A 56,774-nucleotide genomic window follows, 5' to 3' on the forward strand; every position below is an offset into this window, starting at 1 on the left:
GCTGTTGGAAGCCGCCGCGCGCCCTCTGCTCTGAGGACCTGCTAGCAGTTGCCCCGCGCCGCCTTCCCCGCGAAACGGTCCGCCAGCCAGTTGGCCGCGAGCGGGGACTGGGTGATGACCCCGGAGACGTGCTCGCCGAGCGGGACCGTGTGCCACTCGACGTTCGCGCCCTTGGCGCACCAGTCCTTGCGGACCTGCTTGCCGACGCCGTACGGGATCAACTCGTCGGTGATCACGTGGTACTGGTACACCGGCGCGTCCGGAGCTTGCGTGCCGACCGTCGACTCGCGCAGGCGCTGCTGCCAGTCCGGCTGGTCGAGGGGGTTCTTCACCGTCATGTCGGTGATCTTCTTGAAGGAGCCGAGGACCGCGCCGTCCGCCACGCAGCTGTTGCGCAGGGCGCCGATCAACTTCTTGCCCGCCGGGTTGAGATAGGACTCCAGGTTCAGTTCGGGGAAGGCCGCGTTCTGGCCGATGGCCGCCATGAAGACCAGGCCGGAGCCGTACGAACCGTCGTTGAAGTCGGCCACCTTCCGCAGGTCGCCCGGGACGCCGCCGGTCGCCGTGCCCTTGACCTTGAGGTCGGGGGCGTACGACCCGTGCAGCTCGGCGGCCCAGCCGGCGGCCTGCCCGCCCTGCGAGTAGCCCATGATGCCGACCGGGCTGTCCTGGCCGAGCCCGGCCTCCGGGAGGCGGATCGCGGCGCGGGCGGCGTCGAGCATGGCCTGGCCTTCGGCCTTGCCGACCGTGTAGGTGTGGTCGCCGGGGGTGCCGAGGCCTTCGTAGTCCGTCACCGCGACCGCCCAGCCGCGCAGGGTGAGCTGCTGGATGAGGTTGGCTTCGAGGGTGGTGCCCCTGGGGAAACCGGCGCTGGGGGCACAGTGATCACCCATGCCGATCGTCCCGACGGCGTACGTGATGAGGGGGCGGGGGCCCTTCCTGCCGTCCTGCGGCACGATGACGGTGCCGGAGACGGTGTTCGGTTCGCCCTTCGCCGTGGTGGAGCGGTAGTTGACCTTCCAGGCCTTGGTGTTGGTGGGCTGGCCCGGGAGGGGGTGGAAGCTGCTGGGGGCGGAGCTGACGATGTCGCCGGGGGCGGCGGCTTCCGTGGGGGCGGCCTGTGCCGTCGCGACCGGGGTGACGACGGCCGACAGGCTGAGCGCGGCGGCCACGGCCAGGGCTCTTGCGCCGGCCCTTACGTCGGCTCTTGCGCTGGAACGAACGTGCATGCGGCTCTCCCAACTGGTGTCAGGGGCTGGGGTGTTCAGGCGTCGACCGTAGTGACCGGCGAGTAAGTTCGGCGCTGGCGGGAGCGCTCACCTTTGTTGACCCCAGGTCTCGTAGCGGTACGCGCCCGGGGTCGTTCCCGTCCACCGCCGGAAGGCCCGATGGAAGGCCGTGTCCTCGGAGAACCCGAGCCGGGCGGCGAGCTCGGCGATGGGTTCCGCCCCTTCGCTGAGCCCCGCTATCGCCGCGTCGCGCCGCACGGCGTCCTTCAACTGCTGGTAGGAGGTGGACTCCTGGGCGAGGCGCCGGCGCAGGGTCGCGGGGCTCACCGCGAGGCGGGCGGCGATCTCGCCGAGGGAGGGCAGGCGGGGGGAGGTGCGCAGGGCGTGGGCGAGGGCGCGCCGCACCTGTTCGGCGACCGTCGTCCCGTACTCGCGTCGCGAGAGAAGATCGAAGGGTGCCCGGTTCAGCATGGTCTCCAGGGCGGTCTCGTCCCGGATCAGTGGCGCGGCCAGCCAGCGCTCGTCGAACCCGGCGCCGGTGCGGGCCGCGCCGAAGCGGACGGGGCAGCCGAAGAGGAGCCCGTACTCGTCCTTGTGCGGGGGCGGCGGATGCCCGAACTCGGCCCAGTGGAGGGGGATCCGGCGCCCGATGAGCCAGCTGCAGAGCCGGTGCCAGATGATGACGAGACACTCGGCGAGGAAGTAGTCGTGTTCGAGGTCGTTGCGTACGGCGAAGACGGCGCTGCCGGTGTCGCGGTGCTCCAGGGTGAGGTCCGGGCCGCCCGCGAAGAGGCCGTAGAAGGTGGCGCCCCGCTCCATGGCCGCGCCGAGATCGCGGCAGCCGAGGGACGCGTGGCACATCATCGCGAAGGTCCCCGGCCTGCTGACGGCCCCGCCGAGGCCGAGGAACTCGTCGCCGGTGGCGCGGTACAGCTCCCGGAAGAGCCGGGCGAACTGGACCTCGGTGATGCGGGCCCGGTCGTCGCCGAGGAGGAGCGGGGGGATCTGGGCGGTGCGGAGCAGCGGGACGGTGTCGATTCCGTGGCGGTCGGCGCCGTGCAGCATGGCGCGGACGTGGTGGACGGTGATGGTCCTGCTGGGCATGGGGTTTCCTTCCCCAGTCGCGGGGCTACCCGAAACGGGTGGGGCGGCCCGGTGTCGCGCACGTGCCCCGGGCCGTCCTGCCCCGCTGCCGCCCGCTCACCGTCTCTGGCCTGAGCTTCCCGGCCAACTCCGCTGACGCTTCCCGTCATCCCGCGCGGGCCCGCCCTGTCCCTAGCGTCTAGGCATGCAGCCGACGGAGCGCCCCGAGACCCTGGCCGTACTCACCGAATGGGCGGCGGACCGCCACGGCAAGCTGCCCGCTCTCCGCTTCAGGTCCGAGGGCGGGACGTGGTCGGACATCTCGTACGAGCAGCTGCGCGCACGGGTCCGGCAGCTCGGCGAAACCCTCCTGACCCTGGGCGTCCGCCCCGACGACCGCGTGGCGATCCTCGCCGAGACCCGTCCCGAGTGGACGTACGCGCACTTCGCCGTGTTCGCGGCGGGAGCGGTGGTGGTGCCGGTCTACCCGACGGCGGGGGACGAGGAGGTCGAGTGGGTGATCGGCGACTCGGCCACATCGGTGGTGATCTGCGAGGACGCCGAGCAGGCAGCGAAGATCGAACGGCTGCGCGGGCGGTTGCCTGGGGTGCGGCAGGTGGTGCTGATGGTGGGGGATGGCGGGGTGCGGCCGTCTGATGGGTGGCAGCGCCTTGAGGGGGAGCGGCCTGCTGGTGGTGGGGAGCGGCTTTCTGGTGGTGGGCAGCGGCCTGACGGGGAGCGTCCGTCTGGTGGCGGGGAGCGGCCTGACGGGGAGCGTCCGTCTGATGGCGAGCAACGCGCCGACGGGAAGCGTCCCTCTGGCCATGATCAGTCGCCCGAGCGGGAGCTGCCTTCCGACCGTGATCCGCGCGCCGACCCTGAGCGGCGCCGCGACCGCGACCGCGAGCAGGCCGCTGGCCCTGAGCAGGCCGCCGGTCCCGAGCAGGCCGCCGGCCCGGGTTCGCCGGAGGCCCTGCTGGAGCGGGCGCGGACCCGTGCCCCCGATGACTTGGCCACCATCATCTACACCTCAGGGACCACCGGCCTGCCCAAGGGGTGCCTTCTCACCCACGCCAACCTGGGGGCCGTCCAGTCCGCGACGCTGCCCCTGATCGAGGGCGGCCCCGGCGACTCCACGTACCTCTACCTCCCGCTGGCCCATCTCCTCGCCCAGCTCATCGAGTTCACCACCCTCATCGAAGGCGGCGAGCTCTGCTTCTTCGGCGGGAGGATCGAGAACGTCGTCGCCGAGCTGGCGGAGGCGCGGCCCACGCATCTGCCGTCCGTGCCGCGCCTGTTCGAGAAGGTGTACTCCGTGGTCCTCTCCCTGGCGGAGTCCCAGGAAGGCGGCCGTGAACGCTTCGAGGAGGCGGTACGCATCGGGGTCCTCGCGGCGGACGGAGCCCTGCCGCCCGATCTCCAGGAGGCGTACGAGGCTGCCGACAAGGCCCTGTACGGGCTGGTCCGGCAGGCGCTGGGAGGGCGGGTGCGGTGGGCGCTGACCGGTGGCGCCCCGATCGCGCCGCACGTCGTGGACTTCCTGCGGGCGTGCGGGATCGCGGTCTACGAGGGGTACGGGATGACGGAGTCGGCCGGGGTCATCAGCCTCAACCACCCGGGCGCGGTCCGGTACGGCACGGTCGGCCGCCCCATCGAGGGCTGCGAGGTCCGCATCGCGGAGGACGGAGAGGTGCTGGCCCGGGGTGCGATGGTCTTCCCCGGCTACCACGCGGACCCGTCCGCGACCCGTGCCGCCCTGGACGACGAAGGCTGGCTGCACACGGGCGACTTGGGCGCGGTCGACGCGGACGGCTATCTCAGCATCACCGGCCGCAAGAAGGACCTGATCATCACCTCCGGAGGCAAGAACCTCACCCCGTCCCTCAGCGAACTGGCCATCCAGCGCTCCCGTTTCGTGTCCCGAGCGGTGATGGTGGGCGACAGCCGTCCCTACCCGGTGGCGCTGATCACGCTGGACGCGGAGGAGATCGGAGCGTGGGCGGAAAGGGAGGGCCTGGAACGAACCCCCCAGTCGGAGCCCCTCTCCCGAAACCCGCGCGTGCGCGCCCTGATCCAGGAGGCGGTGGACGCGGCGAACGCGGAGGTCTCCCGCCCGGCGGCCATCCGGGACTTCGCGGTGCTGGAGGAGGACTTCACGGTGGAGGAGGGACTTCTGACGCCGAGCTTGAAGGTGCGGAGGCGGGCGGTGACGGAGAGGTATGCGGGGGTGGTGGACGGGTTGTACGGGGAGGGGGGTGCGGGGGCCATGCCACTCCCGTCGGCCGGGAGGGCTCGGGGGTAGCCGCCGGTCCGACCGGGGCCCCGGTGGAGGGCAGCTTCCGCCGGGGCGAGTGCTGCGTAGGGCCGGGAGGCGTGCAGGGGGCGGGCGGGGCGGGGCTGCGTCCCGCCCGCCCGCCGCGCCGGCATGGTGGTCGTTCGCCATGCCGATGCGAGTCCCGGGTGCGTATGGGGGGAGGGAGGGATCGAGCCGCGCGGTATGCGCGCGGGCGGCGGTCGAGGGGCTGGACGCGGAGGCCGATCCGGTGGGCGTGCCCCGAGGGCTACGCCACTCCCGCCAGCCGCAGCAGTGCCGTAGTCGCTGCCGCGCCCACCACTACCACCGCGAACGGTGCCTTTCGCCAGGCCAGTACCCCGCCTGCCAGGACGCCTAGGGGGCGGGCCCAGCCGGCGAAATCGTGGCCCTCGGTCAGGGCGCCGGTGGCCAGCAGGGCGACCAGGAGGACCGTTGCTCCGACCGTCAGCAACTCTTGCATGCGGGGCGGCAGTTCGATGCGGCCGTGCAGCAGGGGGCCCGCGAGGCGGAAGACGTATGTTCCCGCGGCCAGGGCCAGTACGCAGGCGAGGTAGGCGTTCACGACGTGCTCCTCCGGGCGGCGGTGGGGGCAGTGGGGCGGCTGGGTCCGCGGCGGGCGGCGAGCAGGCCGAGCAGCGCGAGCAGCACCGGCACTCCGGCGGGCAGCCAGGGCGCGGCGACGACCGCGATCACGGCACCGGCAGCCGAGGCCCGCCGCGTCACGCTGTCGCCGCGCAGCGCGGGTAGCACCAGGGCCAACAGCACCGCGGGGAACGCGGCGTCCAGCCCGAAGCGGGCGGTGTCGCCGATCGCGGATCCGGCGAGCGCACCCCCGAGAACGCTGACGTTCCACACGACGAACAGACCGAGCCCCGATATCCAGAACGCGGCCTTGCGCTGCTTCTGGTCGGGCTGGGCGAGGACGAAGGCCGCCGTCTCGTCGGTGATCAGATGCGCGCCCAGCAGCCGCGCGGCCCAGGACCGCCCCAGGCTGTCCGCCACGGCCAGGCTGAAGGCCGCCGTGCGGGAGTTCAGCAGCAGCCCGGTGGCCGCCGCCGCCACCGGGCCACCACCGGCGACCAGGATCCCGATCGCGCTGAACTGGGCGGAGCCCGCGTACACGAGCAACGACATCAGCACCGGCACCCAGATGGGCAGGCCGCCCGCGACGGCGATCGCACCGAAGGAGAGACCGACGACGGCATCGGCGAGCCAGACGAGGGCGATGTCCCGCAGGACGCCGCGGGGGAGATGGGAGAGCCGTACGAAGCCGTCGTTCGTTCGCTCTGGCGGGCTGTCTGTTCGGTGTGACGAACGCATAGGTCGTAGGATGGGTGGAGTGACGTACGTTCGTCAAGCCGAACGTTATGTGCGGTACGGCGAACGGTTGGGTGAGAGAAGGCGAGGAGTCGGGATGGGCATGGCGCGGGGCAGGGCGGGCGAGCAGGACGAGAGCGCGGGTCCGACGACAGGCTCCGGAGCGGGCCCGGCCCGCCGTGTTCCGGCCGCTTCCGGAGTGGGGGCCCCAGCGCCCGGAGCCAAGGCCGCCGCCCCCGCCCCCTCCCGTCTCCCCCGGGAATGGATCGCCGCCGCCCTGCGCCGGGAGCGCGCCAAGGCCGGGATCTCGCTCTCCGAGCTGGCCAAGCGGGCCGGGATCGCCAAGTCGACGCTCTCCCAGTTGGAGGCGGCCACCGGCAATCCGGGGATCGAGACGGTGTGGGCCCTCGCCGTGGCGCTCGGGGTGCCGTTCAGCGTGCTCGTGGAGTCGCCTGCTCCCGCCGTGACCGTGATCCGGGCGGGGCAGGGACCCACCATGCAGGCCGAACAAGCCTCGTACGCAGGGACTTTGCTCTCCGCGGGCCCCCCTGGCGTACGCCGCGACATCTATCACTCCGCCGTGGAGCCCGGCTCCGTACGCGAGTCGGAACCCCACATCCCGGGGTCCGTGGAACACCTCGTCGTCTCCACCGGCCGCCTCCTCGCCGGGCCGAGCGACGAGACGGTGGAGCTGGCCGCCGGTGACTACATGTCGTACCGGGGAGACGTCCCGCATCTGTACGAGGCGCTGGAGCCGGGCACCACCTTCGTGCTGGTGATGCAGCACGTCTGATGGCTGAACGACGGAGGAGCGTTACTGCAGGAAGCCCGCGATGAGCTCCCCGTCGTACGCCGCCGCCCCCGCCGTGGTGATGCCGCCGGCCGAGCCGGGCAGCCGCAGGGAATCGAGGGCGCTCACATGCAGGTCGGCCTTACCGTCACCGTTCGTGTCGCGCAGCCGGACCAGGCCACCGAACTGGTCGTCGGACGTCAGCGGCCCCGGCACGCCAGGGGTGTTGCGGGCGAACCACTGTGAACCGGTGCCGGACAGACCGGCTGCTCGCCCCTTGAAGACGTGCACGCCGCCCGCGTACTCCTTGCCGTCGATCTCCTCGCCCCGCGCGCCGACCGCGAGGTCCGCGTAGCCGTCGCCGTTGGCGTCACCCGCCGAAAGGGACGAGCCGAACTCGTCGTAGTTCTCCGGCGATCCGGCGACGCCGCTCGTCGACTGGCTGAGGCGGGCGCTGCGGGACGGGCCGCCGGAGGCGCCGTACCAAACGCTGACGCGGCCCTTGTGCTTCGAGTAGAGGGAGGTGCCGACGGCGATGTCGCCGTAGCCGTCCTTGTCGAAGTCGGCGATGACACCGTCGCCGCCGCGCTCGGAGCTGCCGCCGTTGCCGGACTGGGACTCCAGGCGCAGGCTCTTGCCCGGGGTGAGTGAGCTCGCGCCGCCCTTGATGAACCAGGCGTCGGACGCGATGGACGAGGAGCTGACCACGTCGCCGATGATCGCGAGGTCGGTCTTCTTGTCGCCGTTGACCTTGCCGGAGATCAGGGCCGTGGCGTAGAAGGACGTCGTCTTGTCGAGCTTGGTCACGGTGCCGGTGGTGCCGGAGCGCTTGAGCGGGCCGCGGTAGACGTAGGCCATGGACTCGTTGATGACGGCCAGGTCCTGCTTGCCGTCCCCGTTGAAGTCACCGGTCGCCAGGTCCATGCCCATGTAGTTGTTGCGGCCCGGGTTCTTGTTGGGGAGATCCGTGCCCTTGGACAGGCCGGAGGCGGAGCCCCACAGGATCGTCACGGCGCCCTGGTCGGCGCCGCGGGAGCCGTTCTCGCCGGTCGCCGCGACCGCGAGGTCGCCGTACCCGTCGCCGTCGAAGTCCGCGGCGGCGCGTACCTCACCGAACATGTCGTCGGCCTCGTCGGCGCCGGGCACGCCGGCGCTCGCCTGGGTGATGCGCTGCTGTCTGGAGCCGGGGCCGCCGGCGGCCCCGAACACCACGGTGACGCCGCCGCCCCCTCTGGCGCTGAAGCTCGAGTACGCGTAGTCGCGGTAGCCGTCGCCGTTGAAGTCGTCGCCGTACTTCGCGGGCGCGGCGCTCGCTGCCGTGGCGGGCAGGGCGAGGGGGATGAGTCCCGCCGCCAGGAGGGCGGCGAGCGGGGCCGTTGTGCGGATGCGCATGGGTGTCGGGGTTCCTTATGAGTCGCGGAGGCGGTGAGCCCGGTCGGCGATCCGAACGCCGGAGCCGGGTGCGGGGCGCCGCGCCGTTCACCGGGAGTTGTCCCAGGTGACGCGCGGGGTCCGCGAACAGGAGACCGGTGGTGGGGGCGAAGGGTTGTACTTGGTCGCAGCGGAACGTCGTACGTGCGGTCGCGGCCCGTCTTTGGAACCCCACCGTCAGCGTGCGTGACGGGGGATGGCAACGCGGAACGGCAACGCGCGGCGCGGGACGGCACCGCGCGGCGCGCGCAAAGCGGCGGGTGAGGCGCAAGCCTCTGTCGGCACCGGTCAGGCGGGCGCCTCGCCGCCCGCACCGCCCCCAGAGCATCGCGGGGGCAGGGAACTGCACCAGGTCGCCAGGTAGCAGGGCGACACGCCCAGTGAGTCAGCGTCCCAGAAGCCCCCCGGGCTACCCCTTCCGCGGCCTCGGCGACAGCAACTGCTCCCTCAGTGCCGTCAGTTGATGCGACGTCTCCACCGCGAGCCCCTCCTCCAGCGTCGCCAGACCCAGCAGCAGCGCGTCCGCCACCAGCAGCGCGGTCAACGCCTCCGTCGTGATGCCGGTAGGCGTATGCGGCGCCGTCAGGACCGCGTCCACCCGTGGCCCGTACAGCTCCGCCAGTTCATCCGTGACCAGGACGACCCGCGCCCCCACCGCCCGCGCCCGCTCTATCAGCACCGTCAGCTCGGTCAGCGCCCGGCCCGGCTGGAAGATCACCACCGCGTCTCCCTGCCGCACGGCGAGCAGATGGTCGGCGAGGGCGAAACCGGTGTCCCCGAAGTACCGTGCCCGGCGGCCGATCCTGCCCAGGGCCAACGCCAGGTGCCGCGCGGCCAGTTCGGACGCCGCGATGCCGTAGCAGTGGATCTCCGCGGCCTGGGCGAGGAACCCCACCGCGTCCCGCAGCGCCTCGCCCGGCGTCAGGCGCCGCGCGTGCTCGATGCGCTCCTGGGCCTCGTCGAACACCTCGCCCCAGATGCCGTCCAGGTCACGCCCCACATGCGCGATGCGCTGCTTCAGGCGCACCTCGGGCGGCACCGCCGACGTGAAGTCCGACGCCAGCTCCCGCTTGAGCGCGGGCAGCCCCGCGTACCCGAGGCGCTGCATGGCGCGGACGACCGTCGCGTTGCTGGTGCCGCTCGCCGCGCCCAGCTCCTGCGCGCTGGCGAAGAGCAGCGACTCGGCGGGCGCGCTGACCACGTACTGGGCGACGGCCCGCTCGGACGTCGAGAGCGTCTCCCACTGGTCGCGCACCGCGGCCCGCAGCCGTGCGAGCCCCGCGCCGCCGCCGGAGGACCCGGCCCCCGACCCGGCCCCCGCCTCAGCCCCCGTACCATCCTCTGAAATTTCCATTACAGCTATTGACTCTCGTGTGATGGCCGTTACTCTCCTGGCAACACATTCCAGAAGGAGAGATTTCCGTAACCGACGTTACAGGACGGTCCACGGAACCTCTCCGTCGCGAGGAGAACAATGGCACCCCGCCCCGCCCCCGCCGCCCCTGAACGCTCCGAACGCTCCGGACGCTCCCTCCCGGTCATCGAGATATCCGGCACCCCCGTCGAGCGCGGCCACCAGTACGGCGAAGCCGTCCGACCCCAACTGCACGCCGCCCTCGCCTATTACGAGGAGGCGTTCGGCCAGTCGTCCGGCCTGACCTGGAGCCAGGTCACCGACCGCGCCGCCCGCTGGACGGAGCCGGTCCGCGCCTACGCACCCCACCTCCTGGACGAGATGCGCGGCATCGCCGAGGGCGCCGGAGTCGGCCTCAACGACATCCTCGCCCTCAACGCCCGAGGCGAGGTCATCTACGACCGCTCCTTCGCGGACATCAAAGCTGAGAAGGCGGCTGAGGATGTGGCAGAGGAGGTGGCCGGGGAAGAGCCCGCCGAAGGCTGCACCTCCTTCGCCGCCTACGGAGAGGCCAGCGGAGACGGCCACGTATGGGCGGGGCAGAACTGGGACTGGCGGGCCAAAGTCGCCGACACCGTCGTCATGCTCCGCATCGTCCAGCCCCCGCACCCGACCCTGATCATGCAGGTCGAGGCGGGCCAGATCGGCCGCCAGGGCGCCAACTCGGCGGGCATCGCCCTCAACGCGAACGGCCTCGGAGGCCGCTTCAGCGACGCGATCGGCCTCCCCCAGACCGTCGTACGCCGCAGTGTCCTGGACCAGCACTCCATCACCGACGCCCTCGAAGTGCTCTGCCGCACCCGCGCGCACATCGCCTCCAACGCCCTGCTGACCTGCCGCGAAGGCTTCGCCGTCGACCTGGAGACGACCCCCGCCGGGCACGGCTGGATGTACCCCACGGACGGCCTCCTCGTGCACGGCAACCACTACCAGGCAGGCGTCCCGGCGGCGATCGCCGCGAACTACCGGCCCATGTCGTCGGACTCGCTCGTACGCGTCCCCCGCGCCGAACAGGGCCTGGCCGCCCTGCGCTCGTCCACCGGCGCCGACGAGTCCCGCAAGCTGATCAAGCAGGCCATGTCCGACCACCTCGGCCACCCCGAGTCGCTCTGCACCCACCCCGACCCGCGCAAGCCCGACGTCAAGCACTGGATGACGCTCGTCTCCTCCTGCGTGGACCTGACCAGCGGCGACTACCACGTCACCGCCGGCACCCCCTGCGACCGCGACTACCAGCACATGCCCTGGAACCTCTACGACGGCCCGTACGGAGACAACAGATGACGACGACCACCAGGACGGTGAAGCGGCCGGTGGTCGCCAAGCTCGCCGGGCTCACCGCACTCACGCTCCTCACCGTCTCCGCATGCAGCGGCGCCGACACCGCCGCGACCGGCGGCAAGCCCGCCGACGCGGCGAAGCTGAAGCTGAGCGCGACGACCGCGGCCGCCAAGGGGACGCTGGACAAGGCGGACTGGCTCCTGGAGGACGAGCCGGACTCGCTCGACCTCGACACCCAGGGCTCCAGCGCGGGCCGCGTCGTCCTGACGAACGTCTGCGAGCGGCTCTACCAGCTCCAGCCCGACATGACGACGAAGCCCTTCCTCGCCGAGAAGGCCCGTACGCCCGACGACACGACCCTCGTCCTCACTCTCCGGACCGGCGTCACCTTCCACGACGGCTCGAAGCTGACCGCGGACGACGTCCTGTGGTCGCTGAAGCGGCACGCCGATCCGGACATGGAGCAGGCCGACGAGTTCGGCAACGTCAAGTCCATGAAGAAGACCGGCGACCGCGAGATCACCATCCGCTTCAAGTCACCCGACGCCCTCTTCACGAAGGCCCTCGCGGGTGACGCGGGGATCGTCTGGAACAAGGAGCAAGTAGCCGCGGCGGAAGAGGACTTCGGCACGCCGGGGCAGGGGGACGCGTGCAGCGGACCGTACGAACTGAAGGGCTGGAAGTCCGGTGACTCGATCACCATCGGGGCGTACGACGGCTACTGGGGCAAGAAGCCGCTGACCCGGCAGGTCGTCTTCCGCTGGGCGTCCGACAGCGCGCTGGTCAACGCCCTGAAGACGGGCGCGGCCGACGGTACGTACGCCGAATCCCCGAACACCGCGTCCGCCCTGCGCACCAGCAAGGGCCTCGACCAGCACTACGGCCCCTCCACGGCGTCCCTCGTGCTCATCCCGACGGCCCGCGGCGGCCTGAAGGACCCGCAGATCCGCCGGGCCCTGTCCCTCGCGATCGACCGCACGGGCATCGCGAAGTCGGGATACGGCGGCCTCGTCCAGCCGTGGGCCACGCCCGTCGGCTCGGGCGCCTGGGGCTACGAGAAGCCCGCGTTCGAGGCGGCCCAGGAGGAGTTGGCGGACGCCGCTCCCGCTTCCCCGGACGCCGACGATCTGGCGAAGGCCAAGGAGCTGGTGAAGGAGGCGGGGGCGCCGGCCGACCCCATCGTGATCGGCACGGACAGCAGCCAGGGCAGGACGGTCGTCGCGAACGCGGTCCGCTCCGCGCTCCAGCGGATCGGCCTCAAGGGGCAGATCAAGACCGTCCCCACGGCCCAGTTCGAGGAGTTCTACAGCGATCCGGCCGCGCGGGCCGACATCGATGTGCTGGTCGGCGACTGGTACATCTCCAAGGCCGACCCCATGGGCTTCTACGACAACGGCCTCTCCGACTCCTCCAACAACTGGGTCGGCTTCAAGGACGCCACGTACGACAAGAAGGTGCGGCAGGCGCTGAGCACGCTCGACGACACGAAGCGGGCCGAACTCGCCATCGACGTACAGAAGCGGTTCGTGGACGCGGGCGTCTGGATCCCGGTCGCGCAGGTCCCCTCCGCCCTGGTCATCAACGACAAGCTGACGGGGCCGCCCGCCTCGCAGGCCTACCTCTACTACCCGTGGGCCGCTCAACTCGGCCCGAAGAAGGGCTAGGTGAGTGCCGTGCTCGCTCGGATCTCGCGACGCCTCGCCGGGCTCGTCGCCACCCTCTTCGCCGCCTCGTTCGTCATCTTCGCCGCCGTGTACGCGGCGCCCGGGGACCCGGCGGTGTTCCTCGCGGGCGGCCGGGACAAACTGACGCCGGAGCGCCTGGCCCAGGTCCGCTCCCAGTACCACCTGGACGAACCGCTCGTGGTCCAGTACGGCCGGTGGCTGTGGGACTGCGTCCACTTCGACCTGGGGCGCTCCTTCAAGTACAGCGACCAGGTGGCCGACCTGGTGACGGCCCGCTTCCCCACCACCCTCCAACTGGTCGTGTACGCCACCGTGTTGTTCGTCGTCCTGGGGGTGGGCGCGGGAATCCTGGCCGCGGTCAAGCGGTCCACGTGGGTGGACTCGGCGGTGGTCGGGGGCACGACGCTCGCGGCCTCGGTGCCGTCGTTCGTGGCGGCCATCGCGCTCGTCTCCCTCTTCGGGGTGCAGCTCGGGTGGTTCCCGGTCTCGGGCTCGGGGGAGGGCTTCGGCGGCACGCTGCACCATCTGACGCTGCCCGCCCTGTCGTTGGCGCTCGGGGCGCTCGCCATCATCAGCCGGGTCACGCGCCAGGCGATGGCGGACGCCGCCGCGTCCGACCACGTCGAGGCGGCCCGCGCGTCGGGCGTCCCGGAACGGGACATCATCCGGCGGCACGTCCTGCGCAACGCGCTCGGGCCGATCATCACGATGTGCGGACTCGTCATGGCGGGAATGCTGGCGGGCACGGTCGTCGTGGAGACGGCGTTCGGCATCAGCGGCATCGGCTCGCTCCTCGTGGGCGCGATCAATACGCACGACTTCCCGGTGGCGCAGGCCGTCCTGCTGCTCATGGTCACCGGCTACATCGTGGTGACGACGCTGGTGGACGTGGTCCACCCGCTGCTCGACCCGCGGGTGAAGGAGGCACGATCCTGATGGCTTCCCTTTCTACTTCTGCTTCTGCTTCTGCTTCGGGGGCCCCGCCTGCTGTGGCGCTCGCGCCCTTGGCCGTACGTCGCCGTCGGCGGCCCGTGGGGGTGATGGTGGCCGCCGGGCTGCTCGGCCTGGTCGTCCTGGCCGCGGTGTTCGCGCCGCTGCTCGCGCCCTACGCCCCCGACGCGATCGACCTCTCGGCATCCCTGGTCGGCACGTCGGGCGACCATCTCCTCGGTACGGACTCGTCGGGCCAGGACCTGCTCTCCCGCGCGCTGTACGGAACCCGCACGAGCCTCATCGCGCCGATCCTGCTGCTCGCCGTCGCCGCCGTACTCGGCGTGACGCTCGGGGTGCTCGCGGCCTGGCGCGGGGGATGGGTGGACGCGCTGGTCTCCCGGATCACGGACGTGATGTACGCGTTCCCGGGCCTGCTGTTCACCGTCCTGATCATCGCGGTCTTCGGTGCCGGAATGACGACGTCGGTCCTGGCGCTTGGTCTCGCCTTCACGCCCACGATCGCCAAGTACGTGCGCTCACTGGCCCTTTCGGAGGCCCGCAAGCCGTACGTGGACGCCTACCGGGTGCAGGGGATGGGCGGCGCGCGGATCTGCGTGGCGCACCTCGTGCCGAACCTGGGCCGCGCGATCCTGGGCTACCTGGTGGTGCTGTTCGGCGAGGCGCTGATGTCCCTCGCGACGCTCTCGTACCTGGGCTTCGGCGCCCAACCGCCGTCATCCGACTGGGGCTTGATGGTCCAGGAGGGGCAGGCGGCCGTGGTCCAGGGCGCACTGCTTCCGGCGCTCGTCCCCGGCACGGCCATCGCACTGGTCGTCGTGTCCTTCAACGTGGTCGGGGTCTGGGCCGCCGACCGGCTAGGGAGGCAGTGACCATGCTGCTGGAGATCGAAGACCTGACCCTGCGGATACCGGGCGCGGCCCGGCCGCTCCTCGAATCGGTGTCCCTCACGGTGCGCCCCGGCGAAGTCGTGGGCCTGGTGGGCGAGTCGGGCTCGGGCAAGTCGACCACGGCGAAGGCGGCGCTCGGCCTGCGTCCGGCGGGGGCGGCGACCTCGGGCTCGGTCCGCGTGAACGGCACCGAGGTCCTGACCCTCACGGGCGAGGCCCTGCGGAGCCACCGCGCGCGGACCGTGGCCATGGTCCACCAGGACCCCCGCGCCGCCCTCAACCCGGTGCGCCGCATCGGGGACTTCCTGGTCGAGCGGGGAGCGACCCGGGAACGGGCCGTCGAACTCCTCGACGCGGTGGGCCTTTCCGACCCCGAACACCGCGTACGCCAGCGCCCGCACGAGCTCTCCGGCGGCATGCTGCAACGCGTGGTCATCGCGGGCGCGCTGGCGGCCGAGCCGAGTCTGCTCCTGGCGGACGAGGCGACCAGCGCCCTTGACGTCACGACACAGGCGGAGATCCTGGCCCTCCTGCGCCAACTCCGCTCCACCAGGGACCTGGGCCTCCTCTTCATCACCCACGACCTGCATCTGGCGGCGGCGTACTGCGATCGCGTGTACGTCATGTACGCGGGCCGAGTGGTCGAAGAGCGCACGGCGAAGGCCCTGTTCGCCTCGCCCGCCCACCCCTACACGCGCGGCCTGCTCTCCTGCTCCCCGACCCTGGGCGACACCACCCACCCCCTCCGCCCGATCCCGGGCCGCCCGCCGTCCCTGTCGGACACGTTCAAGGGCTGCCCTTTCGTTTCGCGGTGCGGGGAGGCCGAGGAGTCGTGCGAGACGTGGGACCCGGAACACGTGGAGCTGGACGACAACGGAACGGTCGCCTGCGCCGTTGTAGGCAGGCGTTCCGGAGGGCGGAACGGGTGGGCACAACCCAAGACGCCGCGTACTGACGCAACCGAGGTGAGCCACTGATGCCCCAGGACCTGTTGACGGTGACCGGCCTCAGCAAGAGCTATCCCCTGCCGGGCGGCGGCAGCCACCGGGCGGCCGAGGACGTGACGTTCACGCTCCAGCCGGGCGGATCCATGGGCATCGTGGGCGAATCCGGCTCGGGCAAGACGACGGTAGCCCGCATGCTGGTGGGCCTGGCCCGCCAGGACGCGGGCACGGTGACGGTGAAGGACCGCCCCCGCGAGCCCCGCACCCCCCGTAAGCGCACCGCACGCCTGGCCAGGGCCAGGGAGATCCAGATGGTCTTCCAGGACCCCTACCTCTCCCTGGACCCCCGCCTCACCGCCACCCGGTGCCTGACCACGGCCCTGCGCCTGCACGGCAGGGACGAGAAGCTGGCGGCGGGGCTCCTGGACCAGGTGGGCCTCGGCGCCCGCGAGGCCGGCGCACGCCCCCGCGAACTCTCCGGCGGCCAGCGTCAGCGCCTCGCCATCGCGCGGGCCCTGGCGGTGGACCCCCAAGTCCTCGTCCTGGACGAGGCGGTCGCGGCACTGGACGTATCGATCCAGGCCCAGATCCTCCAGCTGCTCGGCGAGATCCGCCGGGACACCGGGGTGGCCCTGGTCTTCGTCAGCCACGACCTCGCCGTCGTCCAGCACATCACCGACGAGGTCCTGGTGATGCGCGGGGGCAAGGTGGTGGAACAGGGCCCGACGGAACAGGTACTGACGTCACCGAAGGACCCGTATACGACTCTGCTTCTGGCATCGGTCCCAGGAGAGGGCTGGAATCCGGACAAAGCAACAAAGGCAAGGGCGAATCTGGCTTAGCTACACAGGTCGCACCCCGAAGGGGTGCGGGGAACTGCGCGCCCAGCCCCCACGCACCCGCAGCATAAGAAGAAAGCCCCCAGCTAAAGGCCCCCAGGCCAGAAAAAGGCAGGAGCCCCGCCTTCCGCTTTCGCGGGAGGAAGGGCTCCTTGGGTACTGCTATCCATGTCCGGATCAAGTCACCGGAACTATCACACACCCCATCCGCATGGGGCGCCCCACTACTGGGGGGTGACGTTCTCCGCCTGCGGACCCTTCGGGCCCTGCGTGACGTCGAAGCTCACGGCCTGGTTCTCCTCAAGGGAGCGGAAGCCGTTCGCGTTGATCGCGGAGTAGTGGACGAAGACGTCGGGGCCTCCGCCTTCCTGGGCGATGAATCCAAAGCCCTTTTCGGCGTTGAACCACTTCACGGTTCCGGTAGCCATAAGCCCTCCTTGGGCCAAAGGGTTGCCCTGCTCCAGAACCTGCGATTGTTGAAACAACTGCATAAGTCTGAAAACGACGAGAGCCCGCGGGTCACATGCTCCGCAGGCTCTGTACTGCAAGGGAAACCAAACTGCAACTTGCGGCGAGCTTAGCACGCAGGCAGCCGAAAGCAATAGGGGGCAAGATCACGTCACCCGGATGTTTGACGGACCCCCCAGAGGGGTTGACGGACCAGGTCCGAAGGTCTTGACAAGGGCGGGATCGGGGCCCCGCTTTCTGCACCGTACCGCAAGGGGGCTAGCCTCCCCGATGTGGACAATTCTCCCGTTGACGCCATCGCCGGGGCGGGCTCCGATCAGCTCCCCGGCCCCCGCCGCACCCCCCGGCCGCGCGTCGGTCACATTCAGTTCCTGAACTGCATGCCTCTGTACTGGGGACTCGCGCGCACCGGAACGCTGCTCGACTTCGAGCTCACGAAGGACACCCCTGAGAAGCTCAGTGAGCAGCTGGTGCGGGGCGATCTCGATATCGCACCCGTCACTCTCGTCGAGTTCCTGAGGAACGCCGACGATCTCGTCGCTTTCCCGAATCTCGCGGTCGGCTGCGACGGCCCCGTGATGTCCTGCGTGATCGTCTCGCAGGTACCCCTGGACCAGCTGGACGGCGCCAGGGTCGCGCTCGGCTCGACCTCGCGCACCTCCGTGCGCCTGGCGCAGCTGTTGCTCGCCGAGCGCTACGGCGTACGGCCCGACTACTACACGTGCCCGCCCGACCTCGGCCTGATGATGCAGGAGGCGGACGCCGCCGTGCTCATCGGGGACGCGGCGCTGCGGGCGAACCTGATCGACGGGCCGAAGCTCGGTCTGGACGTGTACGACCTGGGCCAGATGTGGAAGGACTGGACGGGCCTGCCGTTCGTCTTCGCCGTCTGGGCGGCACGGCGGGACTACGTGGAGCGCGAGCCCGACGTCGTGGACGCGGTGCACAAGGCGTTCCTGGCCTCGCGCGACCTCTCCCTGGAGGAGGTCGGCAAGGTCTCCGAGCAGGCCGCGCGCTGGGAGGCCTTCGACGCGCAGGTCCTGGAGCAGTACTTCACGACGCTCGACTTCCGCTTCGGGAGCGCGCAGTTGGAGGGCGTCGCGGAGTTCGCGCGCCGGGTGGGCGAGACGACGGGCTTCCCCGCGGACGTGCGGGTGGAGCTGCTGGGTTCGCAGCAGTAATACGGGACCGCAGCAGGGCAGCCGTAGGGCACGCCCGCACCACCGGGCGTGCCTGCGGACTACCCTGAGCTGCAGACAATGCCGCGGCCCAAGTGGCCGCGGCTGTGGGGCGCGTCCGGGGGAGGCCTTCTTCATGCACCCGCTCGATCCCGGCGAACCGACCGCCGTCGGGCCCTACCGGCTGCTTGGCCGGCTGGGCTCGGGCGGCATGGGCCGGGTGTACCTGGGACGCAGTTCGGGCGGCCGTACGGTCGCGGTCAAGGTCGTCCATCCGCACTTCGCGCTCGACGAGGAGTTCCGCGCCCGCTTCCGGCGCGAGGTGGACGCGGCACGGCGGGTGGGCGGCGACTGGACGGCGCCGGTCCTCGACGCGGACCCGGAGGCCGCGGTGCCGTGGGTGGCCACGGGGTACGCGGCCGGGCCCTCGCTGACGGACGCGGTGCGCGACCTCTCCCCGCTGCCCGCGCATTCCGTACGCGTACTGGTCGCGGGCCTGGCGGAGGCGCTGACGCACGTACACGGTCTCGGTCTCGTGCACCGCGACGTCAAGCCGTCGAACGTCATGCTCACGATGGACGGCCCGCGCCTCATCGACTTCGGCATCGCGCGGGCGACGGACGGCACGGCCTCGCTCACCTCGACCGGCGTCTCCGTCGGCTCGCCCGGCTACATGTCGCCGGAGCAGATCCTCGGCAAGGGGGTCGCCGGGGCCGCGGACGTGTTCTCGCTGGGGGCCGTCCTGGTGTTCGCGGCCACGGGGACCTCGCCGTTCCCGGGCGACTCGTCGGCCTCGCTGCTCTACAAGGTCGTCCACGAGGAGCCGGAACTCGGCGCACTGGACGGCGACTTGCGCGACCTCGCACGCGAGTGCCTGTCCAAGGACCCCGGCGCACGCCCCACCCCGCAGGAGATCGCCCGACGCCTGGCCCCCGGCGGCGCGAACGACCTGGTGGCGGCGGGCTGGCTGCCGGGGCCGCTGGTGGAGCGGGTCAGCAGGAGCGCGGTGCGGATCCTGGACCTGGAGACGGACGGGGCGGGCGGCGCGGAACAGCCGTCGGGCCCGGTGCCGTTCGGCACCTCCATGGTGGGCGGGCCACCACCGAGCGGCCACGCCACTCCCGCCCCGGTGCGCGAAGCGCCGCAGGGCAGCGGCTCGTTCGGCCCGCCGGACCCTTCGTACGACCCGGTTCCCGCCGCGTCGTACGTCCCCACACAGACGTCGGGCTCTTCCGGCCCGCCCGGCCGGGTCTCCGTCTCGGTCGCGGCGACCTCGACGCCCAATGGGCCCGACGGACGTGGCCGCAAGGTCAGTTGCACGCTGGTCCTGGGCGTCGCGGGCGCGCTGGCGGCGGTGACGGTCGGCACCGTCTTCGTCCTGGGACTGCTCCCCGACGACGACGGCGGTTCGAGCGACGCGGCGAAGAAGCCCCCGAACGCGACGGCGAGCGAACAGCCGGGTGACGGCGCGGACCAGGACGGCGGCAAGGTGCCCGCCTCCTACCGCGGCACCTGGGAGGGCCAGGCCATCGCGGCCAACGGCGCGGTCCCGATGGGCACGTTCAGGCTGAAGGTCGAACAGGGCAAGGTCGGCGAACGCTTCGCGGTCATGACGCAGACGGACCAACTGGGCGGAGTCTGCACGGTGGACCTCACCCTGAAGTCGGTGTCGAAGAAGGAGATCGTGGCCCAGGGCAAGGGCCAGGCGGACAGCGCGGCCCAGTGCACGAAGAACAGCCATACGGTGCGGTTGCGGCCGAAGGGGGACGCGCTGCTCTATCTCTCCGAGAACGAGGAGTCCGGAAACCCCCACGCCCAGAGGACTGGGTTAATGTGAGTGGGGGGGGCGACATGAGCTCATGTCGCCCCCCCCTCATGCCCGTGATCACATCGGCGTCGTGACCGTCGCGATCTCTCCGCTGCCCAGGTGCAGCATCCCCTTGCCGGGGGCGATCGGCCCGCCGACCATGCTGCGTGAGATCCGCAGACCGATGAGGTCACCGCTCGAACTGTCCTGCGGCGAGAGGAGAATGCCGCGGCGTCCCTTCTTCACGTCGACCTGCCAGCCGGAGAACCCGCTGCACACGTCCTCCTCGTCACCGGCGAGGACCAGCGCGAGGCCCTGCTCGGTGCCGCGCTGGACGATGCGCTTGAAGTGGCTCGCGGCCTCGCAGTCCTCCAGCATCTCGCCGTCGTCGATGAGGACGACGATCGGCTCCTCGATCGAAGCCGATTCGATGGTCTCCTCGAAGTCGTCCTCGTCGATGTCGTCGCCGGTGAAGAGCTTCAGGACGCCCTCGGCGCCGTCGAGTTGGCGCAGCGGCGACTGGCGCGGGGCCGCGATGACCAGGCGTACGCCCTGGGCGAGATAGGCGCGTGCCATGTTCATCAGGACCGTGGAGCGGCCCGACTTGGCCGGGCCCGCGATGACGAAGGCCGGTACGCCCTGGGCGAGGTCGGGGCCGTGGCCCATGACCTCGTCGCCGCCGATGCCCACCAGGGCCCACAGCTTGGAACGCGACGCGTCCGGGTCGCGCAGCTCCCAGGCCTCGTCGAAGGAGATGCGGCTGGGCAGCGTGTCGACGCGGAACGGGCGGCGGTGGCGCGGCACGTCCTCGTCGCGGACCGCGGCGGCCTCGCCGATCGAGGTGATCGCGGCGGCCTGACCCTGTCCGGTGACGTCGTCCGAGAGCAGCGCGAACTGCGTCTCGATGCCGCTCTCGTTCCTGAACGCGCGGCCCGGCGGGATCTCCTCGGGCACCTTCTTGGCGGGGATGCCGAGCATGGAGAAGTCCGAGCGGTCCGCGAGCCGCAGGCCGTACTTGTCCTCGGTGAGGGAGGAGACACGGCCGACGAGGAGCTGGCGGTCACCCGTGAGCACCATGTGCAGGCCGACGCTCGCGCCCTCACGCATGATCGCGGTGAGCTCGTCCGTCAGGCTGCCGTGGTCGATCTCGCCGAGCGTGGGCAGCCAGCCCTCCCAGCGGTCGAGCAGGACGACGATGTGCGGGAGGCGCTCGTCCTCGCTCGCGTCGGCCCGCTGCTCGCCGATGTCGGCGTACCCCTTGTCCGCCAACAGGTCCTGGCGGCGCGTCAGTTCACCCTTGAGGCGGTTGACCAGGCGCACGACGCGCTCGGTCTGGTTGCGGCTGACGACGGCGCCGCAGTGCGGAAGCCGGGTCAGGGCGTTGAGCGCGCCGTTGCCGCAGTCGATGCCGTAGAGGTGGACGTCGGCGGACGAGTGCGTGCGCGCCAGGGAACCCGCGATGGTCCGCAGGACCTGCGAGCGGCCGCTGCGCGGCGCACCGCCGATCATCAGATGCCCGAAGGACGCGAAGTCCACGACGACCGGGCGTCGCGCCTGGTCGCCGGGCAGGTCCTCGATGCCGTACGCGGCGGGCGTCAGCTTGCCCGGTCCCGTCCTGGGCGCCGGTGCCGGGATCTCGTCCAGGAGCAGCGTCTCGGAGAGCGCGGGCAGCCAGGGGCTGTGCTGGGCCGGGATGCCGAGGGCGGCGTTGGCCTCGATGACGGTGTCGACCAGGACCTTCAGGTCGGTGATCTCCTCCTCCTCGCGGGCCTCGGCCTTCGGCTTGACCAGCGCGCCACGGCCCAGGGTCGTCCAGTCCAGCGCGTCGACCCACGGCGCGAGCAGCTGCGGGTCCGCGGCGCCGGGGCGCCGGCCGCCGACCCGGCCCGACTGGAAGGGAACGAGCGAGGCGTGGCCGAGACGTACGTACGCGCGTCCCGGTGTGTTCTTGGAGATGTGCCCGGCCTCGGGGGAGTCGATGACGTCGGAGGACTCGCCGCCGTCCGTCACGCGCAGGGCGATACGGAGGTTGGTGTTGGCGCGGATCTCGGGGGAGACGACACCGCTGGGCCGCTGGGTGGCCAGGAGCAGGTGGATGCCGAGCGAACGGCCTCGCTGGGCGATGTTCACCAGGCCCGTCACGAAGTCGGGCAGGTCACGCACCATGGAGGCGAACTCGTCGATGACGATGAGGAGTCGGGGCACGGGCGGGTGCGAGGGGTCGCGGCGCACCAGGTCCTGGTAGTCCTCGATGTCCTTGGCGTCCGCGTCGGCGAGGATGTGCTCGCGCCGCTTCAGCTCGGCGCCCAGGGACTCCAGGGCGCGCTCGACGAGGTGGGCGTCGAGGTCGGTGACCATGCCGACGGTGTGCGGCAGCTTCACACAGTCCTTGAAGGCCGAGCCGCCCTTGTAGTCGATGAGGACGAAGGTCATGTTCTCGGGGGTGTTGGCCACCGCGAGCGCGGCCACGATGGTCTGGAGCAGCTCCGACTTACCGGAGCCGGTCGTCCCCGCGATCAGGCCGTGCGGCCCGTCCTTGCGCATGTCGATGCCGAACGGGCCGTCGTACGACTCACCGATCACGGCCATGGTCGACTGCCCGCCCGCCTGCCAGCGGGCGGTGATGGCGCCCGACGTCGGCGGTTCCAGCTGCAGTACGTCGAGCAGGCGGCTGGATCCCGGCAGCGCGGAGTCCTCGGTCTCGCCGCTGATGTCGCGCAGGGGGGAGACCGAGCGCGCGAGGCGCAGGCACCAGGCGGGGGAGACGAAGTCGGGGCGTACGTCGCGCAACCGCTCGGCGCCCGTCATCTCGACGCGCAGCCGCAGCTCCTGCGAGGCGTCGGCCTGGGGGGTGTCGGGGGTGGTGGTCGTGTGCCAGGCCTGGAAGGAGGGGAAACCGCCGGGGGTCTGCTGCGGTGCGGCGGCCGGCTGCTGGAAGGGGGCGCCGCCGGGCTGCCCGTGCTCCTTCGGCTTGGGCTCGGCGACCACGAAGGCCAGGCACTCGCCGGGCAGGAACCGCTCCTCGGTGTCGAGGCAGAGCGCGTACACGCCCACGGCGGGACCCTCGCGCAGCAGCCGTACGACACCGGGCAGGGACCGCAGGCGACGCGATCCGTCCCAGACGACGACGATGTCGGGCTCGCTGAAGCTGGCGCCCTGGCTCTTGTTCGCCTCCAGGACCTTCAGACGGGCGTCGAGGATCTGGGTCAGCTCACCGATACGGGCGCCGACCGTCTCGGCGTCCGTGCCGATGAGGACGTTGATGTCCTGGCCGGAGGCGGGCCTGACGTGCGGCAGCCAGCGCACCCAGTCCCAGCTGCTCTGCGCGCCGTTCTCCGTGAGGACGTAGAACTGCACGTCCATCGGGCTGTGCAGGGTCGCGGTCTGCGCCACCGCCCAGCGGCCGAGCGCGGTCGCCGAGTCGCCGGGGCCCGCGATGCCGATGACACCGAGGCCCTTCAGGGGCAGCGCGACGGGCGCGTCCTCGATCTTCCAGGTGACCTGACGCCGGTGCTCGTCCATCTCCGGGTCGTCCAGGACGACTTCGGAGGGCAACTGGCCGGTGCCGAAGCGAAGGAGCAGGTGATCGGCGTCGGTGCGGCGGCGCTCCCACAGGCGGGTGCGGGGGCCGGTGCTCAGGGCGAGGACGGTGGCGGGGTCGGGTATGGCGTTACGCCGGTCCAGACGCTCGGCGACCAGGGCGTCCTGTGCGTCCTTCTCGATCCGCCGCTTGGTCTCCTTGTACTCCTTGACCTGCTTCGCATGGGACTTGCGCCCGTGCTTCTTGTCCATGAAGTAATTGCCGAAGAGCATGATGGGGCTGAGGCCCGCCATGATCAGGTAGTACCAGCGATTGAAGATCATCGCGGCTACGACCGCGCCGACCAGCGGGAACAGCGCCATCAGCCAGGGCAGTGGCCGCGCCTCGAAGTCCCGTACGGGGGCCGGGAGCCGGAAGGTGGTCTGCCGCTCGGGCGGGCGCAGCCGCGGGGGCCGGTTGTAGTCGAGTCCCGCGCCGTCCTCGGACCACTTGAGAGCGGCGTTGGGGGGCGCGTACCTGACGAGTTCGAGCAGGGTGTTCCCGACGGCGATCTGCGCCCCCAGGGGCCATTCACCGCTGTCGCGCCGGGCACCGCCGCGCTTGTCGCTCTCGCGCCGCTGGTCCTTCTTCTCCTGCTTTTCCCGCTTCTTTTCCTGGCGCTTCTCTTTGCGGGAACGCTCACCGCCGGAATCGAGACCGCCGCCCTCGCCCGTGTCGTTCTTGTCGTTTTTCTCGTTTTTCTCGATACCGAAAGGCTCACCGTCGAGGGTTACGGCGTCCTTGTCCTTCTTCTCCCCGTGCAGTGCGACTTGGCAGGTTCCATCGGTTGCAACTGACAACGTGAGGGCGCGCGCGGGCATCTCCGGATCGTCGATGCGGATGTACGAGGCGTTCCCGCTGCCGATGTCGTAGCGCCCGATGCCCAGCCGGTGCAGGGCCCCCGCGGAGGGCCCGCTCACGACGCGCAGCTCGACGAGGCCGGTGGGCTCGCCGGGCAGGCATCCCGCGGGATCGTTCAGGCTGACGATGGCGCCCTCGCGCAGCGGCGAGGTGCCGACGGTGGCGGAGGGATCGACGGCATACCCGTCCACATAGATCATCGGGGCGCCCGCGGCGGGGGACTGGTGCCCGCCGCCGATCGGAATGATCTGCGCCCCGCTGTGGCCGACCTGCCGGGCCAGCTCCACCGCGATGTCCTGCACGGTGGACTCGGGATCGGCATCGAGGACCACGTCGGCGGTACCACCGCCGAACGGATCGACGACGGTCAGAGTCAGGCGCACGATCGTCCTCCCCGTAATGAACAATGGCGTCGACGATAGCCGCTCCACCCTTCACGCAGGCAACGGCCCGTACACCGGCTCATAGCAGAGCTGTGACTCAACCGGGGTGTGAACACACCAGCCCCACCCGTAAGCTGCTGCCGCAAAGAGCGGACGATCACACCATCCGCGCACACGGGAGCCACGGGGGCCTTCCCTGGGGCAAGTTGATTAGGGAGTGGGCTACATGGCCAAGGACCTTGATGTCACATATCAGGACATGCGTGACGCGGCCAAGCATGTGGTCAAGGAAAAGGACAAGCTCAAGGAGAAGCTGGACGGCCTGCGGAAGTACATCGCGAACCTGGTCGAGTCCGGCTTCGTCACCAAGAGCGCGTCGAAGGCGTTCGACGAGAACTTCGACGAGTTCGTCAAGGGCGCGAAGGACACGCTCGACGGCCTCGACGGCATGGGCGACTACCTGACCAACGCCGCGGACAAGTTCGAGCAGATCGATGATGAGCTGGGTCGCGCGGCCAAGAAGTAAGGCGCGCGCGGGGTGCGCGTCCGGTGCGGCGGCGAACGCTGCTGAACGCACCGGGCGGCGCCCGGCCGGCCGCGTCGTCCGTCAGCTGTCCGCGAGCGGCTCGCGGATCAGATGCATGTGGAGTTCGCTGCGGGGCGTCTCCGACTCGACGCGCAGCCAGGACCCGTCGCGGAACCGCAGCAGCAGGATCTTCGTCTCGAACTCACCGTGGAACGGATCAACGACGGTTGCTTCGGCAGCGGAAAGGCGCGCGACGACCTCCATCAGCTTCTCCCTGCTTCCGGACACGCGCCGGGGCGGGGCCGCCAGGACGATGTCGCCCTGGGTCACGAGGACGAGTCGCTCGTCGTGAGGGGAGTGGCTGTACCAGCGGAGCAGGAACTGCCCCGCCTCAGCCTGCCAGTTCCCGTCGAAGACGCGGTCGAGTCCTTGCTCGGCGGCGAGGGCGTCACGCCGCTTCTCGTCCTGGTGCTTGGTCCGCAGCCGCTGCTTCTCGGACGTCGGGGCAAGGAGACGCTCGACCGCCTTTCCTCCGCGTGCCAGGTAGACGAACGCCATGACGAACGGCGCGAACGGCAGGGCGAGCACGTTGCCGAGCACGTCCAGTGCGGGCGCCCTCCCGGGGCGAAGACGTGGGGTACCGGCCGCCCGGAGCACCTCCGCGGGGGGCTGCGGGATCTGGTCGATCGTGCACCAGGCCGAGGCATCGGCCTGGAGGCCGAGACGGTCGGATATCGCGCGTTGGCTGCCCCTGGAGGTCACGTCAAGGCTCTCCTTGCCATCAGGTGCTCAGTCGGAATCAACGAGAAGAGGGGTCGTCCTCGTGGGGGACCATATCAAGGCGGATCTCGCCGCCATCAAGAAGTGTTCACGTGATCTTGGCCGGATTCACAACGAGTTCGAGCGCAACGGTAATCCGGCCGATGAATACGGAAGCGCGGTCGGGCACGGTGGCCTGAAGGACGCCTTCTCGGAATTCGGGGACACCTGGAAGAAAACCAGGAAGAAGCTGATGAAGGAACTCGAGCAGCTTGCCGAGTTCACGTCGACCGCCGCCAAGGCGTACGACAAGATCGACCACGAGCTGGCGAAGGCCATCCGGGACGCCAAGGCGAAGAGCAAGGGGAAGTAAGTGAGCAGGACGGACAGCGACTGGCCGCCACTGTGGCATGACGACCCCACGCCGGGCGACCCCGAGGAAGTGGCCGAACTGGGCCGCAAGTTGCGCAAGATGGCCGACATGATCGACGAACAGTCACGGGTCATCAAGGCGCTTGCCTCGGTGGAGGGTTGGGACAGTGAGGCCGGAAAAGGCTTCCACGAGATGGCCGGTGGCACGGCGGACAAGCTGAAGAAGTCCTTCGAGCGCTACGACGAGGCGGCCAAGGCCGTCGGCGAGCAGGTGCGGGAAGGCAGCTCGGACGAGTTCGCCGGCGAAATGCGCAGGGCGCAGCGCAAGGCGGACAAGGCGCTGAGCGATTACCGCGAGGCGGAGAAGGACCACGACATCGCCGACCGCGAGGTCAAGAAGTACGAAGAGAAGTACCCCACCCGCAATATCCCCGCCAAGGACAAAGAGGACTACGACCGCTGGGTCGAAAAGCGTGCCGAAGCCCTGCGCCGCTACGGCAGCGCGAGAAAGGGCGTGAAGGACGCCAGGGACATTTACGACGACGCGGGGGACAAGGCCGCCAAGCACATCAAGAACGTCGTGCACCACGATGACGTCCGGGACCCGGGCGGCTTCATGAACATGCTCGCGGACTGGGCGGACGCGCTCTCGAACATATCCGCCGTCCTGTCCGTGCTCGCGGTGATCTGCGCGTTCGTCCCACCCCTTCAGGTCCTGGTCCCCATTTTCGCCACCCTTGCCGTGCTGACCAGCGCCGCCGCGCTCGCGGGCCATGCGTACGACATGACGGCGCGTGGCGGAAAGCTCGACTGGATGAAGCTGGGTACGGACGCGTTGGGCGTGCTGCCGGGCCTCGGCGCCCTGAAGGGATTCAAGGCGTTCAAGGGCATGAAGAACATGACGAAGCTCGGGCGCCTGGGGGCCAGGGGAGCCAACGCTCTCGACGGCGTCGGGCACAACTTCTTGAACGGTCTTGCGGTCAAGGGCGTCAACAAGATCCTGGGCAAGACGGCGCGCAGGGACCTCATCGACGGCAAGAAGATCACTGCGGTGATCAAGGGGTCCGGCCTCGCGAGCGCCATCCACCGGATGGCAAGCGGTGAGAACGGCGAGAAGACGGGCTACCAGGAGCCGAAGAAGCCCCACCCTTCCGGCACACCGGCCCCGACCCCCACCCCGTCTCCTTCCCCCCGGCCTTCACCCACACCGCAAGCCTCGCCGAAGCCGTTCAATGCGGCCTTGGCGGCGTAGGTCGTGTCCGGAGGCGTTCGTGACGGAGAGCAGGATCCACAGGTGACCACCACCGACACCATCGAAGTAGACCGGCGCAGCCCTGAGGGAAGCGGCGGAACGGAGATCGACGTCCGCTGGATCATGCCCGAAGGGTTTTTGGAGCTTCCCTTCGAGGCGGACGACCTGGACGAACTGGTCGACCAACTCGTGGAGTTGGCCCAGAAGGCGCTGCCGGGAGGCACCGAGGACGTACATCTCGAATGGGCCGCCATGTGTATGGCGAACTATGACGAGTTCATCGAGGCGGGACTCCAGTACGCGGGTTTCGTCACGACGGAGGTCGAGGGCGTCCGCTGCACGGCGACGGTGAACGTCAGCCTCGTGGACCTGGACGAACGGGCCGGACCCAAGCCGGTGGGCTTCCTCGCGTCCACGATGCGACACCTGGAGATCGGCCAGGTGGACGAGGTGAAGCTGCCCTGCGGTCCGGCGGTGACCTGCATAGGAACACGGCAGGCCAGCGTGGACGCCAGCCTCACGGGGTCGGGGAAGGACGAGCCCATCTGGACGTCGTTCATCCAGGTCCAGATCCCGCTGAGCAACCAGACCCTGATGCTGCTGGAGATGGGAACGCCGACGGCCGAAGGCTGGGACACGTTCTCCGCCATGTTCGCCGGCGTCGTGAAGAGCGTCCGCTTCTTCGACGAGCAGGGACTGCCCTTGGTGATGCCGGGGTGAGCGCGGGGAACGAACCACCGGAGACGGACGCAGCACCACTCGCGGCGACGGCGATCCCCACGGACTACCGCCTCCTCGTCCCCCGCGAGTGGTTCCGCGTCGACCTGACGCAGGACAGGTGGCGCCGCCACCTGAAAACCTTCGTGGACGGCCAGGCACAGGGCCGCGCCGTCTCCGCGGACCTCACCCGCACCGTATGGACCACCCTGCGCAACACGGCAGAGGTCGGCCTGGCCCGCGGCGCGATGGAGTTCTACCTCCTGACGACGTCCCAGGACGGCGGCCTGCCCGCGTCACTCCTGGTGTCGTTGATGCCGCTGGGCGGCTCGGCTGCGGACCCGCGGAGGTACGCGACGTACATGGCAGCACGCGAGTCCGAAGACGGAGCCGCGGGCAGACAAGTGTCCGTGGTGGGCCTCCCCGCGGGCACGGCCGTACGCGTACTGGGCGCCACGTCGCTGGACATCCATGTCCATGTGCCGGGCGGCACGGGCTACTTGGTGCTGTCCTTCTCGGCGCCCGTCACGGGGATGTCCGGGGCCATGGAGCGGTTGTGCGAGGCGATGGCGGGGTCTTTGCGGTGGGTGATGTGAGGTGGGAGGTGGGTGATGTAAGGACCCCGCGGTCGCATCAGTATCTGCTCTGATCAGGCAGATCGAGTTCAGCGGCATCAGAATGGAAGTTCGCTGCGAACGGGTACGGCCCGTAGTGCGGATAGAAGGTCGGCACATCGCCGCCGTTCTCCGCCGCGATGTGCGCGATCTTCCGGTACGCGGCTGCCCTGGCCCTGACCTTCTGGCGAGGGCGGTTGCCCCACTGCCGGACCAGCATGAGGACGAAGAACCCGAGGGTGGCGGCGAGGATGAGGCCCGCCCCCGCATAGAAGAGGGACTGGTTCCTGGTGGACTCCCAGTACTGGACGTAGGCGCCCCAGTAGATGAAGAGCCCGACGAGGATCAATGCCGTGGGGATTCCGGCTTTCAGTCCGCCGTTTTGCAGCTGCACGTCATCGATATGGCGAAGGCGCAGCATCTTCAGGACCGCCTCGTCGTCGAGGAAGTCGAACTGCACCCTGCGCCCCTCGGATTCAGCCGCTTCCCGGGCCGCCGGCACCGCGGCGATGACGTCGCCCGGGATCATCTTCCTGATGATTCCTTCGCGGGCTCTGTACTCCCAGGGGCCGGGCTCGCGGTCCTCTTCGTCCTCGTCCGACATACGGAAGGTGCTCCTCTATACGTGGTAAATCGCGGGCAGCTGCCGCGTGACATGCCTCCGCCGGGGTTACCGGTTGATCGACTGGATTTCCTCGACCGTGATGTCCTGGACCGCCTCGATCGTGCCGTTGGGCATACCGACCGCATCCGCCTGGCCCGTCCCCTGCCAGCTGATCTCCCACGTGAGGGAGGCCTTCAGCGGGAACGTGTCGCCGCCGGACGAGCGGCGGTAGAGGATGCCGCAAGGAGGGGTCTCCTTGGACTTGCCCTTGGCGTAAGGCTCACCGATCTTGCCGTCGGCGATGGGGCATTGGCCGTTCGCGGGGATGGTGGTGGCGTCCTTGGTGCCGGGGTCCAGCGTGAGGGACTTGGGGGTGGCGGTCGTCGTCGCCTGGAGGTTGAAGCCGGGGACGTCGATCTCCGCCGTCGCCTTGACGTCGTCGAAGACGGCCTTGTCGAGCCAGGCCCAGGTGGGCAGATTCACCTTGGTGACGGCCTCCGGCGCGAGGGTGACCTTGGTGCCGGGGAGCTCCATGTGCTGGTAGGCGAGTGCCGCGAGCATCTCCGGGGTGATGGCCTCTTCGTACTGGGGAGGCGCGGGTTCGCCGTTGTCGACCCAGAAGGGGATGTCGGAGCACGACATGCGCTTGAGGACGTCCGGCTCGTCGGGGTTCTCGAAGCCCGCCCAGAACATCCCCTTGCCGTCCTTCTCGACGTTGTAGTCCTTGTAGCCGGGGGTGTCGGTCCAGCCGTAGTCGTCCTCGTAATGGCGCTTGAGCTCACCCAGGGCGCTTCCCCCCGAACCCAGCCCGGGGGTGTTCATCTGGTCCTTGATGTTCGCGGACATCTTCTTCTTGAAGTCCTTGGCACCGAGGTACGGGGCGTACCAGCAGGCCGGCGGATCCCAGTTGACGTCGGCAGAGGTGACGTTTCCGCTGCCGCCGTTCTTGGCGACGGCTCCTGAGTACCGGACCGTCGCGGCGGCATAGATGCCGGTCTTGTCGCTGCCGCCCTCTTCCTTGGCTCCGCCCTTGCCGTTGCCGAAGTCTTCGTCGGCGTAGGCGACTGGGCCCGTCAGGAGACCGCCGACGACGAGAGACAGGGAGAGGCAGGCGGTCGCGGCTCGTCTCACGCGCACTGGTCTGCCTTTTCCGTCACGTATACGAGAGATGCGCGCCACAAGTCGTCCTTCCCCGGGAACTTGGTCATAACGATCTTGAAGAAGTCGTACGACGCCGCTCCGGGTGTCCCCTTGCGGACCTTCTTCGACTTCACTTCCTTTGAGTAGAACTTGCTGGAGTCCACGCAGAACGTGACCTCGGCCGCGTTGCCGTTCGGGGACTTGCGCACCTTCTCCTGGAAATGGCGCCGGGTGCCCGTGGAGGTGAGGCCCGCGTCGACGCGTCCCTGGATCTGGGTGCGGGCGTAACTGAGACCCTTGTCCGTCGCGTAGGTGGAGACGGCCGGGTCCTTGACGGTCTGCTCGGCGACTCCCCGGTAGATCGACTGCACGAAGTGCCGGGCGTCATCCACCGCCGCGGCCTCGTCCTTGTCCTGTGGCTTGTCCCATTCGAAGACGAGGTCCATGTCCTTGGGCAGCGTCAGGTCCACGCCGTCCGCCTTGCCGTCCTCCGCCGAGGCCGAAGGCTCCGCCGACTTCTTCGGCTTCCCGGAGTCCTGGTCGGCCCCGGCGATCTTGTCGCTGTCCTTGGAACCGTCGTCTCCGCTGCCACAGGCGGTCAAGAGCAGGGCAGCGGCCGCGGCGAGCGCGGCGGTGACGGGCATGATGCGGCGGTTCACAGTCGGCTCCCGGTGGGGCGAGGGGGTCTCCAAAGCGCCGACGCTATCTGTGGGGTTGTTGGTTCCACCAGAGTTGATAGCGGGGCAAGGCACCCCATTTCGGCGAACTGTCATCGTGTCGTGACGCACGAAGGGCTCCCCTGCAGAGCCCCGGCTGCTCGCAGGAGCCTCAACTCAGCTTCTTCTCCTGCGACTTGACCACTGCCGGGAAGATCTTTCCGTCCCCGGCACGCGACTGCAGGAACGCGTTGCCGTCCACCGAGTAGTAGAGGGCGATGGTGTCGCCGTGGCGGGTGGCCTGGGCGTGCACGGTGTGCGTGTTGTTCTCGTACTGGGTCGTGGCGCGGAACGCCAGGGAGTCGTCGGCGCCGGGCGTGGGCGCGACCCCGGCGGTCTCGGAGGTGACGGACGTGTACGCGCTGGAGGCCTTGTCCCCCTTCGCCGTAAAGCCGCCCTTGCAGGCGCCGACCGCCTTGGTCAGGTCGGCCATGGCGTCCTGCGCCTTCCCGGGCGCGTACGTGGCGAGCGTGACGTAGGTGAAGGTGCCGTCGAATTCCTTCGCCTCCGCGACGCGGACGAAGCTGTCCTGCGTGTCACCGACGGGGTACTGGTTCATCGCGTGCCCCAGCGGCGCACAGACGGGCTTGCTGAGCTTGATGTTGTCCCTCGACTTCGCGAACACGAAGTTGTCGGCGGGCTCCCTGACGGCGTGGGCGGGCACTTCGTTCTTGGTCAGAGCGAGCTGGGAGGCCGATTTGGTGGGCTTCTTCTTGGCGGGAGGCGCGGAAGAGCCTGCTGCCTCGTCGGAGCTGTCGCCCTTGCTCCCCTTGCCGTCGTCCCCGCTGCCGCAGGCCGTCAGGAGCAGGGCTGCGGTCGCGGCGAGCGCGGCGGCGACGTGCGTGGTGCGGCGGTTCACGGTCGGCTCCCGGTGGGGCGAGGGTGGCTTGGGCGGGCCGACGTTATCTGTGGGGTTGATGGTTCCGCCAGGGTCGAAAGCCGGACAGGCCCCTATATCTCGGTGGACCGTCATCGTGTCGTGACGCGCGGGATGTGTATGCGGCCGTGACAAAGACCATGGTGGCGGTCGGGAGCGGAACACTCCGGCCGCTGTGCGGCTTCCGGGAGCCGGGAGCCGGGAGCCGGGGGCCGGGGGCCGGATGCGAAGGATCCGGATCGGCGTCGGCCTTACGCGATTCCGGGGTGGCTTGACGTCTTCGCTACGAGGGGCGATCAGGGAGCCCAGACGCTCAGCGTGCGCGCCAGCCCTTCGAAGTCTTCGGCCGCGCGCATCAGATGGGCCACGTCCTCCGTGGCGGTCCAGATCAGGACGTCCGCCTCGTACTCCTGGACCTGCCAGGCGTAGCGGACGCAGGCCGGCAAGTGGGACGAGTCTTCCTGGGGGATGTAGCGGAAGGTGGTCAGGCCCCTGCCGAGCCTCTCCGACGTGAACGGCTTGACGACGGGGGGCTCGACGGAGTTCGGGTCGTCCGCCTCGGCGCTGCGTTCCAGGGTGCCGGCCACGAAGTCCACACCGTTCGGGCCGGGGTCGAGGTCGTCGACTTCGCGTCGAGTGCGTCCAGGAGGCTGTGCGCGTACTGGGCCGAGCGCGTCGCGGCCGTATGAATGAAGAAAAGAGAAGGAGGGCGACTGCCGCGGCGGGGTGTTGACGAGATGCGGGGCGGTGTCTCCGAGGGGGCTTCTTCTAAGGTGGCGCGCATGTACATATCGCCCAGCGCGCTCGACGGCAGTCGTCGCCATCGGATGGCCGTTGGCGGCATGTTGTTCGTGGGGTTGCTCGGGGCCGGGGTCGGGATGGCGGTCCCGGCCGTCAGTGGTGACATGGGTGGCCTCGCGCGGCTGGGCCTGGGGGCGGCGGGTGTTTCCCTGTTGGCCGTTGCCTGGTGGGCGGCGCGTTACTGGTACGCCGCGTTCCTCTCCGGGCGGCGTGAGGAGGCCGTGCCGGAGCCGAACCCGTGGCCTTGGATGTTGCCCTGGACGGTGCTGACCGCCGTGGCGCTCGTCGGCGGAGTGCGGCTGCTGGCGCAGGGGGACAGCGGGGGGTGGTTCGCGCTCGGCTTCGGGGCGTTCATGGCGGTTCTCTGGGGGCTGGCAGTGGTCTCCGGGGTGTTGATGCTGCTGGAGCGGCGGCGTACGAGGGCTGGGGCACCCGGCGGTAGCGCCGCGTCCGCCGCGCCGCCCAGGCCCCGGCGCGGCTGGGGCTCGATCGGCTGACGTCAGTCATCCAGCCATCCATCCCGGGCTACGGAGTCTCCGTGTGCTCCAGCCAGCGTGACACCGCGTCCCGCGCAGGCTTGGGGAGATGAGGCCAGTGCGCCATGTCGGCGCCGAGATCCCTCAGCGTTCGGATGCGCTGCGGATCCCTCAACGCCACGCAGTCCGTGTATTCCTCGCCCGTCGACCCCCGGACGATGACATCGCCCGCGACAGACAGCATCACGAACTCCGGGTAGCCCCACCCGCTCCCCGTGACCCCGGCCGCGGCACCGGCCCCCGCCAGATCCCACTCCGCCTCCAGCGTCACCCGCGCCCACCACAAGCCGTGCGGCGACTCGGCCACGTTGCCGGGGACGGAGAGCAGGAACTCCGGGGCCGCCGCTGAGAAAAGACCTTGCTCCGTGGAGAGGCCGTACCACTCGGCGTTCACCCTCTCCGGAAGGTCTGGCAGGCCGATCCTCAAGCTGACGGCGACCTCCCGCCCCTCGGCAGCCGTCGAGTTCGCGAAGGACGCGAGGTTCGGCGGTATGAGTGGGGTGGGTGAGGTGGAGGGGGTGGAGGGGGCGACCATGCCCAGGTACTTCAGGCCGCTCCGTGCCAGAGATGTCGCGAATTCCCGTTCCTGCGCATCCCGTTCCCGCACGGAGTCTCCCCTCTGTTCTCCACCCCCTGCCCGGAGCACGACCCGCGACCGAATTTGGCCGAACTCCACCCAACCAGGAACCACCCCCACCCCTCCCGGCGTCATCCGTCCGGCTGACGGATCAGCTGCTCATCGGTTCCGCGTGGTCGCCGGGCGGCCGTCGATCGGCCGGTGTTCCTCATCACCGCGCTCTCCGGCGCCCGTTGCGCAAACGGTGGATATTCGCGTACGCACATCCTCACCACCTCCTCCACATCCCGGAATGCGTGGGAACCATGGAGTGTGGATTGCGCGTGGATAACGATGAGGCGCACGGGCTTCGGCGGTCTTGGCGCGCCTTGAGGGGCTTATGTGCTGCTGATACGGTGCGATGACTTGACACTGTGCCTGGGGCTGAATAGCCCGCCCGAGGCGGGCGAAGAGAGTCGCGAGTGTCTGAAAATGACCGAATCTTCTTGGGCGTGCGGGGAGCAGTTGCGTGAAGATCCAAGAGCGTACGGGGGCGGGCAGCCGTTCCGCCGCGCCGGTTCAGCCAGCGGTCGGTGAGCGCCTTCCCGCGCCGCCTCGCGAGCGCAAACCGGCACTCGCCGCCCTGGCCGTTCTGCTCATCCTCGTCGGCGCCCTCGGCGCCACCGTGCTCGTGCTGCGCGCGGGCGAGCGTGTAGAGGTCGTGAAGGTGACGGCCGAGATCCCCGCGGGGGAGACGGTGAGCGACAGCAACACCACCTCCGTCATGGTCGCCGACGACGCGGGCATCAACTACGTGAAGTGGTCGCAGCTCGGCGAACTGAAGAAGCTCAAGGCCACCAACACCATCCCCAAGGGTGCCGTGGCCGTCGGTGAGATGTTCTCCGGCAAGAGCGGCCTGCCCGCGGGCAAGTCCGCCGTCGGTGTCTCGCTCAAGGAAGGGCAGTACCCCGCGTCCGGACTGAAGTCCGGCGACAGCGTGGACGTCTACCAGGTCGGCGACTCCCCTTCCTCCGGGAGTGGCAGCAAGGAGACCGGCGGCTCCGCCGGAACGGGCGCGAGTGACTCGCCCATCGTCTCGGCCGCCCGCGTCAACAACGTGGCGGAGAAGAGCGACTCCACCGTGAGCACCGGCGCCCTCGGCATCACGCTCCTGGTGGACACCGCCGACGCCGCCGCCGTCACCAGGGCCGCGTCCGCCGGTGCCGTCTCGCTCGTCCAAGTGTCTCCCAACGGCAACTAGAGGCGAGTAGAAGAGACATGGCGCTCATTGCTCTCGCCGCCGACAAGGGGTCTCCCGGAGTCACCACCGCGGCCGTCGCGCTCGCTGCCGTCTGGCCGCGGCGCGTGCTCGTCGCGGAGACCGACCCCGCGGGCGGCGACCTGGTCTACCGCAGTGCCGCCGCGCACGGCGGACCGCTCAACCCCAACACCGGGATGCTCAGCATCGCGGCCACCGCACGCCGGGGCCTCGTACCCGATCAACTCTGGGACCACACACAGCCGTTGGCCGGTGGGCTCGAAGTCCTCGTGGGTCTTGGCGTCGCCGAACAGGCCGCCGGGCTCGCGGGGCTCTGGCCCACCCTCGGCCGTGCCTTCTCGCAGCTCGCCGACTCCCCGCACGCGCCCGCCGACGTCATCGCCGACTGCGGTCGCATCAGCGGGGACACCCCTGCCGTCGAGCTGTTCCCGCAGGCCGCCCTCGTGCTGCTCGTCTCGCGGACCGAGCCCGAGGCCATCGCGCGCGTACGTGACCGTGCCGCCGCCCTCGCCGCCAAGCTGCACGGCGGATCCCGTGGGGCCGCGTCGCTCGCGACCCCGCTCATCGGCGTACTCCTGATCGCCGACCCCTCGACGTCCGCGAAGCTCGTCCACCAGGTCAACGACATGCTGATGGCCGCGCAGACCGGCGCCCGCGTCGTCGGCACGCTCGCCGGGGACCCGGCGGGCGCCGAGCAGTTGGCGGGCCGCAAGCGCGGGCGTCTCGACAAGTCGATGCTGATCCGCTCGGCCCGCAAGGTGACCGTCGACCTCTACCAGCAGTACGGCGCGGCCTGGGCCAACCCGGCCGCGGGTCCGCACGGGGCCGGCGCGCACGGGGCGGGCCGATGAGCGTTCCCGTCGATCACCAGCTCGTGAAGCGGTTCCGGCAGGACGCCGGTGACCGCATCGCCGAGCAGCGCCGCCTGGACCAGGTCTCCGGCGTCACCCCCATGTCGGGCGAGGACGAGCGGCAGTACGCCCGCGCCGTCATCGCCCAGATATTGGAGGAGTACGCCCGCACGGAGATCAACGCCGGGCGCACCCCGCTGGACGCCGACACCGAGGAGAAGTACGCGGCCGCCGTGCACGCCGCGCTCTTCGGCGTCGGACGGCTCCAGCCGCTGCTCGACGACCCCGAGGTCGAGAACATCGACATCAACGGGTACGACCAGGTCTTCGTCGGATACGCCGACGGGCGCGAGGCCAAGGCGGACCCGGTCGCCGAGACGGACGAGGAGCTCATCGAGCTCATCCAGATCCTCGGCGCCTACTCCGGTCTCTCCTCGCGTCCCTTCGACTCCGCCAACCCGCAGCTCGACCTCCGGCTCCCCGACGGCTCGCGTCTGTCGGCCGTCATGGACGTCACGCGGCGCCCGGCGCTCTCCATCCGACGTGCCCGCATGGGCAAGGTCTTCATGTCGGACCTGGTGGGCAACGGCACGGTGACGCCCGAGGTCGCGCACTTCATGGCGTGCGCGGTGCGGGCCCGCAAGAACATCATGATCGCGGGCGCGACGAACGCCGGAAAGACCACTCTGCTGAGGGCGCTCGCCAACGAGATCCCGCCGCACGAGCGCCTGGTGACCGTCGAGCGAGCCCTCGAACTCGGCCTCGACCAGTACGCCGATCTGCACCCGAACGTCGTCGCCTTCGAGGAGCGCCTGCCCAACTCCGAAGGCCAGGGCACCATTTCGATGGCGGAGCTCGTACGCCGTTCGCTCCGTATGAACCCGTCGAGGGTCATCGTCGGTGAGGTGCTCGGCGACGAGATCGTGACCATGCTCAACGCGATGTCGCAGGGCAACGACGGCTCGCTCTCCACGATCCACGCCAACAGTTCGAGTGAGGTCTTCAACCGCATCTCGACGTACGCCCTCCAGGCCACCGAACGGCTGCCCATCGAGGCGAGCCAGATGCTGGTGGCCGGAGCCGTCAACTTCGTCGTCTTCATCCAGCGGCGCAACAACTACCAGACCGGCGGCAAGCTCCAGCGCATGGTGACCTCGGTCCGCGAGGTCAACGGCGTCGACGGCCGCGTCCTGTCCAGCGAGGTCTTCGCGGAGGCCTCGAACGGGCAGGTCGTCGCGCACGCGCCGATCGCCTGCATGGACGACCTGGCCGTGTTCGGCTACCGCCCCGCCGGGCAATGGGGGTGAGCACGACATGAACTCACTCGGCTCGATGGGCGGCCTTTTCTCGCTGCCCGTCCTGTACGCACTGGGCTGCGGCATCGCGGTCGGCGGTGGCATCGCGGTCCTCGCGATCGCGCTGCGCGGTCTGCCGGTGAAGCCCGCGCACGAGAAGCAGAAGGCCAGCGAGCGGATGAGCGAACTCATCCGGTTCGCGGGCCGGCGCGGCTCGCTCGCCATCGGCGTGGGCCTGGTGGTCCTGCTGCTCACGCGCTGGGCGGTGGCGGGCATCGCCTCCGGGATACTCGTCTTCTTCTGGGACAAGCTCTTCGGCGGCGCGTCGGAGGAGCGCGCGCAGATGAAGCGCGTCGAGGCGCTCGCCGCCTGGACGGAGTCCCTGCGCGACACCATCGCGGGCGCGGTCGGCCTGGAGCAGGCGATCCCCGCTTCGGCGCGGGCCGCTGCCCCCGTCCTGCGCCCCCACCTGGACGCTCTGGTGGACCGGCTGCGTGCGCGTACGCCGCTTCCCGAGGCGCTGCAGATCCTCGCCGACGAGATCGACGACGCGTCGGCGGACATCATCGTGGCGGCGCTGATCCTGAACGCCAAGCTGCGCGGTCCGGGTCTGCGCCAAGTCCTGGGCGCCCTGGCCAAGTCGGCCCGCGAAGAGGTCGACATGCGCCAGCGCGTGATGGCCCAGCGGGCATCGACCCGCAGGTCGGTGCAGATCGTGGTCGCGGTGTCGATCGCGTTCGTGCTCGGCCTCTCGATCTTCAACCGCGACTTCGTCTCGCCCTACGGCACCGCGGTCGGCCAGCTCGTACTCGCCATGGTCTGCGGCCTGTTCGCGCTCGGCTTCTGGTGGCTGCGGAAGCTGTCGACGGTGGAGACGCCGGACCGCTTCCTGGTACGGGACGAGCCCGGCGTGCAGTTCGTACGGCCGCGGGGGCCGGGTGCGGGTGCCGCTCCCGGTGCGGGCGAGCAGGCGCCGCTGACGGGTCCGGCCGGTCCGTACGGACAGCCGGGTCAGCCTGGGCAGCCGGGTCAGCCTGGGCAGTCCGGCCAGCCCGGCCAGCCCGGCTTCTCGAATCCTGAGGGGGTACGTCGATGAGCCTGACGATGCCGATAGTGATAGGCGCCATCCTGGGCCTTGGCATCTACGCCCTCGTACGTGCCCTGATGCCCTCCAAGCGGAGTGCGGTCGCCACCGTCGCGCGGATCGACGCCATGCGGGCGAGGGGCGCGGCGTACGAGTCGCACCGCTCACCGGCGCACGGCGACGGCAAGAAGGACTCCGGCCGCCTGAACTCGACGCGTGCCCGGGTGGGCACGCGGGTCGCCGAGTTCTACCTGGAGCAGGGCTGGGAACAGCGCTCGCTCCGCGCCGACCTGGCGGTGCTCGACCGCAGCTGGGAGAAGTTCCTGGCGACGAAGACGCTGCTCGCGGCCGCGGGAGTGTTCTTCGGGCCGTTCATGTTCGCCATCATCTGGACGCTGGGCGTGGGCAGCAGCCCGATCATCCCGGTCTGGCTGGCCTTGATGTTCGGCGTTCTCTTCTTCTTCCTGCCGGACCTGGAGGTGCGGCGGGACGCGGCCGAGAAGCGGCGCGACCTGCGGCGCGTCATCGGTGCCTATCTGGACCTGGTGTCGATGAGCCTGGCGGGTGGCCGCGGCCTCCCCGAGGCCCTCATGGCGGCGGCGGAGATCTCCGACGGATGGGCGACACGGCGTATCCGAAGTGCCCTTGCCGACGCGCGTATCACCGGCATCAGCCAGTGGCAGGCGCTCGGCACGCTGGGCGAGGAACTGGGCATCGAAGAGCTCAAGGACCTGTCGGCCTCCCTCGCCCTGGTGGCGGACGACGGCGCGAAGGTCCGCGAGTCGCTCGCCTCCCGCGCGGAGACGATGCGCCACCGCGAGATGGCCGAGATCGAGGGCAGCGCGGGCGAGAAGTCCCAGTCGATGCTCGTCGCCCAGCTGCTCCTGTGCGCGGGCTTCCTGGTCTTCCTCATCTTCCCGGCGGCGATGCGCGTGTTCCAGGTCTAGCGATGACCACCGATCTTTAAGGCGAAGGACGGGCCGGCCGACGGGGGCGGCCCGACAACCTCCCCCCACTCCTGAGAGGACAACTCACCATGAACGGACGGAACTTCAGCACCGGTATCCCGGCGATGGACTTTCTGGTCACCTTCCTGCGGGGCCGCGTCGAGCGCGCCCGCTCCGGCGAGCTCGACCGCGGCGCGTCCGCCGTCGAGTGGGTCATCATCTCGGCGGTCGTCGTGGCGATCGTCGGCGTGGTCGCCGCCGTCATCAACGGCGCGCTGAAGGGCGGCGCGGAAGACGTCAAGAACTGCATCGAGGGTGCCGACGCCGGCAAGACCTGCTGATCAGCCGTTGACCGGGGAGCGAAGGCGGGGACGAGTGCGCGGGTGCGTGAAGCGATGGATACGCCGCAGGGTGGAGGCAGCCTCCACCCGCGGTGAATCCGGCATGACCGCGATCGAGTTCGTGCTGCTCACCCCGGTCCTCTTCTTCATGATCTTCGCGACGGTGCAGTTCGCGCTGTACTTCTTCGCGGATCATGTCGCCCAGGCCGCGGCCCAGGCGGGCGCCCGCAAGGCCCGTGCCACGGCCGACGAGAACCCGGGCGCGTGGCGGGGCGAGGCGCGGGACGTGGTCGACGACTACATCCAGCAGCTGGGCCCGCAGTTGGTGCTCGGCCCGGACGTGAAGACGGTCGAACCGAAGGCGAACACGGTCGGCGTGGAGATCACCGCGAAGGTGCCGTCCGTCTTTCCCGGCCTGGACATGACGGTGCACGCGCAGTCGGCGGGCCCGGTGGAGCGGTTTGTGGAGGACGACGGCTGATGGGGAACGCAGGGGCCCGCGCCGTCCGCCGCGGGATGCGCGCTGCCCTCCATGGGACGAGTGCGTGGGCTTCGGACCGTCGGCGGCGGTCGTCGGACCGGGGCCTCTCGACCATCGAGGTGGTCATCCTCGCTCCCGTGATGATCCTCTTCGTCCTGATCCTGGTGGCCTTCGGCCAGCTCGTGGACGGCCGGGGGGCGGTCGACGGGGCGGCGCGCGATGCCGCGCGTGCCGGTTCGATCCAGAAGGACCAGGGCACGGCGATGGCCGAGGCGAAGGCGGCCGCGGCGGCCAACCTCACGGACATCTGCGTCGGCCCGATCGACGTCAGGAAGACGAGCCCCGGCTTCGTCTCCGGCACGTTCTTCACGGTGGAAGTGAGCTGCCAGGTGCGGGGGTTGGCGATGCTGGGCCTCGACATGGAGACGACGCTGAAGGCCACCTTCAGCTCGTCCCTCGACCCCTACCGGAGGTCGGCGTGAGCACGGATCGCCGTATGCGGCTTCGGCGTATGGGCAACTGGGTCACCGCCCGTCGCGAACGCCTCGACGACCGTGGCTCGGGCGCGGGTGCCGTCATCATCTTCGCCCTCGTCTTCCTCTCGCTCTCGGCCTTCGTGATCGACGGCGGCCTGTCCATCTCCAAGCGGGAACGGGCCGCGGACATCGCGGAACAGGCCGCGCGCTATGCCGCGCAGGACCTCGACACCGAGGGCATCTACGAGGGCGCCAAGGGCGCTCCCATCAACTACGAGAACTGCGGCGCACGAGCCCAGCAGTACGCCCGTACGACGGGCATGAGCGGCGCGGACGTCGCGGCGACGCACTGCGTGACGGCGAACGCCAACCAGGTCGAGGTCGAGGTCCAGCTCACCTACAGCCCGGTGTTCACCGGGATGTTCTACGGGGGCGACGTGACGGTGCGGGGGCGGGCGGCCGCGGAGAACGCGGTCGGCTGAGCGGGGCTTTTCCCGGGCGTCTACGCCAGGGGTCAGCCGACTCATCGGACTTTCACTCCGGGGATGTCGATCTTCTGGTGACCTTCGGTGGGGGTGGGCGGTTTTACCGCCTGTTCCCCGTTGCGGGAGGTACAGGAGGTGGGGCCGGGTGCGTACGAGGCTGGGATTGCCGTGGGTGGGCGCGGTTGTGGGCGGGCTGGTGCTGGCCGGGTGCGGTGGGAGCGCGGAGCCCAGGGGCTCCGACGAGATCGCCGGTGTGGGGCAGGGGGCGGACAACGCATCGGTGACACCGTCCACCGCCCCCGGCGACGGAATCGCACGCCCCATGACCACGCTCCCCGAGGGTGATCGACTCGTCTTCGAGCCGCAGAGGCAGAAGACGGGTGATGCGAGAACGGACGCGGTGCTGCGTGACAACGCCGAGTACTTGCGTGCCGTAGACGAGGCGATCGGCGATCAGAAGCCCAGGTCAAAGGCGGTGGCCTTCTACAGCAAGGGCTCGGCCTACCTGGACTCGGTGGAATGGATCGGCGGCTTCGTCGAGGACGGGACCACGGTGACGGGGACGGTCCGCTACTTCGATCGCCGGGTGACGTTCAGCGAGGACGGTTCGGCAGGGCTCACGTACTGCGGCGACGAGTCCAAGGGCTTCACCAAGGACCTCAAGACGAAGAGGACCAACGTCACGCCGGTCACCAAGGATTCGTACGTCTTCTACAACGACCGGCTGAGGAAGAACTCCAAGGGCGTGTGGCAGCTCACCAAGAGCGTGGCGGAGCGAGGCAGCAAGGCCTGCCGCCCATGAACGGTTACCGAGCCGCGGCTCTCGCGCTGACGGTTTGTGCCGCATCGCTGCTCGCGTCGCCGATGGCACCCCGGGCCTGGGCCGACCGGACCAGCGACGAGGCCAGCAGCGAGGCGAGAGGCGGGACGGACGGCGGCGTCATCACCGCACAGACCCGCGTACGGACTTCGGTCCACGGTGGTGGCGCGGACCCCTCCTCCGCGACCGGCTCACTGTCCCCGGTGGGAGCCGCCCGGCCACGCCCGGCATGCTGGTACGAACCCGCGTTCTCCCCCAAAGAGATCCAGAGCACCGTCAAGGCATGGCGCACCTTCGGGGCGAGTGCTCCGCTCTTCGGCGGTATCGGCCACGTCATCGGCGACGCGCTGGAGCGCCGCTACAAGGACGGCCACCCCTACAAGAACTACAACCTCCCCCAGCAGGGCAAGGGAATGTTCTGGGCCGCAGTGGTGAACCCCAACCGCGCGGACGACCCCGGGGCGACCTCGTGCGACCGGCAGCCCTTCTGGGTGGACAAGGGGGAGACCCCCGAGGACCCCCAGGCGGTCTCCCCGAAGATCCTCGCCGAGTACGCGTACGACGAACTCCCCGTACCCGGCACCGAGATCAAGACGGCCCCGAGCGGCCGTTCCACGGTGAACCTGCCCACCTGGGTCTGGCTGGACAAGGCCAGGTTCAAGAAGATCAGCGTCACGGCGAGCCTGCCCGGCACGGGCCTCGCGGCGACGACGACCGCCGAGCCCGAGGCCCTGCACCTCGACCCCGGCACGCCCGACGCGGCCCGCTTCCCCGCATCCGGCGGCTGCGCGATCCGCGAGAGCGGCGGCATCGGCGAGGCCTACGCGCGAGGCAAGTCGAAGCAGGAACCGCCGTGCGGGGTGACGTACCTACGCTCCCCGGGGCCGAACGCCACGTACGCCCTCCGGGCCACCCTGACCTGGCGGCTCCGCTGGAGCAGCACGACCGGCGAGGGCGGAACCCTGCCATCCGGTTCCTTCGGCGCGACCCGGCGGATCCCCGTACAGGAGATCCAGTCCGTGAACCGCTGACCCCGACTGCTCGTAGGGTGGTCCGGACGGATAGCTGTTCGGAGGGGACGAGAACTGCCATGGCCCGGTACACAGAGCCGCAGACCATCGCGCGCGGCGGATTCAGCATCAAGGTGCCGGAGACGTGGTGGGAGTTCGACGTGCGGCCCGAGTCGCGCGACGCCGCCATCCGGCAGATGATCAACGACCGCGTACGCCAGCGCCCGGAGCTGGCCCCGTACCGGGAGGACTTCGAGGGCTTCCTGCGCAAGGCATCGAAGGACGCCTGGCAGTCCGGCGCCCTGTACTGCGGCTGCATGGCGGAGAGCTTCGGCGGTGATACGCCGGTCACCGGCTCGGTCACGGTCTCCCTGGTCGGCGCCCGCACGGCGAACGGCGACGTCCTGCCGACGGACCCGGACCGCATCGTCGCCCAGCTCGGTGTGCGCGAGGCCAGGCGGGAGGGTGACGCGTGGCGGAAGGTGAAGACGGTCGATATTCCGGGCGTCGGGCTCGCGGCGCGGACGTACGGCCTGGAGGACATCTCCGTACCGGGCGACGAGCGCACGCTCCGTGTCGTCCTGATGCAGACCTTCATTCCGGTGCCGGGGCAGGAAGGGAAGGTGGCGCTGGTGTCGGGCAGCAGCCAACAGCTGGAACTCGCGGACGCGTTCTTCGACATCTTCGACGCGGTGACGTCTACGTTCCGCTTCGCGGAGTGACGGCTACTTGGCGTCCTTGCCCTTGCTCTTGCCCTTGGCCGGCTTCACCGCGTCGTTGACTTCCTTGGCCAGCTTGTCGTCCAGCTTCTTGAACTCGCGCACGACGGCGTCGGACAGCTCGGCGAGGGCGGTCAGCTGCTGGCCGATGTCCTCGCGGCCGTCCTCCCAGTTGGACTCGAAGTCCTCAAGGGAGTCGTAGACGCCGCCGTCGCCGATGTCGTCCTTGTAGGACTCGAAGGTCTTCTTCGTCCGGTTCATACGGTCCTTGATGGAGCGCAGGCGGCTGCCGTAGTCCTCGAGGTCGGTGATCGGGATGGAGAGGTCGCTCTTGCCCTTGCTGCCCATGGCCGTGTCCCCCTGAAGTAACTCGCCCTGCTGCGTTCATGGTTGACGGGGCGACGTGCGGTGCCCCGGATTCAGTGCCACTCGTCGGGATCGAGCTCGGCCGCCACGAATCCGTCCCCTGCCGTGATGATCAAATCGGGCTGCCGCACCTTTTGCGCGATCGCTTCCTGGTCGAATGCGTCGAACTCGAAGATGAAGTGCTCGGCGACCGCGGGACGGTCCATGGGAAATCCGTCCAGGTCCACCGCCGAATTCGTCCGGTCCGCGCCCTGGCAGAGGACCGACACGAAAAGGGGGAAGTGTTCCGCGGTGAGCAGGAGGTCCGCTTCGTGCACGACGCCCGCCATGCCGACGCCACCTGTCACCGCGCCGCACAGGTCGTCGAGGCAGTCCACCAAGGCGTCCCAGTTCCTGCCGTAATAGCCGGGGAAACGCAGGGTCCGCGCGAACGCGCGGTGGATGCCCTCCTCGGTCATGAGGTCGGACGCGGCGAAGCGGTGGACCCGTCCGCCCTTCGCCTCCAGGGTGGACAACTGCCGTTGGACCTCGGGCGCCCTCCGGGGGACGAAGACGACCCAGGGTGCTGTGGTACCCGTGACGTCGAAGCCGGTCATGTATCGATCACCCCGTGAATTCGCCGACGTAGTAGAACGTTCCGTAGTGGTCCGGGGTGTAATACGCGGGGCCGGGCCCGTCCTTCGGGGTCAGCAGCCTTTCGGGACCCCTGATTTCCTTTCCGCAGCCCGGTGCACTGCACTGCGGGAGGTCGGTCTTGGCGTTGACGTCCCATTCCTTGTATTTGCCTCCCGGCAGGGCGGACTTGTTGTTACCCCAGTTCGCGTTGCCATGGTAACCGTCGACCTTTCCGATTCCACCGGGCCGGGCGTTGACCTGGTCCAGCATGTCCGAGGCGCGCCGCGGCGCGGGGCCGTGCACCAGTCCGAGGCCGTCGGGGCTACCGGTGTCCCCGCCGTGCTGATGGCACAGGGGAGCCAGGCCCAGCGGGTCGGACCAGGTGTGCGGATTGTGGACGTAGGCGACGGGGTTCGGCGCCGGCAGCAGGCCCAGGGGGTCGGGACTGGTGTAGCGGGCCGTCTCGGGGTCGTAGTGCCGGTGGTGGTTGTAGTGGAAACCCGTCTCCGGGTCGTGGTACTGGCCGGGGAAGCGCAGCGGGGTGTACGCGCTCGCGTCGCTGTTCCAGACCGTGGTTCCCCAGAGGGTGGACCGGGTGTACCAGGCGACGTCCCCGTCCGGGGAGAGCAGTTCGGTGGGGGTGCCGACCAGGTCGGTGACGATGGCGTAGAAGCGCTCGTCGACGGTCTCCTGAGGCGCGTCGGCGGACCAGACCCGTTCGGCCTGGCTCACGGGGGAAAGTCCGTCGTGGTCCCAGGTGAGCGTGGTGCGCAGGCCCTCGCCCCCCTGATCGGGGGACCGCACGCCGTCCCCCGTGCCCGCCTGGGCGGCGGACCACGCCGTGGGCCGCTCCGTGGTCTGTTCGCAGAGCGTGTTGCCGTCCCAGGTGAAGACGGTGCTCTCCAGGACGGTCTCGCCGTCGGCGGCGAGCCGGAGCTTGCCGGTCCGTCGGCCCAGCGGGTCGTAGGTGTAGCGCCAGCGGCTGCCGTCCGGCGTCGTTACGGCCGTGAGACGGTCCTCGGCGTCCCACTCATAACGCCAGACGTCGGCCTTGCGGGAGAGCCGGGTCTTGCGGCGCATGACCACGCGCCCCTGGGCGTCATGCTCGTAGTACACGCCGCCTGCCCGGACCAGCCGTGTTCCCGTGTACGCGCGCGGCCCGGTGGCCTCATGGCCAGGGTGCTTCGCGGGCCACGAGGCCTCGGTCTGGTTGCCCGCGGCGTCGTAGGCATAGCGCTCGCTCCAGCCCGCCGCGTGCACGGCCGTGACGCGGCCGCGGGGGTCGAGGTCGAAGCGCCGGCTGCCCGTGCGGGAGTCCCGCATGCCGTTGAGGTGGCCGTCGGGGCGGTAGGAGTATGAGCGTTCCGTGATCCGACGGTCGTCAGGGGCCGTGCTGCCTTGCGTCACCAGTCGGCCGACGCTGTCGTAGCCGCGGGTGAGGGTGAGCGTCCGGTCGATGTGGCGGGCGACCTCGCGGTCGGCGGCGTCATGCGCGAAGTCGATGGTGTGGCCCGCCGTGGCCAGCCGGGTGGTACGTCCCGCGGAGTCGTACTCCCACGTGCTGCGGGCGTGCGAAGGGGTGGTGCGCAGCGTGCGGTTGCCGACGGGGTCGTAGGCGAATCGCATGGTCCGGCCATCGACGGTCTCGGCGATGCGACGGCCGACCGCGTCTAGTTCGACGCGCAGACTGCTGTCCGGGCTGACGGCCCCGATCAGCGAGCCGTTCGCCGCATATGTGTAGGTGGTGGCTGTGCCGTCCGCATCCTTGGCGGTGGTCTGCCCCAGCGCGTCACGGCGGTAGCGGATCCGTTGGCCGAGGGCGTTGGTCCGGGAGACGAGAAGTCCGGTCGCGTCGTACGCGTAGTGGGCGGTGCGTCCGTCGAAGTCGGACTCGGTGAGCAGGCGGCCCGTGAGGTCGTAGGTGTAGTTCCAGGTCAGACCCTGGGGGTTGGTCACCTGGGTGAGCTGGAGCGCGGCGTCGTGCGCGAAGGTGAAGCGTTCGCCACCGGGGCCGGTGCGGGCGCTGAGGCGGTCGAAGTGGGTGTACTCGAACGTGGTCGCCTGGCCGACGGCGTCGATGTGACGGACGCAGTTGCCTTCGCCGTCGTAGTCCCAGCTCTCCTGCGATCCGTCCGGGTCGGTACGGCGGGCGATCAGGCCCTCCACCGTCCATTCCAGGCAGGTGCGGTGGCCGAGGGCATCCGTCACGGCGGTGGTCAGGCCGAACGTGTCGTACGCGTAGCGTGTGGTGCCGCCGTGGCTGTCGGTCACGGTCAGCGGCAGGCCTGCGGTGCTGTTCGCGTAGACGGATGTGCGCCCTGCGGCGTCCTGCGCCTCGGCGAGACTGCCGTCCGTCCCGCGCCTGAAGTGCGTGGTCGCGCCGAGGGGATCGATGATGGCGGTGACGTTCCCGCGCTCGTCGTTGGCGAACTGCCAGGAGGCGCCGTCCGGCAGCTCCATGGCCGTGGGGGCGTGACGCTCGTCGTAGCTGATGCGGATGACGGTGTCGTCGGGCCGGACGATCCGCAGAGGCTGTCCCAGCTCGTTGTTGACGAGGGCCGTGGTGTGTCCGAGCTGGTCGGTCCTGGTGGCGACGTTCTGATGGATGTCGTAGGTGGTGGTCACGGTGCCGCCCAGGGAGTCGACCTCGGCGACGATCAGGCAATGGTCGTCGACGGCGACGCGGGAGGTGGCGCCTTCTGGTGTGGTGATCTCGGTGATGCGGCAGCCGGGCCAGGCGGGATCGGCGAGGTCGTAGGCGAAGGTGTTGGCCATGTGCCCGGCCATGCCCTGCTGGGCGGTGCAGCGGTCATCGTCGTCGTAGGTGTAGTCGTAGCGGCTGCGGTTGCTGTCCTCCCACGACGTGATGCGCAGGCGCTCGTCGTAGGTGAACTTCATCGGCAGACCGGAGGAGTTGGTGACTGCGGTGAGGCTGCCGTCGGTGTAGCCGTACCGCTTTATCACGGTGTCCGGGTCGTCCTTGCCCGCGCCCTTGAGGCTGAGCGCGGTGACGCGCTCGTCCTCGACGGTCAGGGTGAGGTGGTATCCGCCGCAGTGGCGGATCGCCAGCGGGGTGCCCTCGGTGTCGTAGTCAATGTCTATGGTGTTGTGGTTGCGGTCCGATATCCGGGTGAGCAGCGCCACGTCGTCCACCGGCGGGGCGAAGTCGTGGCGGTGTCCGGTGATGGAGTCGGTGACGCGGTAGCCACCGCCGTCCAGGCGCTCCAACGGCCGGTGCGGGCCACCCTCCGGCAGCACGGGAGCATCAGGCCCCGCGGGGTGCGGGTAGGCGAGGAGCATGCCGTCCTCGGTGACGAACACGATGCCCTGCTCGTCGACTTCCAGGCGCTGGTCGATGGTGGAGGACCAGCTGGGCCCGAACCAGCCGCCGGTGCGGTAGCCCGATGCGACGCGGCGGGTGAAGGCCAGCGGCAATGTGCCGGGCAAGGTGACGTCTGTCTGAGACAGGAACATCTGCCCGGTGGCCACGTCCACCGGGTCGCCGCAGCCCTTGATCTTGCTCTTGACGCGGTTGTACGCGCCCTTCGCGCCGTCCTTCAGTGCGGTCCGGGCCGACTTCATCCCCTTCAGACCACCCTTGAGACCCTTCAGGCCCTTGCCGAGTTTGGCGGCTGTGGTCAGGCCCTTCATGCCGGGTATGCAGTCCAGGGCGGCGAAGGCCACGTCCATGAGGCCTGCTTGGCCTTTTCTGTATTTGTTGAGGGTGTCGGCCAGCACGATGACGGCGGCCACGACGACGATGATGGCCAGGATGGGCCCGCCCACGATCATCGCGATGATGCCCACCACGGCGACGACGACCTTGCAGACCTCGACGATGGTGTCCCAGTTGTCGGAGACCCAGTCCCCGATCTCCTCCCACCACTTGCGGTTCTGGATGCCCGCGTCGGACGCCTCGTCGATCTTCCGCTTGGCGGTGCCCGCGGCCTCCTCGCGCATCTTGCGCGCGTCCTCGGCCATCTTCTTCGCCGCGTCCAGCGCGCTCTGCGCGGAGGAGACATCCCCCTGGGCGGTGCTCTGGGCCTTCTCCGCCGAAGTGGCGTTGCGGGTGGCGGCCTTGACCTTGTCCGGGTCGGGTGCGGGCACGTCCTTGCCGCCACCCGAAGCCTTGTCGTCCTTGTACTTGTCGGCTTCCTTGCCCGCCCGCTCCACCCACGAATCCGCCGTGGAAAGGCGGGACTTGGCGCTGCTCAGGTCGGCCCGCGCCTCACGGCCCTTGATCAGCGCCTTGCCCGCCAGGCTCTGGGCGCGCTCCAGCTCCGGCCAGTACGCGGACAGCGCGTCGCCGGCCATCTCGTAACTCTTGTGGAGCTTCTTCAGCTTGCCCGGCGCGTCCTCGAACTGCTCGGTGAAGGCATCCGCCGTCTTGCCCGCCCACTGCAGGATCGCGTCCTCGCCCGCCATCCCCTTGACGTCACGCAACACCTTCGACACGTCGTCGGCGAAGTCGTGCAAGTTCTTGGCAAGACTCCGGACCCGGTGCGGATCACCGGGCGTCGGATCCTTGTCCAAGTCAAGGACATGCCAATCCGCCGGACGATTCCCCGCCATGCCGCTTCCCCCCGTTTACATGTGCCGTCGACTACCGGTTGATCGACTGGATTTCCTGTACGTCCATGTCCTGGGTCGTCTCGAAGGTGCCGTCCGGCATCGTGTCGCCCGCCCCGCCCGTGCCTTCCCAGGAGATCTCCCAGGTGATGGACGCCTTCAGCTGGTACGGCTTTCCGGCGGTCGCCCTGAGGTACTTGATGCCGCACGGCGGGTCCTGCTTCGACTTGCCCTTCGTGTAGGGGCTGCCGATGCTGCCGTCTTCGTTGATCTTGCACTCGCCCGAGGCGGGGAAGGTCTCCGCGTCGGGCGTGCCCGGTTCCAGGTGCAGGCTCTTCGGCTTGGCCGTGGTTTCCGCCCAGAGCGGGGTGTTCGGGAGTTCCGCGCGGACCTTGACGTCCTTGAAGGTGCCCTTGTCCAGCCAGGCCCAGGTGGGGAGATTCACCGTCGACTTGGCCGCGGGCTTCAGCTCCACCTTGGTTTCCGGGACCTTCACCTTGTCGTACGCGTACTCGGCGAGCATCTTGGGTGTGGGTGCGTTCGGGTCGTCGGGGATCTCGTTCGCTTCCACCCAGAACATGATGCGGCCGCAGTCCCATGATTTGGGGTCGGAGGAGTCGGGCGCCACGCCTCGCCAGAAGCGGCCGTCCTCGCCCTCGTTGTAGTCCTTGTAGCCGTCGGCCTGGCTGTTCGAGGTCGCGTGCAGGTCGAAGTTGTCGGCCGGCTTTCCGTCCCGGTAGTGGTCGGTCCAGAGCCCCTTGCCGAACCATGACTCGTGGACGCCGACGTCGCCGCCGCCGTCCTTGTCCACGAACTCCTTGAGTTCCTTGGAGGTGAAGGCCGGCTCGTACCAGCAGGCGGGGGGCTCCCAGTTGGGGTCGATCGGGGCGAGGTTGCCCTTCTTGCCGCCGCCGTCGCCACCCGAGGGGTAGGAGAGCTGGATCGAGGAGACTCCGGCCGACAGGTTGCCCTTCTTGTCGGAGCCGCCGCTCGGCTTCTCGCCGGACGGTGGTGTGGTGGTGTTGTCCTCAGGACCGGCCGCGTACGCCGCTGCGCCCGACCACAGCACGGCTGTCGCCGCCAATGCCGCGGACCATCGCACCGTACGTCGTGAGGTTGTCATCGCCGACACCCCTTCACTCGACCCTCGACCTCGATCTGCAGCACCTTCCAGATCTTCGCCGAACCCGCGGGCTGCTTCATGAGGAGACGGAACTCCTGGTAGTCGTCGAGACTCGGCTTCGTGTGCTTGATCTTCTCGGTCTCGACGTTCTTGCCGTAGAACTTGCTCTGGTCGCGGCACATGGTGACGAGCACACCTGCCGTGCCGACCTTGTCGGTCTTGGCCCTGTAGTAGCTGTCTGTTCCGGTAGCGGTCCATTTGTCGTCCACCCACGACGTGATCTGCTCCTGCGCGTAGCGGGTGGCGTTGCCGAGCGAATAGAACCGGTAAGCCGGGTCCTTGGGGTCCTGAGCGGTGATCCCATGGTTGAGGGCCCGGATGTAGTTCTCGGCGTTCTCCTGAGCCGCCGCGTGACGCGGGTCGGACGACTTCGAGGAGTCGAACTCGACCTTCAGGTCACTCGGCAGGCTGACATCCGGCTTGCCAGGATTCGCGGGAGCCGAAGACTTCGCCTTCTCCGAGCCGCCCCCCGCCCCCTCGATCTTGTCCGCAGAGCCATCACTCCCCCCACCCCCACAGGCAGTCAGAAGCAGGGCCGCACCGGCCACGAGCGCGGTGACGGCGGGCAGGGTGCGACGGGCCACGATGGGAGTCCCCCAGAGTTCGATGCGTGTGCAGGAGAGAATGAGCCGAACGAAATTACCAGGCGTGGGTTACCAGTACTGGTGGGTTCTGTGAAGGCTCCCGCGTTCTGTGCGGTGACGGAAGCGAACGGTCCCCAAGTGCTACGTGCGCGCAGCCGATCCGTGCCGGAACTGTGACGCGGGGTGGCGCGAGGCGCCGCATGCCTGGCCTGGGTGGTCAATCGAGGGGGCGGGAGCGGGCCCGATCGGGCGCGGATGAGACAAGGAGAGTTGCGCTTACGACGCAACTCGGGCGCAAACGGGCACCCCCGGAAGCCCCTTGCGAGCCGTTGCCCTGTCTGACCATCGGCCCCTTCCGTACCATCGCCTCAGTACGCTCGGCGCAAAGACCCACCGAGCGCCGCTGAACAGCACTGAGACCACTGAGACCGCTGACCCCACCCGCTCTCTCCCAGAGGACATCAGGACACCCGCCATGGCGCGCACCACTTCAAGTCCGACAGGCGGCCCGTCGGCCCCACGGAATCGGACGCCGCAGCCGCTGCCCCGGCGTCGTCGTACGTTCGGGGACTTCGTCAAGGCGTTCTTCGCCTTTGTCGCGCTGGCCGCGCTCGTCTTCGGCGTCCCCGGCGCCCTCGCGTACGCCGTGGGGTGGCCGCTGCCGGGCGGTGCGCCCTCGCTGGACTGGTTGCAGCAGGAGATCACGGTCGGGACGTTCATCAACGTACTGACCGTCGTGGTCTGGCTCGCCTGGGCCCAGTTCACCGCCTGTGTCCTGGTGGAGGTCAAGGCCGCGCTCTCGGGCGTCGGTATGCCGGGCCGCATTCCCGGCGCCGGCGGCAGTCAGCTCCTCGCCCGTCAACTCGTCGCCGCCCTGCTCCTGGTGGGCGCCACCGCAGCCAGCTTCGCGCCGGGGCTCTCGCAGTTCGGGCAGTCGCTGGAGGGGAACCAGAAGCCCGCGTCCGCCGCTTCCGCCCAGCAGACCCCTGGTGGTCTCTTCGGGCAGGAGCAGGCCACAAGCGCCGCCAGTGCCGTCGCCGAGCAGGCCGAGCAGGCCGCCGCGCACGCCGGCGGCGGCAGCAGTGCCAAGGACGGGGACACCAAGTACTACCGGATCCAGCCGCCCGAAGGACGGCACCACGATTCGATGTGGGAGATCGCCGAGCGGCACCTGGGAGACGGCCGCAGGTACAAGGAGATCTACCAGCTCAACAAGGACCGTGAGCAGCCCGACGGGTCGCGGCTGTCCGAGGCCAGCCTCATCCGGCCGGGCTGGATCATGGAGATGCCCGCGGACGCGCACGGCGGCGAGCTCGTCGAGATGCCCGACGAGGCGCCCAAGGTCTCGCAGGACGTGAAGGAGCAGATCTCCGACTACGCGAAGTCCGGGGACCAGGCCTCCGGAGGGAACGCCAAGGAACAAGGTGGCGGCGCCAAGGAACAGGGCGGCGGCGGATCCGTCGACCGCGACACCGCGCACATCACCGTTCCCGAGCAGCGCCCCTCCGAGAGCGGTCAGAAAGAAGCGCCGCCCGTCGCCGGCAGCGGCAGCAGTGCCTCCGAAGGGTCCTCCTTCGGGCTGCCGGAAGCTCTCATCGGGGCGCCGCTCCTGGCCGCCGGGCTCCTCGGCGCGCTCGGCCGCCGTCGGCGGCACGCGCTGTGGCAGTCGGCCATGGGCGCCATCGGCGGGCGTCGCGGCATGGAGCCGCCGACGCCGACCGGGGGCGCGGCCGACGCGCTGGACGCGCTGCTCGTGGGGGCCGACCCCGAAGGCGTACGCCTTCTCGATCTCTCGCTGCGGGGGCTCGCCGCCTCCCTCGCCGAGGAGTCCCGGGCGCTGCCCACCGTGTACGCCGCCTGGCTCAGCAACGGCGATCTGCACCTGCAGCTCGCCCAGCCCGCCGGACGGCCGCCCGCCCCTTGGCAGTTGGGGCAGGACCAGACGTTCTGGATGCTGGCGCGCACCGATGCCGAGCAGTACGAGGACGTGGACACCGCCGCTCCCTATCCGGGGCTCGTGAGCCTGGGAACGCTTGACGACTCCCGGCTGCTGCTCAATCTCGAAGCCGTGCCCGGCGTCGTCTCGCTGAGCGGGCGCGAGGCCGACCGCGCCGCCGTCTTCGCCTCCGTCGCCGCCGAGCTCGCCACCAACGGGTGGTCCGACCGCATGACCATCACCCTCGTCGGCTTCGGGCAGGACCTGACGCCCCTCGCGCCCAACCGGCTGCGCCACCTCGACGACATCGAGGCGCTCATCGAGACGATGGAGGCCGAGACGCGCCAGCGGCGCGGGGCCATGGGCGCGGCCGGGCACGACTCCGTGCTCACCGGCCGTACGGGACCCGCCCAGCACACCCGCTGGGCGCCGCACCTGGTGCTGCTCGCCGCCGAGCCCACCGGCGAAGACGCCGTGAAGCTCGCCGAACTGGCCGCGGACGCGGGCCGGTTGGGCATCGGCTACCTCGTCGGCACCGAGTCCGGTGACCTGCCGGGCGCCGCCTGGGAGATGGAGATCACCCCCCAGGGCAAGCTCCTCGCCCCGCTGCTCGGTCTTGAGCTCGAAGCGCAGACGCTGCCCGAGGCCCAGCAGCGGGCCGTCGTGGAGCTCTTCCTCGACGCCGACCCGGGCGAGGGCGACGGCCAGGGCGGTGGCGGCGGTGCCGGCTCCGGTCGTACGGCCACGGCCCCGCCGTTCCTCGTCGACGTCACCGAGCAGGGGCGGCCCGCGGTGTACGCGCGCCTCGTCGGTACGTACGAGATCATCGGCCTCGACACGCCGGACGGCGAGCGCAGCCCGCTGATGCACGAGGCGCTCGCGCTGCTCCTGCTGCACCGCGAGGGTGTGCACCCCCGGGTGCTCGCCTCCGCGCTGTGGCCGCGCGGTGTCACCGAGGACGTACGCGACGCGCTCGTCGACCGGCTGCGGGAGTGGCTCGGCACCGAGCCCGACGGGTCGCCGCGGCTGCGCGCCGACCAGAGCGGGCGGCTCACGCTCGCCAAGTCCGTCGTCTCCGACCTGGACGTCCTGCGGTCGCTCTACCACGAGGCGACCCAGGGCCGCGGCGCCAACAGCCGGGCCGTACGCGGGCGGATGCTCACCGACGCCCTGGTGCTCGTGCGCGGGCCGCTGCTCTCGGACCGGCCCCAGGGGCGGTACGCGTGGCTCACGCACGAGATCATCGACGCGCAGCTGCCGCTGCTCGTCGCCGACATCGGGCTCGCCCTCTCCGAGTTCCACCTGGAGAAGGGGCGCGCGGAGAAGGCCATCGAGGCGCTGAACGCTTCGCTGACCTCGGCGCCGGGGGACGAGCGGCTCTGGAACGAGCTGCTGCGGGCGACCCACGCGGTGGGTGACCCTGCCCGCCTCCAGCAGGTCGCCGCCGATCTCGTCGCGCGGAGTGGGGCCCGGGGTGTGCCGCCCCGGACCGAGGCTCTGCTGGACGAGTTGCTTCCTGCCTGGCGCACTGGGCTCACCGCGGTGAGCTGACGCCCGGCTCGGTCGGAACTCGGCCGCGGGGCGTTGTACCCACCCGTTCCGCCCTGCGGGACGCCTGCCCACAACGGGGATGGACCGTTTTGTTGCTGACCCTCGTCGTCGTCGGCGCCCTCTGGGGCGCCGTCGCGGGGCTGTTCGTCCCCCGTGCCGCCTACCGGCTCTCCGTACCGCCCGACGAGCCCTGGCGGGACAGCTGCCCCGACGGGCAGCCCGTAGGGGGCTGGGTCGGTCTCGCGCGCGGCCCGCAAGGGGAGTGGTACGGCCCCCGGACCGCTGCCGTGGCCGCCGCCACCGCCCTCGTCTGCGCAGCCCTCGCCGCCGCGACGGGAGCGCGGCCCGAGCTCGCCGTCTGGCTGCTGCTCGCGCCCTTCGGCGTCCTGCTCGCCGTCGTGGACTTCGGCGTGCACCGACTGCCCGACGTACTCACCCTGCCGCTCGCCGTCGCCGCGCTCGCCCTGCTCGGGGGCGCCGCGCTGCTGCCCGAGCACGGCGGTTCCTGGCTCCACTCGGTGTACGGGGCGCTCGGGCTCGGCGGTGCGTACTTCGTGCTCTTCCTCATCAGCCCGAACGGCATGGGCTTCGGCGACGTGAAGCTGGCGCTCGGCCTCGGGGCCGTCCTCGGCTGGTACGGGTGGGGCGGGGTGCTGCTCGGCACCTTCGCCGGGTTCCTGCTCGCCGCCCTGTACGGGACGGCGCTCGTCATCGCCCGGCGCGCCGGGCGCAAGACGGCGATCCCGTTCGGGCCCTTCCTGATCGGCGGCGCGTTCGTGGGGCTCCTGATCGGGGCGTACGCCGCCTGACGTCGGACCGCGGAATCGGCTGGCGTACGCTGGATCAGTCCGTCCGTAACCCTTATGAAAGGGACCTCCCGGTGACCGAGAAGGCCGACCTTCAGTCCGTCCTCGACCGTGCCGCCGCAGGTGGGCGGATCAGCGAAGCAGAGGCGCTCGACCTCTACCGCGATGCCCCGCTGCACGCGCTCGGCGCCGCCGCCGACGCCATCCGCCGCCGTCGGTACGCCGGGACCGAGCACATCGCGACGTACATCATCGAGCGGAACATCAACTACACCAACGTGTGTGTGACCGCCTGCAAGTTCTGCGCCTTCTACGCGGCCCCCAAGGACACCAAGAAGGGCTGGACCCGCGACCTCGACGACATCCTGCGGCGCTGCGCCGAGACCGTCGAGCTCGGTGGCACGCAGGTCATGTTCCAGGGCGGGCACCACCCGGACTTCGGCGTCGAGTACTACGAAGAGCACTTCTCCGCGATCAAGAAGAACTACCCGCAGCTGGTCATCCACTCCCTCGGCGCCTCCGAGATCGAGCACATGGCCCGCATCTCGAAGGTCTCCGCGAAGGAGGCGATCCAGCGGATCCACGCCGCCGGGCTCGACTCCTTCGCCGGCGCCGGCGCCGAGCTGCTCCCGGCCCGCCCGCGCAAGGCCATCGCCCCGCTCAAGGAGAGCGGTGAGCGCTGGCTGGAGATCATGGAGATCGCCCACGGCCTCGGCGTCGAGTCGACGTCGACGATGCTCATGGGTACGGGCGAGACCAACGCCGAGCGCATCGAGCACCTGCGGATGATCCGCGACACGCAGGACAAGACCGGCGGCTTCCGGGCCTTCATCCCGTACACGTACCAGCCGGAGAACAACCACCTCAAGGGCCGGACGCAGGCCAGCATCTTCGAGTACATCCGCATGATCGCGATCTCGCGGATCTTCCTCGACAACATCGCGCACATCCAGGGCTCCTGGCTGACCACCGGCAAGGAGGCCGGCCAGCTCACCCTGCACTACGGCGCGGACGACCTCGGCTCCGTGATGCTGGAGGAGAACGTCGTCTCCTCCGCGGGCGCCAAGCACCGCAACAACCTGCGCGACATGATCGACATGATCCGCACCGCCGACCGCGTCCCGGCCCAGCGCGCCACGACGTACGAGCACCTCGTCGTGCACGACGACCCGGCGAACGACCCGACCGACGACCGCGTCGCCTCGCACATCTCGTCCACGGCGATCGAGGGTGGCACGGCTCACCCCGAGCTGAAGCTCCTCGCCAGCAACTGAGGCCGCCGTGCGCACACTTCACGTCGCCGAGGCGTCACCGGAGGCGGCGGTCCTGGTCGACGGGGCGGTCGTCGCCGCCGTCGGCCCGTACGAGGAGCTGGCCGCGGCGGACCCCGCCGCCCGCGTCCGGCGCTGGCCCGGCATCCTCACGCCGGGTCTGCTCAATCCGTACGGCCCCGAGATCCTC

Annotated in this window: 52 protein-coding genes (1 of these 52 running past the window's edge); 32 read left to right on the forward strand and 20 right to left on the reverse strand. The window is 70.0% G+C overall.

Annotated features, from left to right (window positions below):
• Positions 1-41: 41 nt before the first annotated feature.
• Both ACFUPX_RS25845 and ACFUPX_RS25850 read right to left on the reverse strand, forming a co-directional pair.
• Positions 42-1,229: a lipase family protein gene (locus ACFUPX_RS25845; RefSeq protein ID WP_383327196.1), complete on the reverse strand. Its 1,188-nt coding sequence runs from the start codon at positions 1,227-1,229 to the stop codon at positions 42-44.
• 87 nt (positions 1,230-1,316) lie between these two features.
• On the reverse strand, positions 1,317-2,333 hold the full coding sequence (locus tag ACFUPX_RS25850; RefSeq protein ID WP_383327199.1) for an AraC family transcriptional regulator: 1,017 nt from the start codon (positions 2,331-2,333) through the stop codon (positions 1,317-1,319).
• A 184-nt stretch (positions 2,334-2,517) separates the two neighbouring features.
• On the opposite strand from ACFUPX_RS25850, the gene ACFUPX_RS25855 reads away from it, so the two are divergent.
• On the forward strand, positions 2,518-4,614 hold the full coding sequence (locus ACFUPX_RS25855; RefSeq protein WP_383327202.1) for an AMP-binding protein: 2,097 nt from the start codon (positions 2,518-2,520) through the stop codon (positions 4,612-4,614).
• A gap of 259 nt (positions 4,615-4,873) precedes the next feature.
• Here the strand turns inward: ACFUPX_RS25855 and ACFUPX_RS25860 are convergent, their stop codons facing one another.
• Positions 4,874-5,188 (reverse strand): AzlD domain-containing protein, encoded by a 315-nt coding sequence (locus ACFUPX_RS25860; protein ID WP_383327205.1) that lies wholly within the window; start codon positions 5,186-5,188, stop codon positions 4,874-4,876.
• Positions 5,185-5,946, reverse strand: coding sequence for an AzlC family ABC transporter permease (locus ACFUPX_RS25865; protein WP_383327208.1), 762 nt, complete (start codon positions 5,944-5,946; stop codon positions 5,185-5,187). The genes ACFUPX_RS25860 and ACFUPX_RS25865 overlap by 4 nt, the downstream gene beginning before the upstream one ends.
• Before the next feature lie 100 nt (positions 5,947-6,046).
• Between ACFUPX_RS25865 and ACFUPX_RS25870 the strand changes: the two genes are divergently transcribed.
• Positions 6,047-6,736 (forward strand): helix-turn-helix domain-containing protein, encoded by a 690-nt coding sequence (locus ACFUPX_RS25870; protein WP_383327211.1) that lies wholly within the window; start codon positions 6,047-6,049, stop codon positions 6,734-6,736.
• Between the two features lie 21 nt (positions 6,737-6,757).
• Here ACFUPX_RS25870 and ACFUPX_RS25875 read toward each other — a convergent pair whose 3' ends face one another.
• Positions 6,758-8,125 carry an FG-GAP and VCBS repeat-containing protein gene (locus ACFUPX_RS25875; protein ID WP_383327214.1) on the reverse strand — a complete coding sequence of 456 codons (1,368 nt, stop codon included), beginning with the start codon at positions 8,123-8,125 and terminating at the stop codon, positions 6,758-6,760.
• A 448-nt stretch (positions 8,126-8,573) separates the two neighbouring features.
• A complete protein-coding gene (locus ACFUPX_RS25880; RefSeq protein WP_383327217.1) occupies positions 8,574-9,518 on the reverse strand; it encodes a MurR/RpiR family transcriptional regulator in 945 nt (314 codons plus the stop codon).
• 120 nt (positions 9,519-9,638) lie between these two features.
• Between ACFUPX_RS25880 and ACFUPX_RS25885 the strand changes: the two genes are divergently transcribed.
• From ACFUPX_RS25885 to ACFUPX_RS25910, 6 genes are read left to right on the forward strand one after another with little or no spacing between them, the layout of a single operon-like run.
• A complete protein-coding gene (locus tag ACFUPX_RS25885) occupies positions 9,639-10,862 on the forward strand; it encodes a C45 family autoproteolytic acyltransferase/hydolase (protein WP_383327220.1) in 1,224 nt (407 codons plus the stop codon).
• On the forward strand, positions 10,859-12,523 hold the full coding sequence (locus ACFUPX_RS25890; RefSeq protein ID WP_383327223.1) for an ABC transporter substrate-binding protein: 1,665 nt from the start codon (positions 10,859-10,861) through the stop codon (positions 12,521-12,523). The genes ACFUPX_RS25885 and ACFUPX_RS25890 overlap by 4 nt, the downstream gene beginning before the upstream one ends.
• 9 nt (positions 12,524-12,532) lie before the next feature.
• Positions 12,533-13,480 (forward strand): ABC transporter permease, encoded by a 948-nt coding sequence (locus tag ACFUPX_RS25895; protein ID WP_383327378.1) that lies wholly within the window; start codon positions 12,533-12,535, stop codon positions 13,478-13,480.
• Positions 13,480-14,367 (forward strand): ABC transporter permease, encoded by an 888-nt coding sequence (locus ACFUPX_RS25900; RefSeq protein ID WP_383327226.1) that lies wholly within the window; start codon positions 13,480-13,482, stop codon positions 14,365-14,367. The genes ACFUPX_RS25895 and ACFUPX_RS25900 overlap by 1 nt, the downstream gene beginning before the upstream one ends.
• Before the next feature lie 2 nt (positions 14,368-14,369).
• Entirely contained in the window at positions 14,370-15,362 is a 993-nt protein-coding gene (locus ACFUPX_RS25905; RefSeq protein ID WP_383327229.1) for an ABC transporter ATP-binding protein, read from the forward strand.
• Positions 15,362-16,171: an ABC transporter ATP-binding protein gene (locus tag ACFUPX_RS25910; RefSeq protein WP_383327231.1), complete on the forward strand. Its 810-nt coding sequence runs from the start codon at positions 15,362-15,364 to the stop codon at positions 16,169-16,171. Before ACFUPX_RS25905 ends, ACFUPX_RS25910 begins: the two co-directional genes overlap by 1 nt.
• 221 nt (positions 16,172-16,392) lie before the next feature.
• Here ACFUPX_RS25910 and ACFUPX_RS25915 read toward each other — a convergent pair whose 3' ends face one another.
• Positions 16,393-16,596, reverse strand: coding sequence for a cold-shock protein (locus tag ACFUPX_RS25915; RefSeq protein WP_018528239.1), 204 nt, complete (start codon positions 16,594-16,596; stop codon positions 16,393-16,395).
• 336 nt (positions 16,597-16,932) lie between these two features.
• On the opposite strand from ACFUPX_RS25915, the gene ACFUPX_RS25920 reads away from it, so the two are divergent.
• Together ACFUPX_RS25920 and ACFUPX_RS25925 are read left to right on the forward strand one after the other, a co-directional pair.
• Positions 16,933-17,817, forward strand: coding sequence for a menaquinone biosynthetic enzyme MqnA/MqnD family protein (locus tag ACFUPX_RS25920; protein ID WP_383327381.1), 885 nt, complete (start codon positions 16,933-16,935; stop codon positions 17,815-17,817).
• 133 nt (positions 17,818-17,950) lie between these two features.
• The gene (locus tag ACFUPX_RS25925; RefSeq protein ID WP_383327235.1) at positions 17,951-19,651 is read left to right on the forward strand and encodes a serine/threonine-protein kinase; all 1,701 of its coding nucleotides are present in this window, start codon (positions 17,951-17,953) and stop codon (positions 19,649-19,651) included.
• A 48-nt stretch (positions 19,652-19,699) separates the two neighbouring features.
• Here ACFUPX_RS25925 and ACFUPX_RS25930 read toward each other — a convergent pair whose 3' ends face one another.
• Complete coding sequence (locus ACFUPX_RS25930; RefSeq protein WP_383327238.1) at positions 19,700-24,445, reverse strand: FtsK/SpoIIIE domain-containing protein; 4,746 nt, start codon at positions 24,443-24,445, stop codon at positions 19,700-19,702.
• A gap of 226 nt (positions 24,446-24,671) precedes the next feature.
• Between ACFUPX_RS25930 and ACFUPX_RS25935 the strand changes: the two genes are divergently transcribed.
• Entirely contained in the window at positions 24,672-24,971 is a 300-nt protein-coding gene (locus tag ACFUPX_RS25935; protein ID WP_351170116.1) for a WXG100 family type VII secretion target, read from the forward strand.
• Positions 24,972-25,052: 81 nt separating this feature from the next.
• Here the strand turns inward: ACFUPX_RS25935 and ACFUPX_RS25940 are convergent, their stop codons facing one another.
• A complete protein-coding gene (locus tag ACFUPX_RS25940; RefSeq protein ID WP_383327242.1) occupies positions 25,053-25,733 on the reverse strand; it encodes a hypothetical protein in 681 nt (226 codons plus the stop codon).
• Between the two features lie 61 nt (positions 25,734-25,794).
• Here ACFUPX_RS25940 and ACFUPX_RS25945 point away from each other — a divergent pair, with 61 nt between their 5' ends.
• The 4 genes from ACFUPX_RS25945 to ACFUPX_RS25960 are packed head-to-tail and all read left to right on the forward strand — an operon-like array spanning position 25,795 to position 28,667.
• Complete coding sequence (locus tag ACFUPX_RS25945; RefSeq protein WP_383327245.1) at positions 25,795-26,103, forward strand: hypothetical protein; 309 nt, start codon at positions 25,795-25,797, stop codon at positions 26,101-26,103.
• On the forward strand, positions 26,104-27,354 hold the full coding sequence (locus ACFUPX_RS25950; protein WP_383327248.1) for a putative T7SS-secreted protein: 1,251 nt from the start codon (positions 26,104-26,106) through the stop codon (positions 27,352-27,354).
• 42 nt (positions 27,355-27,396) lie between these two features.
• A complete protein-coding gene (locus tag ACFUPX_RS25955; protein ID WP_383327251.1) occupies positions 27,397-28,074 on the forward strand; it encodes a hypothetical protein in 678 nt (225 codons plus the stop codon).
• Entirely contained in the window at positions 28,071-28,667 is a 597-nt protein-coding gene (locus ACFUPX_RS25960; protein ID WP_383327254.1) for a hypothetical protein, read from the forward strand. The genes ACFUPX_RS25955 and ACFUPX_RS25960 overlap by 4 nt, the downstream gene beginning before the upstream one ends.
• Positions 28,668-28,704: 37 nt before the next feature.
• Here the strand turns inward: ACFUPX_RS25960 and ACFUPX_RS25965 are convergent, their stop codons facing one another.
• From ACFUPX_RS25965 to ACFUPX_RS25985, 5 genes are all read right to left on the reverse strand, one after another.
• Positions 28,705-29,289: a hypothetical protein gene (locus tag ACFUPX_RS25965; protein ID WP_383327257.1), complete on the reverse strand. Its 585-nt coding sequence runs from the start codon at positions 29,287-29,289 to the stop codon at positions 28,705-28,707.
• 66 nt (positions 29,290-29,355) lie between these two features.
• Positions 29,356-30,420, reverse strand: a complete 1,065-nt coding sequence (locus tag ACFUPX_RS25970; protein WP_383327260.1) for a hypothetical protein — start codon at positions 30,418-30,420, stop codon at positions 29,356-29,358.
• A complete protein-coding gene (locus ACFUPX_RS25975; protein WP_383327263.1) occupies positions 30,417-31,088 on the reverse strand; it encodes a hypothetical protein in 672 nt (223 codons plus the stop codon). The genes ACFUPX_RS25970 and ACFUPX_RS25975 overlap by 4 nt, the downstream gene beginning before the upstream one ends.
• A 169-nt stretch (positions 31,089-31,257) precedes the next feature.
• On the reverse strand, positions 31,258-32,004 hold the full coding sequence (locus ACFUPX_RS25980) for a hypothetical protein (RefSeq protein ID WP_383327266.1): 747 nt from the start codon (positions 32,002-32,004) through the stop codon (positions 31,258-31,260).
• Positions 32,005-32,318: 314 nt separating this feature from the next.
• Positions 32,319-32,609, reverse strand: a complete 291-nt coding sequence (locus ACFUPX_RS25985; protein ID WP_383327269.1) for a hypothetical protein — start codon at positions 32,607-32,609, stop codon at positions 32,319-32,321.
• A gap of 195 nt (positions 32,610-32,804) precedes the next feature.
• On the opposite strand from ACFUPX_RS25985, the gene ACFUPX_RS25990 reads away from it, so the two are divergent.
• Entirely contained in the window at positions 32,805-33,320 is a 516-nt protein-coding gene (locus ACFUPX_RS25990) for a hypothetical protein (protein ID WP_383327272.1), read from the forward strand.
• A 28-nt stretch (positions 33,321-33,348) separates the two neighbouring features.
• On the opposite strand, the gene ACFUPX_RS25995 is transcribed toward ACFUPX_RS25990, so the two are convergent.
• Positions 33,349-33,966 (reverse strand): hypothetical protein, encoded by a 618-nt coding sequence (locus ACFUPX_RS25995; RefSeq protein ID WP_383327275.1) that lies wholly within the window; start codon positions 33,964-33,966, stop codon positions 33,349-33,351.
• A gap of 478 nt (positions 33,967-34,444) precedes the next feature.
• On the opposite strand from ACFUPX_RS25995, the gene ACFUPX_RS26000 reads away from it, so the two are divergent.
• The 12 genes from ACFUPX_RS26000 (at position 34,445) to ACFUPX_RS26055 (ending at position 43,706) form a co-directional block, all read left to right on the forward strand.
• Complete coding sequence (locus ACFUPX_RS26000) at positions 34,445-35,176, forward strand: RcpC/CpaB family pilus assembly protein (RefSeq protein ID WP_383327278.1); 732 nt, start codon at positions 34,445-34,447, stop codon at positions 35,174-35,176.
• Positions 35,177-35,193: 17 nt separating this feature from the next.
• Positions 35,194-36,045, forward strand: coding sequence for a hypothetical protein (locus ACFUPX_RS26005; RefSeq protein WP_383327281.1), 852 nt, complete (start codon positions 35,194-35,196; stop codon positions 36,043-36,045).
• Complete coding sequence (locus tag ACFUPX_RS26010; RefSeq protein ID WP_383327283.1) at positions 36,042-37,352, forward strand: CpaF family protein; 1,311 nt, start codon at positions 36,042-36,044, stop codon at positions 37,350-37,352. The genes ACFUPX_RS26005 and ACFUPX_RS26010 overlap by 4 nt, the downstream gene beginning before the upstream one ends.
• A gap of 7 nt (positions 37,353-37,359) precedes the next feature.
• Complete coding sequence (locus tag ACFUPX_RS26015; RefSeq protein WP_383327286.1) at positions 37,360-38,436, forward strand: type II secretion system F family protein; 1,077 nt, start codon at positions 37,360-37,362, stop codon at positions 38,434-38,436.
• Positions 38,433-39,371, forward strand: a complete 939-nt coding sequence (locus ACFUPX_RS26020; protein WP_383327289.1) for a type II secretion system F family protein — start codon at positions 38,433-38,435, stop codon at positions 39,369-39,371. Before ACFUPX_RS26015 ends, ACFUPX_RS26020 begins: the two co-directional genes overlap by 4 nt.
• An 89-nt stretch (positions 39,372-39,460) precedes the next feature.
• Positions 39,461-39,712 (forward strand): hypothetical protein, encoded by a 252-nt coding sequence (locus tag ACFUPX_RS26025; RefSeq protein ID WP_383327292.1) that lies wholly within the window; start codon positions 39,461-39,463, stop codon positions 39,710-39,712.
• Positions 39,713-39,815: 103 nt separating this feature from the next.
• Complete coding sequence (locus ACFUPX_RS26030) at positions 39,816-40,193, forward strand: TadE family protein (protein WP_383327294.1); 378 nt, start codon at positions 39,816-39,818, stop codon at positions 40,191-40,193.
• A gap of 35 nt (positions 40,194-40,228) precedes the next feature.
• Positions 40,229-40,675 carry a TadE/TadG family type IV pilus assembly protein gene (locus tag ACFUPX_RS26035; RefSeq protein ID WP_383327384.1) on the forward strand — a complete coding sequence of 149 codons (447 nt, stop codon included), beginning with the start codon at positions 40,229-40,231 and terminating at the stop codon, positions 40,673-40,675.
• Between the two features lie 14 nt (positions 40,676-40,689).
• A complete protein-coding gene (locus ACFUPX_RS26040; protein WP_383327296.1) occupies positions 40,690-41,151 on the forward strand; it encodes a TadE/TadG family type IV pilus assembly protein in 462 nt (153 codons plus the stop codon).
• Between the two features lie 148 nt (positions 41,152-41,299).
• On the forward strand, positions 41,300-41,956 hold the full coding sequence (locus ACFUPX_RS26045) for a hypothetical protein (protein ID WP_383327299.1): 657 nt from the start codon (positions 41,300-41,302) through the stop codon (positions 41,954-41,956).
• Entirely contained in the window at positions 41,953-43,005 is a 1,053-nt protein-coding gene (locus ACFUPX_RS26050) for a hypothetical protein (protein ID WP_383327302.1), read from the forward strand. The genes ACFUPX_RS26045 and ACFUPX_RS26050 overlap by 4 nt, the downstream gene beginning before the upstream one ends.
• A 59-nt stretch (positions 43,006-43,064) precedes the next feature.
• Positions 43,065-43,706 carry a hypothetical protein gene (locus tag ACFUPX_RS26055; RefSeq protein ID WP_383327305.1) on the forward strand — a complete coding sequence of 214 codons (642 nt, stop codon included), beginning with the start codon at positions 43,065-43,067 and terminating at the stop codon, positions 43,704-43,706.
• 3 nt (positions 43,707-43,709) lie between these two features.
• On the opposite strand, the gene ACFUPX_RS26060 is transcribed toward ACFUPX_RS26055, so the two are convergent.
• The 5 genes from ACFUPX_RS26060 to ACFUPX_RS26080 form a co-directional block, all read right to left on the reverse strand.
• On the reverse strand, positions 43,710-44,051 hold the full coding sequence (locus ACFUPX_RS26060) for a hypothetical protein (RefSeq protein ID WP_383327308.1): 342 nt from the start codon (positions 44,049-44,051) through the stop codon (positions 43,710-43,712).
• 71 nt (positions 44,052-44,122) lie between these two features.
• Positions 44,123-44,665: a barstar family protein gene (locus tag ACFUPX_RS26065; RefSeq protein WP_383327311.1), complete on the reverse strand. Its 543-nt coding sequence runs from the start codon at positions 44,663-44,665 to the stop codon at positions 44,123-44,125.
• 7 nt (positions 44,666-44,672) lie between these two features.
• Positions 44,673-49,256 (reverse strand): DUF6531 domain-containing protein, encoded by a 4,584-nt coding sequence (locus tag ACFUPX_RS26070; RefSeq protein WP_383327314.1) that lies wholly within the window; start codon positions 49,254-49,256, stop codon positions 44,673-44,675.
• 31 nt (positions 49,257-49,287) lie between these two features.
• Complete coding sequence (locus ACFUPX_RS26075) at positions 49,288-50,376, reverse strand: hypothetical protein (protein WP_383327317.1); 1,089 nt, start codon at positions 50,374-50,376, stop codon at positions 49,288-49,290.
• Positions 50,373-51,020: a hypothetical protein gene (locus ACFUPX_RS26080; RefSeq protein WP_383327320.1), complete on the reverse strand. Its 648-nt coding sequence runs from the start codon at positions 51,018-51,020 to the stop codon at positions 50,373-50,375. The genes ACFUPX_RS26075 and ACFUPX_RS26080 overlap by 4 nt, the downstream gene beginning before the upstream one ends.
• 475 nt (positions 51,021-51,495) lie before the next feature.
• On the opposite strand from ACFUPX_RS26080, the gene ACFUPX_RS26085 reads away from it, so the two are divergent.
• The 4 genes from ACFUPX_RS26085 to ACFUPX_RS26100 all read left to right on the forward strand — a co-directional run.
• The gene (locus tag ACFUPX_RS26085; RefSeq protein WP_383327323.1) at positions 51,496-54,507 is read left to right on the forward strand and encodes a BTAD domain-containing putative transcriptional regulator; all 3,012 of its coding nucleotides are present in this window, start codon (positions 51,496-51,498) and stop codon (positions 54,505-54,507) included.
• 89 nt (positions 54,508-54,596) lie between these two features.
• The gene (locus tag ACFUPX_RS26090; protein WP_383327325.1) at positions 54,597-55,316 is read left to right on the forward strand and encodes a prepilin peptidase; all 720 of its coding nucleotides are present in this window, start codon (positions 54,597-54,599) and stop codon (positions 55,314-55,316) included.
• A gap of 71 nt (positions 55,317-55,387) precedes the next feature.
• Positions 55,388-56,587, forward strand: coding sequence for a cyclic dehypoxanthinyl futalosine synthase (gene mqnC / locus ACFUPX_RS26095; RefSeq protein ID WP_383327327.1), 1,200 nt, complete (start codon positions 55,388-55,390; stop codon positions 56,585-56,587).
• Between the two features lie 7 nt (positions 56,588-56,594).
• Positions 56,595-56,774 carry the 5' portion of a hypothetical protein gene (locus ACFUPX_RS26100; protein ID WP_383327330.1) on the forward strand. 420 nt of this gene lie beyond the right edge of the window, so only the first 180 of its 600 coding nucleotides appear in the window; its start codon is at positions 56,595-56,597; the stop codon falls past the right edge of the window.

Source organism: Streptomyces sp. NPDC057302, assembly GCF_042667685.1.
Taxonomy (GTDB): domain Bacteria; phylum Actinomycetota; class Actinomycetes; order Streptomycetales; family Streptomycetaceae; genus Streptomyces.

Excerpts from the sequence above, each read along its gene's own strand:
- ACFUPX_RS25845 (WP_383327196.1), bottom strand. The coding sequence starts at position 1,229 with ATGCACGTTCGTTCCAGCGCAAGAGCCGACGTAAGGGCCGGCGCAAGA.
- ACFUPX_RS25850 (WP_383327199.1), bottom strand. The coding sequence starts at position 2,333 with ATGCCCAGCAGGACCATCACCGTCCACCACGTCCGCGCCATGCTGCAC.
- ACFUPX_RS25855 (WP_383327202.1), top strand. The coding sequence starts at position 2,518 with ATGCAGCCGACGGAGCGCCCCGAGACCCTGGCCGTACTCACCGAATGG.
- ACFUPX_RS25865 (WP_383327208.1), bottom strand. The coding sequence starts at position 5,946 with ATGCGTTCGTCACACCGAACAGACAGCCCGCCAGAGCGAACGAACGAC.
- ACFUPX_RS25870 (WP_383327211.1), top strand. The coding sequence starts at position 6,047 with ATGGCGCGGGGCAGGGCGGGCGAGCAGGACGAGAGCGCGGGTCCGACG.
- ACFUPX_RS25875 (WP_383327214.1), bottom strand. The coding sequence starts at position 8,125 with ATGCGCATCCGCACAACGGCCCCGCTCGCCGCCCTCCTGGCGGCGGGA.
- ACFUPX_RS25880 (WP_383327217.1), bottom strand. The coding sequence starts at position 9,518 with ATGGAAATTTCAGAGGATGGTACGGGGGCTGAGGCGGGGGCCGGGTCG.
- ACFUPX_RS25885 (WP_383327220.1), top strand. The coding sequence starts at position 9,639 with ATGGCACCCCGCCCCGCCCCCGCCGCCCCTGAACGCTCCGAACGCTCC.
- ACFUPX_RS25890 (WP_383327223.1), top strand. The coding sequence starts at position 10,859 with ATGACGACGACCACCAGGACGGTGAAGCGGCCGGTGGTCGCCAAGCTC.
- ACFUPX_RS25900 (WP_383327226.1), top strand. The coding sequence starts at position 13,480 with ATGGCTTCCCTTTCTACTTCTGCTTCTGCTTCTGCTTCGGGGGCCCCG.
- ACFUPX_RS25905 (WP_383327229.1), top strand. The coding sequence starts at position 14,370 with ATGCTGCTGGAGATCGAAGACCTGACCCTGCGGATACCGGGCGCGGCC.
- ACFUPX_RS25910 (WP_383327231.1), top strand. The coding sequence starts at position 15,362 with ATGCCCCAGGACCTGTTGACGGTGACCGGCCTCAGCAAGAGCTATCCC.
- ACFUPX_RS25915 (WP_018528239.1), bottom strand. The coding sequence starts at position 16,596 with ATGGCTACCGGAACCGTGAAGTGGTTCAACGCCGAAAAGGGCTTTGGA.
- ACFUPX_RS25925 (WP_383327235.1), top strand. The coding sequence starts at position 17,951 with ATGCACCCGCTCGATCCCGGCGAACCGACCGCCGTCGGGCCCTACCGG.
- ACFUPX_RS25935 (WP_351170116.1), top strand. The coding sequence starts at position 24,672 with ATGGCCAAGGACCTTGATGTCACATATCAGGACATGCGTGACGCGGCC.
- ACFUPX_RS25965 (WP_383327257.1), bottom strand. The coding sequence starts at position 29,289 with ATGTCGGACGAGGACGAAGAGGACCGCGAGCCCGGCCCCTGGGAGTAC.
- ACFUPX_RS25990 (WP_383327272.1), top strand. The coding sequence starts at position 32,805 with ATGTACATATCGCCCAGCGCGCTCGACGGCAGTCGTCGCCATCGGATG.
- ACFUPX_RS26005 (WP_383327281.1), top strand. The coding sequence starts at position 35,194 with ATGGCGCTCATTGCTCTCGCCGCCGACAAGGGGTCTCCCGGAGTCACC.
- ACFUPX_RS26010 (WP_383327283.1), top strand. The coding sequence starts at position 36,042 with ATGAGCGTTCCCGTCGATCACCAGCTCGTGAAGCGGTTCCGGCAGGAC.
- ACFUPX_RS26015 (WP_383327286.1), top strand. The coding sequence starts at position 37,360 with ATGAACTCACTCGGCTCGATGGGCGGCCTTTTCTCGCTGCCCGTCCTG.
- ACFUPX_RS26020 (WP_383327289.1), top strand. The coding sequence starts at position 38,433 with ATGAGCCTGACGATGCCGATAGTGATAGGCGCCATCCTGGGCCTTGGC.
- ACFUPX_RS26025 (WP_383327292.1), top strand. The coding sequence starts at position 39,461 with ATGAACGGACGGAACTTCAGCACCGGTATCCCGGCGATGGACTTTCTG.
- ACFUPX_RS26030 (WP_383327294.1), top strand. The coding sequence starts at position 39,816 with ATGACCGCGATCGAGTTCGTGCTGCTCACCCCGGTCCTCTTCTTCATG.
- ACFUPX_RS26035 (WP_383327384.1), top strand. The coding sequence starts at position 40,229 with ATGCGCGCTGCCCTCCATGGGACGAGTGCGTGGGCTTCGGACCGTCGG.
- ACFUPX_RS26040 (WP_383327296.1), top strand. The coding sequence starts at position 40,690 with ATGCGGCTTCGGCGTATGGGCAACTGGGTCACCGCCCGTCGCGAACGC.
- ACFUPX_RS26050 (WP_383327302.1), top strand. The coding sequence starts at position 41,953 with ATGAACGGTTACCGAGCCGCGGCTCTCGCGCTGACGGTTTGTGCCGCA.
- ACFUPX_RS26055 (WP_383327305.1), top strand. The coding sequence starts at position 43,065 with ATGGCCCGGTACACAGAGCCGCAGACCATCGCGCGCGGCGGATTCAGC.
- ACFUPX_RS26060 (WP_383327308.1), bottom strand. The coding sequence starts at position 44,051 with ATGGGCAGCAAGGGCAAGAGCGACCTCTCCATCCCGATCACCGACCTC.
- ACFUPX_RS26065 (WP_383327311.1), bottom strand. The coding sequence starts at position 44,665 with ATGACCGGCTTCGACGTCACGGGTACCACAGCACCCTGGGTCGTCTTC.
- ACFUPX_RS26070 (WP_383327314.1), bottom strand. The coding sequence starts at position 49,256 with ATGGCGGGGAATCGTCCGGCGGATTGGCATGTCCTTGACTTGGACAAG.
- ACFUPX_RS26075 (WP_383327317.1), bottom strand. The coding sequence starts at position 50,376 with ATGACAACCTCACGACGTACGGTGCGATGGTCCGCGGCATTGGCGGCG.
- ACFUPX_RS26085 (WP_383327323.1), top strand. The coding sequence starts at position 51,496 with ATGGCGCGCACCACTTCAAGTCCGACAGGCGGCCCGTCGGCCCCACGG.